Here is a 57,671-nt window from a genome sequence, read left to right as displayed (position 1 = left end):
TTTTTTCACTCCCGGAATAAGACCGTTGTTGGCCATTTCACGGAAAGTTACTCTTGAAAGACCGAAAGTTCTCATGTAACCTCTTGGTCTACCTGTTAGTTTACATCTGTTGTGTAATCTTACAGGAGAAGCATTTTTTGGTAATTTTTGAAGTCCTTCATAATCACCAGCTTCTTTTAAAGCTTTTCTTTTCTCAGCGTATTTAGCTACAGTAGCTTCTCTTTTGCGCTCACGCGCTTTCATTGATTCTTTAGCCATTTCTTAGTTCTTTTTGAAAGGTAAACCGAAGTGAGTTAACAATGCTTTAGCTTCTTTATCTGTTTTCGCAGTTGTAACGAAAGTGATGTCCATCCCTTGGATTTTTTTCACTTTGTCGATTGCGATCTCAGGGAAGATAATTTGCTCAGTAATACCTAAGTTATAATTACCTCTACCATCGAAACCATCAGCTTTAATACCAGAGAAATCTCTAATACGTGGCAAAGCAGAAGCAGTAAGTCTGTCTAAGAATTCGTACATTTTGCTAGCTCTAAGAGTTACCTTAGCACCTACAGGCATACCTTTTCTTAATTTGAAAGCTGCTTCATCTTTCTTAGAAATAGTACCTACAGCTTTTTGGCCAGTAATATTTGTAAGTTCTTCTACAGCATAATCAATAATTTTCTTGTCTGCAGTAGCATCACCCAAACCTTGAGATAGGATGATTTTTTCTAATCTAGGTACCTGCATTACAGATTTGTACCCAAATTCTTCCATCATTGCAGGAACAATTGTTTCTTTATATGCTTTCTTGGGTCTTGCGATATATTCCATGTGTTATTTAAAATTATAAAGTTTCACCCGTTTTTTTGTCGATTCTTACTTTCTTATCTCCATCGATTTTGTAACCGATTTTGATAGCTTTTCCGTCTTTACCAACTAAAGCTATGTTTGAGATATGAATAGAAGCTTCTTTTTCTGTGATTCCTCCTTGAGGATTTGAAGCTGAAGGCTTAACGTGTTTTTTAACGATGTTAAGTCCTGCAACGATAACTCTAGGGTCTTTTCCTTCTTTTTTGATCACTTCAATAACTTCACCAGTTTTACCTTTGATATCTTTCTTACCAGTAGTAATGATTACGTTATCTCCTCTTTTTATTTTTAACTTTGACATTTTCGTTTAAAAATTTTTAAAATTAAAGTACTTCAGGAGCCAATGAAATGATCTTCATATATTCTTTGTCTCTCAACTCACGAGCAACAGGTCCGAAAACACGTGTTCCTCTCATTTCTCCACCAGCGTTTAGTAAAACACAAGCATTGTCTTCGAATTTGATGTATGAACCATCTTTTCTTCTAACTGCTTTCTTAGTTCTTACTACTACCGCTTTAGATACTTGACCTTTCTTTGCGTTTCCTGATGGTGTAGAAGCCTTGATAGTAACTACAATCTTATCACCAACTGAAGCATATCTTCTTCTGGTACCACCCAGAACTCTGATTACTAGTACTTCTTTTGCACCAGTGTTATCAGCAACTTTTAATCTTGATTCTGTTTGTAACATTATTACTTAGCTTTTTCAATGATTCTTACTAATCTCCATCTCTTACTCTTGCTCATAGGTCTAGTTTCTTGGATAAGAACTGTATCTCCTTCTGTGCATTCGTTGTTTTCGTCGTGTGCAGTATATTTTTTCGTTTTTAATACGAATTTACCGTACATCGGGTGTTTCACTCTAGTCGTCTCACTTACAACAATGGTCTTTTCCATTTTATTGCTGGAAACTATTCCGATTCTTTCTTTTCTTAAGTTTCTTTCCATAATGTATGAAAATCTTATTGTTGTTTGTTAGTTAACTCAGTATTTAGTCTTGCGATCGTTCTTCTCAAATCTCTGATTTGAATTGGATTTTCAAGTGGGCTGATTTTGTGAGCTAATTTCATTTTAGTGAATTCAGCTTTAGCTTCAGCCAATTTTGCTTGAATATCTTCAGCGCTTAGATTTTTAATTTCAGCTTGTTTCATTGTATTCAAAGATTATAGAGGTTTAACAAAATCGTTAGCAACTACAAATTTAGTAACTATCGGTAATTTTTGTGCAGCAAGTCTTAATGCTTCTTTAGCGATTTCGTAAGATACTCCTCCGACTTCGAACATAATTTTACCTGGCTTCACTACAGCTACCCAATATTCCACAGCACCTTTACCTTTACCCATACGTACTTCGGCTGGTTTCTTAGTAATTGGCTTATCTGGAAATATTTTGATCCATAGTTGACCTTCTCTCTTCATATATCTTGTAGCAGCGATACGAGCAGCTTCAATTTGTCTTGCAGTGATCCAAGCTCCTTCTGTAGCTTTGATTCCGAAAGTTCCGTAAGCAAGTTGATTACCTCTTTGAGCAATCCCCTTCATCTTCATCTTATGAACTCTACGGAATTTGGTTCTTTTTGGTTGTAACATAATTTCTTAAATTTTAGATTTTAGAATTTAGATTTTAAAAAAGTAACGGTCGTTTAAAAACTATCCTCTAAAATTTTATTAATTATTTTTTTTATCTCTTGAAGGTCTTCTGTTGTCTCTATCTCCTCTGTTTCCGCCTCCTGAAGGACCACCTTTCTTCTGTTGTCCTACTAATGGCATAAGATCTCTCTTACCGTAAACTTCTCCTTTCATGATCCAAACTTTAACTCCTAGCTTACCGTATTGAGTAAGTGCTTCACCGATATGATAATCGATATCTGCTCTGAAAGTTGATAATGGAATTCTTCCGTCTTTGAAGTTTTCAGAACGAGCCATTTCAGCACCGTTCAATCTACCAGAGATTTGAACTTTGATACCTTCAGCACCCATTCTCATTGTAGAAGCGATAGCCATTTTAACAGCTCTTCTGTAAGAAATTCTGTTTTCAATTTGCTTAGCAATACTATCAGCAACTAAAACTGCATCAAGTTCAGGTCTTTTGATTTCGAAAATATTGATTTGAATATCCTTTTTAGTAAGTTTCTTCAATTCTTCTTTTAACTTGTCAACTTCCTGACCTCCTTTACCGATGATAAGTCCCGGTCTAGCAGTAGTGATTGTTACTGTTACTAATTTTAATGTTCTTTCAATATAAATTTTTGAAATCCCACCTTTAGATAATCTAGCTTCAAGGTATCTTCTGATTTTGTAGTCTTCAGCGATTCTGTCTCCATAATCTTTACCACCAAACCAGTTTGAATCCCATCCTCTGATGATACCTAATCTGTTACCAATTGGATTTGTCTTCTGTCCCATACCTTGATTAATTTTCTTTATTACCTAAGATTAGTGTAATGTGGTTAGATCTTTTTCTGATTCTGTGTCCTCTACCTTGTGGTGCAGGTCTTAGTCTCTTCAATTGTCTAGCACTGTCTACAAAAATTTCTTTAATGATAAGATTCGCTTCTTCGATATCAGCACCTTCGTTCTTTGACTGCCAGTTGGCCATCGCAGAAAGTAATACTTTCTCTAATTTGTTAGAAGCGTCTTTTTTAGAATATTTTAGAATGTATAAAGCTTTGTCAACTTCTACTCCTCTGATGATATCAGCAACTAATCTCATCTTTCTTGGAGAAGAAGGGCAATCATTATGTAATGCTTTTACTACATCTTGATTCGTTAATTTACGTGCTAATGCACTTTCTCTTTTTCTTGATCCCATGATTATCTACTTCCTTTGTTTTTGTTACCACCATGACCTCTGAAAGATCTTGTTGGAGAAAATTCGCCTAGCTTGTGACCAACCATGTTTTCTGTAACATAAACAGGGATAAAAGATTTCCCGTTGTGTACTGCAATAGTTTGTCCTACGAAGTCCGGAGAGATCATTGATGCTCTAGACCAAGTTTTAATAACTGTTTTCTTTCCAGCCTCTATATTTGCCTGAACCTTCTTATCTAAAGTATATGCGATGAATGGTCCTTTTTTAAGTGATCTTGCCATAATTATTTACGTTTAGATATGATATGACGGTTAGACGCTTTGTTTTTCTTTCTGGTTTTGTAACCTTTAGCAGGCATACCGTTTCTAGATCTTGGGTGACCTCCAGATGAACGTCCTTCACCACCTCCCATTGGGTGATCTACAGGGTTCATTACTACCGGTCTAGTTCTAGGTCTTCTACCTAACCATCTGCTTCTACCAGCCTTACCTGAAACAGTTAACTGATGATCAGAGTTAGAAACAGATCCAATCATTGCATAACACTCAGTAAGGATCATTCTAGATTCTCCTGAAGGCAATTTGATGATTGCATATTTTCCGTCTCTTGAAGTAAGTTGAGCTGAAGAACCAGCACTTCTTGCTAAAATAGCACCTTGTCCAGGCTTCATTTCAACACAAGAAATAACAGTACCCAATGGAATGTTTTTCAATTTCATTGCGTTACCGATGTTCGGTTCTACGCTTTCTCCTGAAACTACCTTTTGATCTACTTTGATACCGTTTGGAGCGATGATATATCTCTTCTCTCCGTCAGCATATTCTAATAAAGCGATAAATGCAGTTCTGTTTGGATCATATTCTACAGTTTTTACCGTTGCTTCAACATCATGCTTGTTTCTTTTGAAGTCGATAATTCTGTATTTCTTTTTGTGTCCACCTCCGGTGTAACGCATGGTCATTTTACCAGTTTGGTTACGTCCACCTGACTTACTAATACCAACAGTTAGAGATTTCTCTGGTTTGTTAGTAGTAATTTCCTCAAAATTGTTTACAATTCTGAATCTCTGTCCTGGGGTGATAGGTTTTAATTTTCTAACAGACATTACTATTATTTATAATTAATAATTAATTTACAGCAAAAATATCGATTACTTCCCCTTCAGCAAGAGTGATAATCGCTTTTTTCAATTTGTTTGTCTTTCCTACTTGAAGACCTTTTTTCGTGTATTTCGAAGAAACTTTAGGCGCATAAATCATGGTTCTAACGTCTGCTACTTTTACACCATAAGCTTGCTCTACAGCATTTTTAATTTGGATTTTATTCGCCTTAGGTTGTACTAAGAAAGAATAAGCACCTCTTAAATCTGTAAGATAGTTCGCCTTTTCTGAAATAACTGGTTTAATAATTAGTGACATGATTTATTTCTTTAAATTTTCCTGGAATTTTTCAACTGCACCTTCTAAGAAAACGATCTCACCTGCATTGATTAAGTCATAAGAAGAAATTTCGTTGAATTTCATAACTTTAGTCTTAGGTAAGTTTCTTGAAGATAAATATACATTCTTGTTCGTATCAGGAAGAATGAATAAAGATTTAGTATCGTTCAATGCTAATGCATTCAAGATAGTGATGAAATCTTTAGTTTTAGGAGCAGCAATGCTCAATCCTTCTACAATTCTGATGCTGTTGTCTCTCATTTTCTGAGAAAGAACAGATTTTTTAGCTAATCTCTTAAGAGCTTTGTTCAATTTGAATCTATAGTCTCTTGGCTTAGGTCCGAATACTCTACCTCCACCTCTGAAAGTTGGAGATTTAATATCACCGTATCTAGCAGATCCAGATCCTTTTTGCTTCTTAAGTTTCTTAGTAGAAGCAGTAATTTCGCTTCTTTCTTTTGATTTATGAGTCCCTTGTCTTTGTGCAGCAAGGTACTGTTTAACTTCTAAGTAAACCGCGTGCTTATTTGGCTCAATTCCGAATACAGATTCGTCTAGAGTTACTTTTTTTCCGGTTTCTTTTCCTGATGTATTTAATACTACTAGTTCCATTTTCTGATAATTACATAAGAATTTTTAGCTCCCGGAACAGCACCTTTTACTACTAAAAGATTTTGTTCTTGATCCACTTTTAATACTTGAAGGTTTTGTACAGTTACCTGCTTACCTCCCATTCTACCTGCCATTCTCATTCCTTTGAATACTCTCGAAGGATCCGATCCAGCACCGATAGAACCTGGAGCTCTAAGTCTGTTGTGCTGACCATGAGTAGCTTGCATTACACCTCCAAATCCGTGTCTTTTAACAACACCTTGGAAACCTTTACCTTTAGAAGTTCCTGTTACATCAACAAATTCACCTTCAGCGAATAGTTTCACAGTTACATCTTCTCCTACTGTTACTTGGTCTACGAATTCTCTGTAGAATTCTACCAACTTAGCTTTAGGAGCTGAACCAGCCTTTTTAAAATGACCAGCTAACGCTTTACCAACGTTCTTCTCACTCTTGTCATCGAAACCTAATTGAACTGCTTTATAGCCGTCCTTTTCAATGGTTCTGACCTGTAAAACCGAGCATGGACCAGCTTGGATAACTGTACAAGGAATATTTTTTCCTTCTTCGTTAAACAAAGATGTCATACCGATTTTTTTACCAATAATACCTGACATTATTTATATAATATGTTATAAAATTTCCTTGGATACACTTTCATTTCGGGAAGGTTTGAGTAATTTCTACTTTTGATATAGGCATACTCTACCCCTAAAATGAGTGTGCAAATTTATGAATAATTTTCAAATTGACAAATTTTATTGCAAAATATTTTGATTTTTAGCAGTTTACAAAAAATCGGCAAACTCAGGGTGATTTATACAATAATTATTTATCAATTATTAAATTTATTTCGTAATAACAGAAACCCCTCTTTCTTCAAGTCCGCTTCTGTCTTCTTCTAAGATTTCGTCATCGGTTACCAGATAATCTATTTTATCGAGAGGAGCGATCTTTCCGAATCCTTTTTTATTAAGCTTTGAAGAATCTGCCAGTATCACCACTTTCTCAGAACATTCAATCATAAGCTGATTAAGGTGTGCTTCTGCGGCATTGGAAGTACTTATTCCAAACTCCATATCAATACCATCAACACCGAGGAATAATTTATTGCACGAAAACTGTTTAAGAATAGTTTCCGAAATAGAGCCTACAATAGAAGTAGAACTTTTTCTAACCTCCCCTCCTAGCTGTATAATATTAATGTTAGGATTATTGCAAAGCTCAAGCGCAACTCTTAAAGATGAAGTAAGTACGGTAAGCTGACCAAAATTCACCAACATTCTGGCAAGATAATGCATTGTTGTTCCGGAAGCCAATATAATACAGTCGTTTTCCTGAATCAATTGCAAGGCTGCTTTAGCAATATTTTGTTTTGCTTCTACATTAATACTTTCCTTTTCACCAACGTTCTTTTCATAAGCGTATCTCACATGTTTACTTGCTCCTCCATGATTACGAAACAATAAGCCTAAACTTTCTAAATACGTCAAATCCTTTCGAATCGTAACTGAGGAAACATTAAACTTTTCACACAATTCCTGAACAAGAACATAGTCTTTTTCGTCTATTTCCTTTAATATATCATTATGCCTGGGCTGTAACTTTTCCATTCATCAAATTTATTAATTTTTATTGAGACCTTAAAAATTTCATTTATTTTCCTTTTAGTTTCATTTTTAATTACTAAATTTGAAAACGAAACATAAACGAAGTATTATGAAACGAAATGAAGAACTCATTAAATTAGCCAATACCCAGGAGTGGGATTTTATTGTTATTGGTGGTGGAGCTAGTGGTTTAGGTTCTGCATTGGACGCAACAAGCAGAGGATTTAAAACTTTACTGATAGAATCTCACGATTTTGCAAAGGCAACCTCCAGCAGAAGTACGAAACTTGTACACGGCGGTGTAAGATATCTTGCTCAGGGCGATATCGGATTGGTAAAAGAAGCTTTAAAAGAAAGAGGCTTACTTGCACAAAACGCAGCGCATGTTGTAAAAAATCAATCTTTCATCATCCCCAACTATACTTGGTGGGGAGGTATTTATTATAAAATAGGATTATCCATCTATGATTTTCTTGCCGGGAAATTAAGTCTTGGAAGAACACAATATATAAGTAAGTCTAAAACTGTCAGTAAACTTCCAACGATTGAGCAGAAAAACTTGATGAGTGGAGTTGTTTATCAGGACGGACAATTCGATGATGCCCGTTTGGCCATTAATCTAGCTCAAACCATTATTGAGAAAGGAGGAAGCGCTATTAATTATTTAAAAGTAATCAATCTTATTAAAAGTGATGCTAATAAAATAATCGGCGTCGTGGCAGAAGATCAGTTCACTCAAAGACGATATGAAATTCATGCAAAGGTTGTCATCAACGCGACAGGAATTTTCACGAATGACATCCTTAATATGAATAACCCCAAACATGGAAAATTTGTTGTTCCAAGTCAGGGTATTCATTTGGTTTTAGATAAATCTTTCTTAAAAAGTGATGATGCCATCATGATCCCAAAAACGTCAGACGGAAGAGTTCTGTTTGTAGTTCCGTGGCACGATAGAGCTTTAGTTGGAACAACCGATACTTTATTAGAAAACGAAAGTTTTGAACCAAGAGCTTTGGAAGAAGAAATTAATTTCGTTTTAAATACAGCAAGACAATATTTATCTAAAAAACCAACCCGAGAAGATGTTAAATCCGTTTTCGCAGGATTAAGACCGCTTGCCGCTCCAAAAGGCGAAGGAAAAAGCACGAAAGAAGTTTCCAGAAGTCACAAAGTTATCACATCCGATACAGGATTAGTTTCAATCATCGGCGGAAAATGGACGACCTACCGTAAAATGGCAGAAGACACCATTAACAAAGCCATGGAAATTCACAATATGGGAATGACAACTTCTAAAACAGAGAAATTATCCATTCACGGTAATGTAAAGGCCGAGCAGGTAGAAAGAAGCAGTCATTTGTATGTTTACGGTTCAGATATTCCTTCAATAAAAATGTTGCAAAACAGCAATCCTATATATTCAGAAAAGATTCATCCGGATCAACCTTTCACAGTCGCAGAAATAGTATGGGCAGTAAGAAATGAAATGGCGGAAACAATAGAAGATGTTTTGGCAAGAAGAGTCCGCATGTTATTTTTAGATGCAAGAGCAGCGATCGACAGCGCACATAAAGTATCGTTGATCATTGCCGAAGAAAGAGGACTTTCAGCAGAATGGGCAAGCCAACAGGAAAAAGAATTCATTGAATTAGCAAAAGGTTATTTACTAATACCCTACTCTCCTAAAAACAAACAACCATAAATATACACAGTATGAGTGAAAAATTGATCCTCGCTCTAGACCAGGGAACAACATCTTCTAGGGCTATTTTATTCAATCACAGCGGAGAAATTAAACAAATCTCCCAGAGAAATTTTGAACAGATATTTCCGACTCCGGGTTGGGTAGAGCATGACGCAAATGAAATTTGGTCTTCTCAAATTTCCGTTGCAGCTGAAACCATTGCCAAAGCAGGTATTTCAGGATTAGAAATTGCCGCTATCGGAATTACCAATCAAAGGGAAACTACCATTGTTTGGGACAGAGAAACCGGAGAACCTATTTACAATGCTATTGTTTGGCAGGACAGAAGAACCTCAAAGTATTGTGACTCTCTAAAAGAAGAAGGTCATACCGAAATGATCAAAAAGAAAACCGGACTTGTGTTGGATGCTTATTTTTCGGCAACAAAATTAAAATGGATATTAGATAATGTAGAAGGAGCAAGAGAAAAAGCAGAAGAAGGAAAATTATGTTTCGGAACTGTTGATACTTGGCTTGTTTGGAAACTTACCCGTGGAAAAATGTTCATCACTGATGTTTCCAACGCCAGCAGAACGATGCTTCTGAACATTCACACTTTGGAATGGGATGATGATTTGTTAAAATTATTCAATATTCCTAAAGCTATACTACCGCAAGTGAAACAAAGCAGTGAAGTGTATGGTGAAACATCAACAACGTTATTTTCAACTAAAATTCCTATTGCTGGAATTGCAGGAGATCAGCAAGCCGCTTTGTTCGGACAAATGTGTACAACTCCTGGAATGGTAAAAAACACTTATGGAACAGGATGCTTCCTATTAATGAACACAGGAACAGAAGCCGTAGAATCTAAAAATAATCTTCTGACAACTGTTGCATGGAAGATAAACGGAGAAGTTAATTACGCACTGGAAGGAAGTGTATTTGTAGGCGGTGCAGCAATACAATGGTTAAGAGACGGACTTAAATTAATTAATTCAGCTGAAGAAATCAACACACTTGCCCAAACCGTTGAAGATAATGGCGGTGTTTATTTTGTACCCGCACTTACCGGTTTAGGAGCGCCTTATTGGGATCAATATGCGAGAGGAACCCTTGTCGGAGTTACCAGAGGAACAACCAACGGACACATTGCCAGAGCTACTTTGGAAGGAATTGCCTTTCAGGTGTATGATATCGTAAAAGCAATGGAAGCAGACTCGGGAACACCTAGTCTTGAGCTTAGAGTTGATGGTGGAGCTTCTGCGAGTGATTTATTAATGCAAATTCAATCCGATCTTTTTGGATTTAAAATTACACGACCAAAAACATTAGAAACAACAGCTTTAGGTGCAGCTTATCTTGCAGGTCTTGCCGTTGGATATTGGAAAAGTGTAGACGAAATTCAATCTCAATGGATCGTTGACAAAGATTTTCATCCAAAATTGGACAAAGAAAAAGCCGATAATATGATTCATTTCTGGAATAAAGCTGTAAAACGCTCTCAAAACTGGATCGAAGATTAAATTTCCTCTCACCTAAAAAAATACACATATGACTCCATTTATTGCAGAAGTAATTGGCACAATGCTTCTTATATTATTAGGCAACGGCGTTGTAGCTAACGTTGTTTTAAAAGATACTAAAGGAAACAATTCCGGATGGATTGTTATTTCTACCGCTTGGGCACTGGCCGTTTTTGTAGGCGTTCAGGTTGCCGGCCCGATTAGTGGTGCACATTTGAATCCGGCCGTTACAATCGGTTTGGCAGTGGCAGGAAAATTTCAATGGGATCAAGTTCCCACTTATATTGCAGCCCAAATGATCGGAGCTGGACTGGGAGCATTTCTTGTCTGGCTGGTTTATAAAGATCATTTCGCAATTACCGAAGATGAAGGTAGAAAATTGGCTTGTTTCAGCACAGGCCCTGCGATCAGGAAGCCTTTATCAAACTTTATCAGTGAGACTATTGGAACTTTCGTATTGGTTTTCGTAATCTTTTATTTTGCAGATCCGAGTCTTTCGCTGCAGAATGATACAACTGCCAAAATAGGGTTAGGATCAATCGGTGCATTGCCTGTGGCATTTTTAGTTTGGGCGATCGGACTTTCTTTGGGAGGAACGACGGGATACGCGATTAATCCTGCAAGAGATTTGGGGCCAAGAATCATGCACTCTATTCTTCCAATTAAAGGAAGCAGTGATTGGGGATATGCGTGGATTCCGGTTGCAGGACCTATTTTTGGAGCCATTTTAGCAGCTCTCCTCTACGGAGCATTAAATTAACCTAAAAAGTTTAAACAATGAAAAAACTTTTAACAAGTTTATGCCTGATAATATTGGGCATAGGGAAGCTTTTTGCCCAAGACGCAACAGAAAAGCAAGAGGATAACAGGCTGGATTTTACAGCAAACATTCAAAACAACCATCTCTGGAGAGGATTGATTATTACTGATAAACCTGTTGTGATGGGAAATCTTTCCTACGCCTTGGATGCAGAAAAAAAATGGAAAGTCGGAATCTGGGGAGCTTCTGCTTTAGCTGATGATAAAGATGGAACCCATTATAAAGAGATCAATTATTATGTTCAATATTCAAACAGGCGGTTTTATATTGGATTATGGGATTTATTTAATTCAAGAAATATCAACACGGCAGTCGCTTCGGACGACATTTTCCATTATTCTAACAGAAGAACGGCTCATATTATTGATTTAAGGACTAATTACACTTTCGGGCCTTCATTTCCGATTAATATTGAAGCAGACATCATGCTTTACGGAGGAGCTAATGCAGGAGAAGTTGTATTAGAACCGGACGGAAGCTATAAAAAGAATAAATACTCTACCTATGTACAGGTAAGTTATCCTGTGATATCTGGTAAGAAAGTAAATCTTGATGCTTTTGTCGGTGCCGGGTTTGCCCTTAATGACCAAACCTTTCTGTATGGCAACGGAAAAAATAGTTTCGATGTTGTGAATGCAGGTGTTAAAGCCAGTAAAACCGTTAAAATAACAGATCATTACAGTCTTCCTGTTTCTATGATGGCCATGTGGAATCCTTCGAACAAATATGCAAGAATTCAGCTAGCTGCGACTGTATTTTAAAATAAAAATTGTTAGTAATTTAATTTACAAGCCATTCCACTTTTGGGATGGTTTGTTGTTTTGAACATGTTTTAGCTTTAACCACAAAAGAGACAAAAGCTTTTATTGACCGCTTTAAAGTTTAACTATTTTGAAAATAAAAGCTTGTAAAAGAAAATCAAAGATTTTTTTAAACTTATGTGTACTTTTTAACAGAATAAATTTTAGCTTAAAAAACTAAAGCATTCAACCTTCTGTGTCTTTTGTGGTTAAAAATTTAGCTCCCAAAAATTTTCACACATGATTGTGCGTGTTTCAGCCAATCACCGTGTTTTTACGGTTTAATTTTTGCTGGAATATGTTTAATTTTGATAAAAAAAATATGAAAAAGGTTTTCAGCTTATTTATTTTATGCATCAGCATTTTGTCATTTGCTCAGGCTACAGCTCCATTTACAGGAAAAAGAGATTTCAATATCCTTGAAGGCTACAGCGGAACAGGAACTCCGGCTTATTATGTGGATGTAAAGAAAAATGGTGATGTTTATTTTGGTTTTGTACAGGTTAATCAGGCTAGCGGAGAGGAAACCAAAGAAGAAATAAATGCCGGAAAATACAACCCAAAAGTGATGAAAGTTCATTTCAAAACTTATAATGAAACCTTTTTTGTAAAATTTGATAAAGAAAAAATCTACATGACCGACGAAAAAGGAAACATTTCAAAATCTGAAGATTGTTGCTCGGTTTCAGAAACAGAAAGTGGAAGTTGTATTTGTGACAGCGCATTTTATCAATAATGAAAATATTAAAAATTTTATTCTTCCTTTTTCTTGTTGTTTCCTGCAATAAGAAAAATGACCATTTGTATACTTTCTATTACTGGAAAACGAAACTTTCATTAGATGAGAAAGAGAAAAAAGTTTTAGACAAAGCTACAGTTCCTTATTTATATACCCGATTCTTTGATGTTGATAAAGTTGATGGAAAATTTCAGCCGATTGCTGTTATTACGAAAGACAAAAGTTTCCAGACCGACAAACAAATTGTTCCGACTGTTTTTGTTACCAACAGAACTTTGCTGAATATTTCTCAGGATGAAATTAAATTTTTAGCTCAAAAAATCAATCAATTAGTTCAGAAGAAAACTACAGAATATCATTTAAATATCAACAATGAAATTCAGATCGACTGTGACTGGACTGCCGGAACACGCGATGATTATTTCAAATTTTTAAAAGAATTAAAAAAAATCTCAGGAAAACAAATTACCTGCACACTTCGTCTTCATCAAGTCAAAGATAAAGCCCAGACCGGAATTCCACCAGTTGAAAAAGTTTATCTGATGTGCTACTCTACTTCTTCACCTTTGGAAAATGCCGACATCAATTCAATTTTAGATGTAAATACTTTGAAAAGCTACCTTTCGAATATTGAAGATTATCCGATAAAGAAAATTGCCGTTGCGCTACCGATTTACTCGTGGGGAATTGTCACCAATCATTTGGGAAAACATAAACTCATCAATGCTTTATCTAAAGAAGATTTAAACAATCCTAATTTTCAGAAAATATCAGAAAATAAAATTGAGATCGAAAAAGACGGATTCTACTTCGGAAATTATCTTAATAAAGGTTTCAAAATAAAAATTGAAGAGATTTCTGATGAACAGCTTCAAACCGTTGTTAATTTCTTAGAGAAAAAAATACCGCAGTTTGATATCGTTTATTATCAATTAGATAGTAAATTTGTTGTTAATCAGAATTTTAATTTTTAGCTTAAATATTCCTGTGAAGATTTGTGGAGTTTTTTCTCCCGCGGATTACACAGATTCGCACAGATTATTGCGTTGATTTTTTTTTAACTTAAACTATAAAAAACACCTTACATAAAATGAAAAAGTATATTCTTTCACTTGCTGTTTTATCACTTTTCTATACGAAATCTGATGCCTGCGCTTGGTCTGATCCGGATTATGAATATTTTAATCTCTTCACGCAAAGCATCATTAAGGATAAATCGTATTTACCTTTTCTTCACAGCTATTCAACTCGGTTTTATACTGATTTCAAACAATCTCAAATTCCTGATGAAAATATTGAGTCTTGGAGAAAATTCTTTAATAATCAGTTAAGTTATGCTGAAACAGATTTCATGGTCAATAAAATGAGCATGAACGATCTTAATGAACTGAAAAAAGGAAATCCCAATAATGCTTTACTCACAAAATTGGGCACCGGATTCTATCAAAAATACAGTGAAGGAATTGATTATCTGATCGAGGCTAAATATCTGGAGCCTTACATGAAAATCAACTATGTGGAAAGTGCAGATTCTTTCTATTACAGAGAAAACAGCACGGATAAAAATGCCACCAATCTTGATTATCCTAAAACAATTTCAGCATTAACTTCTTTATATAATGCTGCGAAAAACCCTGAAATCAAGCAACGTTACGGTTATCAGCTTGTGCGTTTTAATCATTATACCAGAAATTATGATGCGGCTCTTCAGGCATTCAAAACTTATGTTGAACCTGTAAAATTAAAGGGAGCGCCTTATTTTATGTCGCTCGATCAATTGGCAGGCGCGCAAAGAGGTCTGCAAATGAACAGCGATGCGAACTGGAACTTTTTTCAGGTTTTCATGAACAGCAAAAGCCGTAAAGAATCTGCATTTGTTTCGATGAAACTTTCAGACACCGCTTCTTTTAATAACATCTTGAAAAGAGCCGGAACGAATGAGGAAAAAAATATGGGATATTTTCTTTTGGGATATGAAGATTTCACCAATCCGATTCCTATTATGGAGAAAATGTTCGACATCAATCCTGATTCCGAGATACTAAAAGTAATGGCCGTAAGAAGCATTAATGAACTGGAGAGAAGTTATCTTCCAACGTATTACTATGCTTCCACAGATAATGGCAATAATTCTACCGTTCAAAAAGGCACTTCAAATACAACTACAGATCCAGCTAAAGCCGAAACACCTGAGGTAAAAGAAAAAGAATTGTCTTTCTGGCAAAAGATCGTGCGATTCTTTAAAAAGCTTTTCGGAATAAAATCAGATTCAACAACAGAAAACAACAAGGCTGACCAAAGCGATGACGAATTGCTGGATAATCCGAACCGAATTCCTTTTTATACTAAAAATCAAAGTTACTACTATGATGAAAAGCAAAAAGATTTCTTAGACGATCTTGAAAAATTTACAAAAAAAACAAAGGCTAAATCTAAAGATGAATATTGGCAGATCGCAGACGCTTACCTGAAATTTTTGAAAAAAGACTACAAAGCTAGCACTGAAATTTTAGAAGATATCAAAACCAACAATCCCGAATATCTTGAAGAAATAAAGAGAATGAAAGTTCTGAATGATATCGTTTCCCAGCCAAAAATAACAGCGGAATATGAAAATCATTTAATGAAAGATTACGCGGAATATTTTGTTGAAAAAGAAGTTAAAAAAGACAGCATTCAATCAGATTACGATTCTTATTACGGTCCGGTTCCTTCAACGGCTTCTTTCCTTAAAGATGTTTTGGCCAACCGTTATTTCTTACAGGGAGAAGATGGAAAATCATTCCTGATGAGCAATAAACTTTCTGACCTTCAATATAATCCTAATTCAAATTTGGTGAAAAGTGTGGAAGATTTTTACAGAAAACCAAACAAGTCACAATTTGAGCAACAAATTATTGCTAAAAATATTAATGATGTAGGAAATATAGATGCATTTTTCAGTATAATTTACGGTGACAGAGCAATGAGAATGGCTGATTTTGAAAAGGCTAAATCTTACTATCAAAAAGCCCAAAGTTTCACAGGAATTCCAAGGCTGAATTATGAATGGACTGAAAATAATCAAAAAGTAACGCCTCGTCAATATGCCGGTGCTGAATATAATGGTTTTAAAAATGTTTCCAATCTTATTTTCGGGCACAATGTCTGGGAAAGTTTTGAAAGCGCAGACAATATCAGTATGGAAGCTGAAGATTATTCGGCATTTCCTTTCATTAAAAATTCGATGAATAAGCTTGAACTTTCGGATGCTTTAATTCAATTGAAGAAAATTGGAAGCGGGAAAGATGAAAAAGCAGCACAGGCCAATCAGCTGATCGGAAATTTACTTTATAACACTTCAATTTTAGGATATTACAGAGAAGTATTTGTGATGGATATCGACAACAGCAATGGCGGAAAATATGATTTCTGGAATACTGACAAAAAAACGCCATATCAATATTACTATAAAAACTTCCTAGACAGTTCTTACATTGAATCTGATAATTTTGATCTGGCAATTAATTATTATAAAAAAGCTCTTGACCTTTCGAACAATAAAAATCAAAAGGCAAGAGTTCTTTTCCAGATGGCAAGTGCCGAACAAGGAAAGTATTATCAATATGAAGCAAAAAATCCTTCAAAAATTGATTACTCCGATCCTAAATATTCTGAGAAAAGTGATGCTTATCAAATTCAGCTCAATGATATTAAAAACCAAAAATACAGAACCTATTTTGCCATCCTGAAATCTCAATATGCAGATGCAGAGGTTACGAAAAATCTTATGGGTAGTTGTTCTTATTTTAGTTATTTTATGAAGTAACTTAGTTTTTAATTATAAAAAAAATCTCTGAATTGCTTCAGAGATTTTTTTATGATCTTTAATTTATTTAAAATTATTTTTTAACAAACTTAGTTTTAAGATCTGTACCATTCTCATTTATATTGATGAAGTAAATACCTTTTACTAAATCTCTCACAACAATTTTACCATCTCCGATTGTTCCTTTTGAGATCAATTGTCCTGGAGCATTGTAAATTTCATATGTTGATTTTGAAGAAATATTTTTAACATTTAAAATATCATCAACAGGGTTAGGATAGATCTGAACAGTTTTTACATTTCCTGTTTCAGAAGTTCCTAAGTTTGCAACATTATTTTGTTTTACAGCATAAAATACGTTACCAATTGCAGAAACTCTTATATGCCCACTTTTACCCGCTAAAGATGCAGGAATTAAAACACTTGCAGTACCTGAGTTAGGAACAGAAGCAGCTAAAACCGTCCAAGTTGCACCACCATCAAAAGTATAATCTATTTTCACGTTGGCAACATTGTATGGAGAAGCAGTTGTACCAGAAACTACCCATGTAATTGTAGAGTTCGTATTTGGAGTTAATGTTGAAGCATTTACAGTAAATGCATTTGCAGAACCTACAACAATTGTCTGTGTAGCGTAAGCTGTTTGCGCTTGGCCTGCAGGTTTGTTGTCTCTTACTGTAACACGGAAATGAGTAGTTCTTGCTACCGTAGAAGCAGCTTCGAAATCAGTTGTATTTTTAACTACACCACTTAAAACTGTAGCTAATTTCGGGAAATATCTTGTTGGGCTTGTTGTAGCGATCCAAGATCTGAAACTTGCACCTGAAGTAGTATTTCCAATATTTGATTTAGTTACACCGTTATCCAGAATACTTGGATCCGTTTGTTCCCAATTGTATGTTAATGCATCTCCATCCGGATCTGCTGCAGAAGCAGTCAATACAAAAGCAGTTGATCTTGGAATTGTATAAGTAGTTGGCATTGCTGTAACAACTGGTGTGTTATTAGTAATTGGTGTTTCTATATCAACACTTACCGCTGCAAGATTTGTCTGAACCTGGTCGATACTTACACTATGGAAATATGGATCAGAATTAGACTGTACATCTGTTGTAGAACCTGTAATACCAGCATAACCCATAATTGTAGATCCCGATCCCGGTTCAACTTCCTGATCTAGGAAATCTTCATAAAAGCTATACGTATGAGAATCACCCAGTTGATGTCCTAATTCATGAGCTACATAATCTATGTCAAAAGTATCTCCCATCGGTACATTATCTGCGGGAGAAGTTATACCACTTCCTTTATAATTATCCGGAGCAATATAAGCATAACCACAACCTCCATTAGCTGCTGTATAACTTGTTGTAGTAACATCGTTACTTCCGATACAACCGATACAACCTGCGTTACCGCCACCTCCGGAAGCACCAAACAAATGTCCTATATCAAAACTAGCATCTGTAACACCATAAGCTCCACCGTGCAAAGTATTCATTAATTCATAATTCCATTTACACATTTGGCTTGAATTACTGTAAGGATCAGAAGAAGCAGTTGTAAAAATAAGATTCGGTGCGCTCACCACATTAAGGTGAAGGTTAAATTCCTGCTCGAAAACTCCGTTTACTCTTGTCAAAGTAGCATTTACCTGAGCCAAGGCATTTGCAGCTCCTCCAAAATATGCTGTATATTCTCCTGTTACAGACATTGCCAATCTAAGTGTATGATATTTTTTATCACTAGATTTTGAAGCTAAACCAGAAGCTTGCATTTGTTGAAGTTTAGCTACAGACTCTTTACTTTCTTTTGTACTACAAGTGAAAGCATGACCATTTTTACCACTTTTCCCGTGGATTGAATAAACAGATTTATCTTGTGTTGCAGGCTCAATGAATTCATACTTTCCATTGCTGATCGTCATTGACTGAAAATCGTTAGGAGCTACACTGAATCTGATATATTTACTCGGGTCATCAATTCCGGTTCCAACATAAGATCCTAATTGATATTGGCTTGCCATTGCTTCATCAATTACAGGTAAGCTATTAACTATAAACCTTTCTGTTTTCCCGTTTAAGGTTGGAATATTTACAGTAATTCCGCTTCCTTCTCCGTATTTCGGAGCTCTCAATAATTGTGTTCTTATTTTATCAATATCAAGTTGATAATAAATCGAATTGTCACTCTTTTTAACCACATTTTTCGTCGGTGTCGTCTTGCTCCATTGTGCACTTACCATAGAAGAGGCAACTGCAAACAATACAAGGGGTAATTTTGTCTTCATGTATAAAATTTAGGAAGACAAATGTAGTTTTTATTATTAATTTAATAATAAAAAGAAGTAATAATTTAAAAAATTAACTATTATATACAATCAATCTATTAAAATTCAATTTTTCAATCTATTTGTTGAATTTAACATAAAAAAAAGGAATCAATATGATTCCTTTTTCTGTTGTTTCTGAAGCCATTCATCATGCCTTTTTTTGAACTGATCATGCTTATAATCCTGATTTCTTTTAGCAGCATCAATTGAGTGCGAACTATGAATATCAGCATCTTCCTCGGCAAAATCTGCTAACTTTTCATAATAACAGTGAAGCTCATCTAATTCTTTTTCGGTAAGATCTTCAATGTCTACAATTCGATTACTTGCTTTTTCGTTGGCCGCGAGCAATTCATTCAGTTTTATCTGAATAGCTTTTGAATCTTTATTCTGTGCTTTCTGAATTAAAAAAACCATCAAAAAAGTAATAATGGTAGTTCCGGTATTAATAACTAACTGCCAAGTTTCAGAATAATTAAAAATAGGCCCTGAAACAGCCCAAACAATAACAATAAGTGTTGCTCCGATAAAAGCATAAGAACTTCCTGTAAATTTTGTAGCCCAATTTGAAAATTTTTCAAAAATGCTGTTATTTGATTTTGACATTTTAGTATGTATTAATTTTATGCTTTGTATTTGAAAAATCCCCTTAAACTCTTGCAGTATAAATTCATCAAAAACTCCGCCGAAATCGACGAAGTTTCTAAGTTAGGTAATATGTTGTGTATTCTTATTTTTTCTTTTTATTAATTTCCCGGATTCATATATACTTTTCTACCGTTTAAAGGCTGTATTCCACGGAAATTAGGATCTGTATAAATTGATGTATAAGAGTTAAATTGTGCATCAGAAAGTTGCTGTTTATTTTTAAATACAAACCAATCTACAGGACCTCCATTAGTTATATTAGAACTAGCACCGAAGTTTGGAGTTGTTAATGATCCACTGTAGGTGTAATATTCTCGTGTATTGGTAGGAAATAGATCTAACAAGTTGAATGTAGTATTCGGCGAATTGGTTCCATTACTTGTTGTTGGAGACTGTGCAAATAAATTTTGCATTGAAGAATTACCAGCTCCAATGTCTACCAAGACGCTAAGAACAGCATATGAATTGTCTGCCGATACATTTACGAAGTGAATCTCCATTTTGCTGTATTTTCCATCTACAGTATGCTCACTGCTGTAATGAAAATGAAAATTAACAAGGTTAAATTTCTTCCCTCCCACTGTAATATAGTTATTGGCATTATCTGCACCTGTAACATTTATTTTCAGGTTTTCTCCTGCATTATTTACCACAGAATTCAGGTTTACAGATCCGTAATGTATTGCAGGGTCTGTACTATGAAAAGCAATAGCACTGGAAGGAACAATATTAATAGGTGTTTGGGATTCTGCAACTGCAGCCGGAAAGTTAGAGGTAAAAATCGGTGTGCTGATAAGATCTGAGGGATAGGAATTCAGTTCATGCATATCCTCACTATTATTATCACTATTACATGATGTTAGCAGGACAACCGGAGCCAAGCTCAAAATAACAATAGCTCTCTTCACACTGGCAGGAACCAATGTATTCATTTTTTTTCTTTTCATTTGTGTAAAATTTAAAATGTTTTGTCTGATATCTTTTTTCAGACCATTATTGTTTGTGAAATATTAAGTATTAATTCAACAACAAATATAAAATATTGAATAACTAACTAATAAACAAGAAGCCTAGTTTTAATTAAATTTTAAAAAAATATAAATTCTTATAAACTGATTTAAAATTTTAATCTAAACCCATCAATAAACATTTAAAACAAATACATTTTAGAAATTTTACTTTATAATTAAATTTTAAGATAATTTTCAGTTAATACAAACAAAAAATCCGCCCCTTGAAAGGGACGGATTCTTATATAATTACGTGCAAAATATGCAAGTTATCACACTTTAATTTCCACGTCTACACCTGAAGGAAGTTCTAATTTCATTAGAGCATCAACAGTTTTAGAAGAAGAAGAGTAGATATCCATTAGTCTCTTGTGAGCTGATAATTGGAACTGCTCTCTTGCCTTCTTGTTTACGTGCGGAGATCTCAACACAGTGAAGATTCTCTTATTCGTTGGCAATGGAATTGGTCCGTTTACAACAGCACCAGTAGCCTTTACCGTTTTTACGATTTTCTCAGCAGACTTGTCTACCAAGTTGTAATCGTAAGATTTTAGTTTTATTCTGATTCTTTGTGACATTTCTTTACTTTAAAAAATTAACCTTTTGCTTTAGCAATGATATCTTCAGCAACGTTTTGAGGAGTAGCTTGGTACTTCTCTAATTCCATAGAAGAAGTAGCTCTTCCTGATGAAAGTGTTCTTAGAGTTGTTACATATCCAAACATTTCAGAAAGTGGAACTGAACCTTTGATTACAACGGCACCGTTCTTTTCTTCTTGTCCACTGATTGTACCTCTTCTCTTGTTAAGGTCACCAATGATGTTACCCATATATTCTTCCGGAGTTACAACCTCCAATTTCATAATAGGCTCCATGATTACTGGCTTAGCAGCACGTCCCGCTTCTTTAAATCCTAATTTAGCAGCTAATTCAAAAGAAAGTGCATCAGAATCCACTGCGTGGAAAGATCCGTCTTTAAGAGTAACTTTAATACCTTCAACTTCGAAACCAGCCAAAGGACCGTTCTTCATTGCAGCTTTAAAGCCTTTTTCAATTGCAGGAACAAATTCTCTAGGAACGTTACCACCTTTGATCTCATTGATGAATTCTAAACCAACTTTACCTTCGTCAGCAGGTCCTAGTTCAAATACAATATCAGCAAATTTACCCTTACCACCAGATTGTTTTTTGTAAACTTCTCTGTGTTGAGCAACTCTTGTAAGATTTTCTTTGTATTCAACCTGAGGTTGACCTTGGTTTACTTCAACTTTGAATTCTCTCTTCATACGATCAACAAGGATGTCAAGGTGAAGTTCACCCATACCTGAGATAATCGTTTGTCCAGAAGCTTCGTCAGTTTTAACCTGGAAAGTAGGATCTTCTTCAGCTAATTTAGCTAGAGCGTTACCCATTTTATCCTGGTCAGCCTTAGTTTTAGGCTCAACAGCGATACCAATTACCGGATCAGGGAAAACCATCGATTCAAGAACGATTGGGTGTTTCTCGTCACACATTGTATCACCAGTTTTAATAGATTTAAAACCTACAGCTGCACCGATATCTCCTGCTTCAATATATTCTACAGGATTTTGCTTGTTAGCGTGCATCTGATAGATTCTAGAGATTCTTTCTTTATCTCCTGAACGAGTGTTCAAGATATAAGAACCTGCATCTAATCTTCCAGAGTATGCTCTGAAGAATGCTAATCTTCCCACGAATGGGTCAGTAGCAATCTTAAATGCTAAAGCTGCGAAAGGCTCATCTACAGATGGTTTTCTTGTAATATCAAGATCTGTTCTAGGGTCAGTACCTTTGATATCATCTTTATCCAATGGAGAAGGCAAGTATTTACATACTGCATCCAACATGAACTGTACTCCTTTATTCTTAAATGAAGAACCACAAGTCATTGGGATAATAGATAAATCAATAGTAGCTTTTCTTAGAGCTTCGTTGATTTCTTCTTCAGAGATTGAATCTGGATCTTCGAAGAATTTCTCCATCAAAGTATCATCGTAGTCAGCAACAGCTTCTACTAGTTTCTCTCTGTATTCAAGAACTTCAGCCTTCATGTCTTCAGGAATTGGCACTACTTCGAAAGTAGCTCCTTGTCCTGCTTCATCCCAGATGATAGCTCTGTTTTTAATTAAGTCAACAACACCTTTGAAATCTTCTTCAGCACCGATTGGTAAAACGATTGGAACTGCGTTAGATCCTAACATAGTCTTAACCTGGTTTACCACGTTAAGGAAGTCAGCACCTTGTCTGTCCATTTTGTTTACGAATCCCATTCTTGCAACTTTATAGTTGTCAGCAAGTCTCCAGTTTGTTTCAGACTGAGGCTCTACTCCATCTACTGCAGAGAATAAGAATACCAAACCATCTAATACTCTTAAAGATCTGTTTACTTCTACTGTGAAGTCAACGTGTCCCGGTGTATCAATGATGTTGAAGTGGTAAGGCTTACTTTCAGGTAAGATTTTCCCTTGATCTGTTGGGAAATTCCAAGAACAAGTAGTTGCAGCAGAAGTAATTGTAATACCTCTTTCTGCTTCCTGCTCCATCCAGTCCATTGTAGAAGCACCATCGTGAACTTCCCCAATTTTGTGGTTTACACCTGTATAGAATAAGATTCTTTCTGTAGTGGTAGTTTTTCCCGCATCAATGTGGGCAGCAATACCAATGTTTCTTGTAAATTTAAGATCTCTACTCATTTCTAATTAGAATTTAAAGTGTGAGAAAGCTTTGTTAGCTTCCGCCATTTTGTGAGTATCAGATTTTTTCTTGTAAGCAGCACCTTCTTCTCTAGAAGCAGCTACAACTTCGTTAGCTAATTTCAAAGCCATAGACTTATCATTTCTAGCTGTAGAATATTTGATTAACCATTTCATTGCCATAGAAATTTTTCTATCAGCTCTGATTGGCATAGGAATCTGGAAGTTAGCTCCACCTACTCTTCTAGAACGTACTTCTACGTGAGGCATAACGTTAGTTAATGCATCTTTCCAGATTTCAAGGGCAGTCTTTTCAGTTTCTCCTTTTTTAGCTTCTACAAGGTCTAATGCATCGTAGAATATTTTGAATGCGATAGACTTCTTACCGTCTAGCATTAAATTGTTTACAAATCTTGTTACCAATTGATCATTAAATTTCGGATCTGGTAACAACGGTCTTTTTTTCGCTTTTGTCTTTCTCATTGCTTCTGTACCTTATTTAATGATTATTTTTTCTTTCCTTTAGCTGGTGCAGCTGCTGCCTGACCTGGTTTTGGTCTCTTAGCTCCATACTTAGATCTTCTCTGAGTTCTACCGCTTACACCTGCAGTATCTAATGCTCCTCTTACGATATGATAACGTACTCCCGGTAGGTCTTTCACCCTTCCGCCGCGTACCAATACTATCGAGTGCTCTTGAAGATTATGTCCTTCGCCCGGGATGTAGGCGTTGACTTCCTTCCCGTTAGAAAGTCTTACCCTTGCAACTTTTCTAAGTGCAGAGTTAGGTTTCTTAGGAGTGGTAGTATATACTCTCGTACATACACCTCGTCTTTGTGGACAAGAATCAAGGGCAGCCGATTTACTCTTCTTGGTGAGTGCGACTCTTCCTTTTCTTACTAATTGTTGAATAGTAGGCATTTAATTGCTTTTTATTTTAGGGTGCAAAAATATAAATAATTTTCCAATCTACAAAAACTTATATGAAAATTAAAATCAATCACTTACATCAAAAAGCTTCAATCTATGATTAAAGAAATATGCATATCATTATATATAGGAAGAAAAGCGAGGGAAGAAAGAGATAAATATAGCTGTATTAAATAAATATATTTTTTTTATTCTAAGATTTTAACTTCAACATTTTTATTCCATTTAAAATCTTTTACATTCTGTTTAAGTGATTCATGGATTTTTGGATTGATAGAATAAATAAAAACATGATCCTGACCTACAACTGCATTATTTTTAATGGTAAGAACTGCAACTTTTTTCCAGTTTTCAGGGGTTTGCCCTCTCAACCATTCTTCATAAGCTATGGCAAGCTGGTAATTGTTTTCTTTACAGTATTTCGTTAGATAATTTTTAAATCGATTATCCATAACTGCTCCCCTTTTACTGAATGGAATCATTTCTGTAGAACCCAAACCTACAAAATCAAGCAAATGAATATCCGAGAAATAACAAATTGCGCCGATATCATTAGCAACAACTTTAGAGTTATTATAATACTTCTTTAAGAATTTTGCAGACTGAATTTGCTGTTCGTAAATATTTTCGCTGCCTTGTGTTATTAATAGATGTGCAAAACCAAACTTGTAGATCAATAATATAAAATTAACCATAAGAATTGCACCCGTAAAATTTTCTTTTTTAAATTCAGATAAAAAATTTATAAAAAAAGGCTTCAATCTTGGAATCACAATCATTAAAAAAGCCGTTAAAAGGTAAGCTTCATATCGGAAAGGCCCTTTGAATTCTCCAAAAACACATTGTAAAATTAACGTAAGACTCCAAGCTATGATTAGAAAGTTATTAATAATGATCTTTTGAAAACTCAGTTTACTTTTATAATCTTTATAAATCAATACAACTCCTATCAACAAAGGAAATAGCGCAACTTGATAAAATTTTATATTTAAAATAATTTTCCTCAGTATTATTTCTTTAATCTGCTCAATATAATTTCCTGAAAAATTAAACGAAGTCCCTTTTACCACAACAGAATTAGGAAAGAAATATCCATCTTTTTGATAATTAAAGTATCCGAAAATTAAAATTGGAACGAAGCCTAAAATTAAAGTTAAAGCAACTTCTTTATACTTTCTAATCAATAAAAAAACAAAAGCCAGTGAAGCAAAATAGAACATACTTTCGAACCTTACCAATCCCAGCAGTAAAATAGTTGCATAAAACCAATATGATGAAAGCTGATCTTTAAAATCACTTTTAATCCATTTTTGAAAGTAAAAAACATTCACAACAATGATAAGAACCTGTAAACTATGTTCCATACCCGTGAAAATCTGAATATGCAGAACAGCAAAAAAAAGCGTGAACAAACTCGCAATAATGATATGTTTATTTTTATCAAAAAATGAAGAATAATGTCTATTAAGAAAGACAATAATTAATGAAGAAACAGCAACATTGAAAATTAAAGGAATAAGCCCGTTATTCCCAAAAACAATAATCAAAACACTTAAAATAAAAGTAAAAATGGGTGACGACGATGAAGACGAAAAAGAATATTTCGTCATTCCCCAAACATCATGAAGTGCAAAATTCTTAGCTATCGCCAAATGAATATAGGCATCATCTAATATATAGGTAAAATTGCCCTCCGTTTTGGAAATCATTATTAAAAAATAGACCAAGCAAATTCCGAAGAAAACAGAAGCAGAAATAATAAAGTTCTTCATTACATTTAAACCTTCACTTTAAAGTTTATTAATCCAAAATAAGTTGAGAGGTGTATAAAACCTGACTTTTATTTTTCACCGTATCAAATTTTATCCACTTTATCTGTGGATCTATACTCCCGACAAGAGATTGTTTCAATTCTCCTTTCTGCTTATTCGTATGTTGATAGCTGAAAGATTTATTAATGATAGGAATATTATAAATGGTAATATTTTTCACAGCCCTTTCATCATTATATATGTATTTTTTACCTTTAAATTTAGACACTTGTGAAAGTAATTGATTTTTATTTTTCAAATAATTGTCAGGGCTCTTTATACTGTATAACGAAAGAAATATTAAAAACGAACATCCAACTCTCCAAATCAGTTTATCAGAGTCTTCTTTTTGGAAATATAAAATAAGGAATGAAAAGAATAAGCAGAAATTTGCGGCAGCCAGCATTCTCGTGTTCATTTCTTCAATATTTTGAAGCCATCCAGAAATCAATAAAAATATAGCATAAGTAGTTGCCATTATCCAAATCAAAATATGGAAATAATATAATGATGTCTCTTTCGCCTTTTTATAATAGATAAGAAAATATCGAAATAATAGAATATCTATCCCCAAAATCAAGAATTGGAAACCAAAACTTGCCATGCTGTACGAAGCCGGTTTTATTCCAATATAAGGGTCTATTACATTAGAAAAACCTAAAAGATCACGTAACATATCCATCGGGATCAATTCTCCGGCCGTTCCCCTCAAATCTTCACCCGTAAAACTTCCAAAATATAAATAATTGAATAATAAATATCCCCCAATTCCTAATCCAGAAAGAAATGTAGTCAATAATAAAGGTGTAAAGAACCTTTCCTTTTTCAATTTTAGAAATGAAAAAAAGAGGAATATTAAAATTGACAGATAAATATAAATTCCCGAATATCTTACGGTGAACATACAAATCATCATCAGGGAAGCTCCAACCGCACTTACGTAAAGCTTTTTTCCGGAAAACATTTGATGCAAAAAATAAAACAGGAAATACAAGAAAAAGATAAAAGGACCTTCGGAAATTACTCCGCAAAACACAAAAAAGGCAGTCTTTCCGGCAAGTAGCAAAACCGTTTCTCTAAAATAGAATCTTTTAAAATATGAAAATGATAAAATGCCTACAATAAAGACAAAATTTAAAATTTTTGAAGCCCAAAAATAATCTTTTACAAAAAAGTTGCAGATTTCCAACAAAACCGGATAACCTAAAGGAAAAAGATTTGTTTTTAGATTAGGTAAATCCGAAGCAATCCCAAAATACGACAGACTATCCGCTCCTATTCCACCCGTAGGAAGAAAAAAAGGTTGAAAAAAATAGATAATTATGATTAATACAGCTAAAATTTTATACTTCATTACAGACTCTAGTGTTTTACCGCAATATTAAGGAAACTTATTCAAATTATTTTTAAAAATCCTCTCATAGTTAGGTTCTATTGACTATAAAAGTGGTTCGGTACAATATTTTCTAACTTTGTGGATATAAAAAATAAACATATGAAAAACGCAAGTATTATCGGGCTTCAGGAAGCCGACTGCAAAAACATTTCGGAAAAATTAAATATACTTTTAGCCAACTATTCCGTATTTTATCAAAATACAAGAGGTTCGCACTGGAACATTAAAGGTGATCAGTTTTTCACCCTTCATCCAAAATTTGAAGAGCTTTACAACAGCTTAGTTTTAAAAATTGATGCAATAGCAGAAAGAATTTTGACTTTAGGTGCAACTCCGGCACATAATTATTCTGATTATTTAAAGGTTGCTACTATTAAAGAAACTAAAGAGGTTTCAGATGGAAACAAAAGTGTAGAAAACATTTTGAATTCATTTAAAGTGGTTATTGATCTTCAAAGAGAGCTTTTAGACATCACAGATAAAGCGGGAGACGAAGGAACAAACTCTCAAATGAGCGACTATATCACAGAACAGGAAAAAGAAGTTTGGATGTACAACTCTTATTTAGGGAAGTAAACTGACAAAATCATCGAAATATTTAAAAAAATCGTCTTACATTTAGACGATTTTTATTTTTAATTATTAAATTTGCGTTAAAATTACACATATATGCACGACGTCCGATTAAACTCCATTCTAGATAATGATTTCTATAAAGTAACCATGCAAAATGCGGTGGTGAAATTATTCCCAAGTTCTATTGTAAAATACGAATTCATCAACAGAGGAAAACACCAATTTCCGGAAGGCTTTGACCTTGCTTTAAGAGAAGCAGTGACAAAAATGGCAGAATTAAAATTAACTAAAGACGAAAAAAAGTTTTTGGCAAGAACGTGCCCATATTTAGACCTTCCCTATTTAGATTTCCTTGAAGGTTATCATTACGATCCTTCTGAAGTTAAAATTCATCAGGATGGAACCGATCTTAGCGTTACTGTTGAAGGACTTTGGTACAGAACAATCCTTTGGGAAGTACCTTTATTAGCTTTAATCAGCGAACTTCATTACGAAATGAATCACATGGAAAGAGATTCTAACGAAGTTGTAATGAGCAAAACTGTTGAAAAAGCAGAATCTCTTACAAAACTCGGCGTTAATTTCGCGGAATTCGGTACAAGAAGAAGACATTCTTACAAAGTACAGAATCTGGTGATGGAAGCTTTAAATCAAAAGAAAGATTCTACATTTATAGGAAGTTCAAACGTTCATTTCGCAATGAAATATAATGTAAAACCTATTGGAACTCACGCTCATGAGTGGTTTATGTTCCACGGAGCAGAATATGGTTTCAAAATGGCCAACGAATTAGCCCTTGAACATTGGGTTGATGTTTACAGAGGTGATCTAGGAGTTGCGCTTTCCGATACTTACACGACAGACGTTTTCTTCCGTCAGTTCGACAAAAAATTCGCAAAATTATTCGATGGAGTTCGTCATGACAGCGGAGATGCATTGGAATTTGCAGATAAAACGATTGCTCATTATGAGAAAAACGGAATTAATCCTTTATTTAAATATATCATTTTCTCTGATGCTTTAAATCTTGAAAAAGTAGAAGAAATAACCAAATACTGTAAAGGTAAAATCGGAGTTTCTTTTGGAATAGGAACAAACCTTACCAATGATGTAGGTTTAAAACCAATGAATATTGTGATGAAATTAATTGGAGTTCAGGCACCCAATAAAGAATGGATTCCTACCGTAAAACTTTCCGACGAACATGGAAAATACACAGGAGATCCAAAAATGATAGAATTAGCCAAAGAGTTTTTAAGAATTAAAAACTAAACATATGCGACTAAAAATTTATTTATCCCTCTCTCTTTTCGTGGCAACTTTATCTTTCGCTCAGGAAAAGAAAACAGAAAAGCCAAAATTCAATCAGGAATTAGCAACATCTCTTGGCGCAGACAAATACGGAATGAAAGCTTACACAATTGTAATGCTGACAACCGGTTCTGCAAAAATTGAAGATAAAGCTAAAATGGCAGAATTAATGAAAGGACACATGTCCAACATCGGAAAACTGGCAGACGAAGGAAAAATTATCGTTGCCGGCCCTTTTCTCGAAAAAAATAAAGAAAACTACCGCGGAATGTTTATTTTCAATACAAAATCTAAAGAAGAAGCCGAGCAATGGGTAAAAACAGATCCAGCAGTTCAAACAGGAGTTTTCAGTTATGAAATTTTCCCTTGGTATGGGTCGGCGGCGTTGCCTTTGTATTTGAAACATCATGAAGAGATTTCTCAGGAAAATCCATAATGAAAATACTTTATGTTTTTTTACTTGTAATTATATTGAATAGTTGCAAAAAGAATCAACCAATTTTTAAAATTGAAACAGAGACCGTCAATAAAAATATTGTTGATGAATTGAAACAGCTAACTTTCCCTAATTCTCCAGGCTTACTTTATAATGATGAAAAATATGAAGTCTGGAAAAGCTGTTCTGGAGAATGGGGAGGCACAGTTTATTTTAAAAATAAACAAACTGGAAAAATTCGTTACGCAATAGCAACTTGTCCAGTGTCTGTAAATAAAATCAATGGAAAGTATTATGTTTCAAATTCATTATCTCATATGATCGGAAATTCTAATATTTTAGAAATTTCAGATCCTGAAAATATGAAACTAACAAATAAAATTCCAATTGATCATCCTGACATTATCACAAGAGAATATGAAGCTCAATCTCATCAAGGAACAAAAAAATTAATTGATTCTAATCAAGCTATAATTAAAACAAGTTTTGTTTATAATGGGAAATTATATTCAATTCTTTCAAATATTCAAGGGACAACAGCTACAGTATCGGAGTTGAAAAATAATAGGTTTCAAACTGTAGCAACGTTCCCTGAAAAACTATTTTATTCTGACCCAATAATTATAAAAGGTACAGGAAATTATCAAAAATTATACTTCCAGAGACCAACACCTTTAACTTTAGAAATTAATCGTAATAGTTTAAAACTTACTTTTTATAAGAAATAGTAAGCTGAAATACAATACAATTTTTAAACCTCGCAGATTTGCGAGGTTTTTCTTATATTTATTTAAAACAAAACCACCATGAAAACCATCGAAGAAGTCTTAAAAAAATTAGACGAAATCATCATCTGGAGCAAAGAAAACCAGAGCCCGGTAGGATATTTTGCATGTACGTACAGAATTATGACTGCACAGGTTTTAAAAGGAATCCAGCAGAAAAAATTTGAGGATAATCCAAGAATGACTCTTCTGGATCTGGCTTTTGCACAACGATATCTTGAAGCCTGGGACAATTACAGCAAAGGAAAAAAGTGCACTCAATCTTGGTATATTGCTTTTGAAGCGGCAAAAAATAAAAACCTTTTAATTTTACAGCATATTTTTCTGGGAATGAATGCTCATATCAATCTGGATTTGGGAATTTCCGCTTCTTCGGTGATGCCTTACAGAAAAATAAATCCACTTAAAAAGGATTTTGAAAACATTAATAATGTGATCGCGTCAATCAATCAAAAAGTTCAGGATTCATTAAATAAGATCTGTTATCCGGTTGAATTAATTGATAAAATTTCAAATGGAAAAGATAATGTTGTTTTAGATTTTGCTATTTCTAAAGCGAGAGATACTTCCTGGGCAACGGCAGTTATTGCTTCAAACACGCCTCTATTTCTGAGAGAATCTGTTATTAATATTGTAGATTACGCTGCTGCAAAAGTGGCTTCACAGATTATAAATCCAAAACTTCTTACTCCCGCATTAACCAAAGAACTGAAAAAATGTGAGAGCAGTGATATTGTGAAAAATATTGAGATTTTATCTTCAACAAAAAATATTTAAACAATTAATTTTTGAGGTTTCCCGTAAAGAAAATCCGTTTTTCTTTTTGTAATTTTGTAGCATGGAGATGACCTATTTAATTATTGGATTTATTGCCGGGGGAATTCTTGGTGCGGTAATTTTATATTTTGCGTTGAAATCATCGATGGTTTCACGAAGTTCTTATGATGAACTCAACAATTTACAGATTAAAAACAATTCGGATCTGGAAAATTCTAATCTTAAAATTCAGGAATTAAGCCAGAATATTAATAAAGAAAAAGAACTGAATCAACAGCAGACAGACCTATTAAACGATCTGAAAAACGAATTTGCAAAAATCTCAGCCGAACATTCATCGTTGAATTCTCAGTTTCTTGAGCAAAAACAATTCAACACAAAACAGACTTCTCAAATTGAAAATCTTCTGACAGAAAAACAGAATATTTTCGCTAAAAATTCTGAGCTTTCCGCCATCAATGAAAGCATGCAAAAATCTCTTGAAACCCAAAAAGGAGAAATCACAAAAATTCAGGAGGAGTCTAAATTGCAGTTTGAAAACTTAGCCAATAAAATTTTACAAGAGAAATCAGAAAAATTCACCGAGCAAAACCAGCTTAATCTTAAAAACATATTAAATCCCTTACAAGAAAAAATTAACAATTTTGAAAAAAAAGTAGAAGACACTCACAAAGAAAGTATTGATTACCATGCTGCTCTTCGTCAACAAATCCTCGGACTAAAAGACTTAAACATCCAAATGAGTAAGGAAACCTTAAATCTTACTAAAGCTTTGAAAGGAGATAGTAAGATCCAAGGAAATTGGGGTGAATTAGTATTAGAAAGAGTTTTAGAAAAATCAGGACTTGAAAAAGGTAGAGAGTACGAGGTTCAAAAAAGTCATGTAACCACCGAAGGAAACCGAGTATTGCCAGATGTCATTATTAATCTTCCGGATGGAAAAAAAATGATAATTGACTCAAAGGTATCTTTAATTGCTTATGAGCGATATATTAATGAAGAAAATGATGATGAAAGACCTCAATTTTTAAGGGAGCATGTTGCCTCATTAAAAAGACATATTGATCAACTTAGTAATAAGAACTATCACAACCTTTATGAGATGGCAAGCCCTGATTTTGTTTTATTGTTTATTCCAATAGAGCCTGCTTTCGCAACTGCTCTTAATGAAGATAACTTACTATACAATAAAGCATTTGAAAAAAATATCGTAATTGTTACACCTTCCACCTTACTAGCTACTCTTAGAACAATTGATAGTATGTGGACTAATCAAAAGCAACAAGAGAATGCCATAGAAATTGCTCGCCAAGCTGGTGCTTTATATGATAAATTTGAAGGTTTTGTTACTAATTTATTAAAGGTTGGAAAAAAGATGGAAGAAGCAAAATCGGAATATGAGGGAGCAATGAATAAACTGGTTGATGGAAGAGGAAATTTGGTAACCAGTGCTCAAAAGCTAAAGATTATGGGTGCTAAAGCAACAAAATCACTTCCTGAAAATTTAATTATTAGAGCTAAATCTAATGAGGAAAACATTCTGTTAGACGAACCAAATCTTCCTCCAAACTTAATTGATAATTCTAACAACATTCTAGAATCATAAAAATGATTGAAAGCTTTCAAAACGAAAAGATAAAAAACATCACAAAACTCCTTACAGATAATCGATTTAGAAAAAAATCTGGTGTTTTTGTAGTGGAAGGACAACAGGAAAATGAAAGGGCTCAGAAATATGATTTTGAAGCGGTAGAGTTTTTCATTTGTGAAACCATTTTTAAAGGTAAAGCTCCGGAAGGAAAAATACATTTTGTCAATGATAAAGTGTATGAAAAAATAGCCTACAGAGGTAGTTCTGAAGGAATTATCGGAGTTTATAAAGCCAAAGAGAATCATTTAAATACATTTAAACCTAAAGAAAATTCAACCGTAATTATTGTTGAAGGTGTTGAAAAACCAGGGAATTTGGGTGCAATTTTGAGAAGCTGTGAAGCTTTTGGTATTGATGCTTTAATTGTTGCAGATGGTAAAACAGACTTTTATAATCCAAACGTAATCCGTTCAAGTGTTGGTTGTCTTTTCGGAATGGAAGTATTTCAGGCTGAAAATGAGGAAACATTAGAATTTCTTCAGAAAAATCAGTTCAATATCTATACAACGATTATGGATGAAAGTTCTGAGGATCTTTATAAAAGAGATTTTACGAAAAAATCTGCGGTTTTATTCGGCACAGAACATTCAGGGTTAAGTGATTTCTGGACAGGAAAAGGAAAAAACACCCTAATTCCAATGACAGGAAGCATTGATTCTTTAAATTTAAGCAACGCTGTTGCCATTACTTGTTATGAAGCATTGAAACAAAAGAAAGGATAGTTTTTTTAGAAAGGAAGTTTGAAGCTTGAAGAGTGAAGTTTTTTAAGTTTAAAGAACAAATTATAATATAAAGGGCTTCTAGAAATTAAATGAACCAATAGTAACTTCCAGCATCCATCTCCCAAACTTCCATCTTTTAAAATATAAAGCATAAAAAAACCGATTCACTAGGTGAACCGGTTCTTTTATTTTTAGGTTGAGGCTAAAATTATTTTTTAGCAGCGTCAACAGCTTCTTTAGCGTCTTTAGCAGCACCTTTAGCAGCATCAGCAGCACCTTTAGCAGCATCAGCAGCACCTTCAGCTGTTTTCTTAGCAGCATCAGCACCAGCAGCAGTAGTTGCAGCAGCAGCATCTTTAGCAGCACCTACAGTAGCAGAAGCAGCAGAATCAACAACAGTTGCAGCAGAATCAGCAACAACAGCAGCTGAATCAGTAGTAGCTACAGCAGCAGAATCAGCAGTACCTTCAGTAGAAGTAGCTTCAGTTTTTTTACAAGCAACTAGAGAGATTGCAGCGATAGCAGCTACGAATAATGACTTTTTCATAATAAATTAAATTTAATTTTGTTAATATTGTTTTTTAAAATTTTCTTTCGTTCTGTTATTTGAACAAGACAAAGGTATAGCAGATACAAAAGTTGTTTATGAAAAATAATTGTAATACCTTTGTAAAATAGTTTTACAAATAAACTTAACTGATAATCAGTAATTTAATTATATTTAAAAAATTGACAGATTTAGATCTATTACATTTTGAGCAGCTAAAAAAGGATGTCCAAGCTCAATATTTGAAAGAATATACTCCTTCCTATGATGATATTTCAAAATGGAAGGGTATAGATATTATATATTTTCAGGAAGATCTTCGTAAAAAGGCTAAAGGAAACATTAGCGAAAAATCTTTTTATACCTATTTCAAAAACTCTCCGGTTACCAAATTACCCCGCATCGATATGCTCAACTTATTGAGTATTTATACGGGTTACGACTCATGGTATGAATTCAAAAAGCAACATCTTTTTGCAGGAGAATTGTTACAGGAAACGGAAGATTTAAGTGAAGAAGATATACAGGAATTAGAAAAAACACTTGAAAATTCACAAATTCTTCCAAATAATAAGATTCAGCCTAAAAAAACGGTTCAAAACGAGCAAGAAAATATTGATTTACAAAAATCAACTACTGAAAACCAAATAGTTAATCAAAATCAAGAAATAAAAACCCAATCTGATTTTGAGCCTGTAAAACCCAAGAAGAATTTCTTAAAAAAGAACGCTTGGGCATTTATAACATCAATTTTGGTGATCGCAACCGGACTTCTAGGTTTTAAGGATGAAATTTTTCTGAAAGAATATAAATATTGTTTTACCGATGCAGACAGAGGAACTTCCGTAATCAATACTTTAGAAATAAAAGTAATCAAGGAAAATGAATCCCCAATTCTTTATAGGATAAAACCTGGTGAATGTTTTAAATATTCAACAAAGGATAAAATCTTGAAAATGGAGATCAGAGCACCATTCTACGAATATTTAACGGTCAACAGAAGCTTAGAAAACGCTCCTGAAGAGGAAATGATAGAGCTGAAGCCTGATGATTATAAAATGGCTGTCAATTATTTCTCAGTAAAAGATGCCAATGGTAATCCTGAACTTCTTAAGCAGAAACGTAAGCAGCTGGAAAACCTAATCAGCAACAACGCTATTATTTATCAGGTTTACGATAATGCCACGTATGGTATTGAAACCTTAGATAAACAGAAATATATTACGTTAGTAACAACTCCTACTACTTCTCTTAAAAATCTAAGCGTAATCGAAATGAAAAAAGATAAAGGAAAAATAGTATCCATAAAATTTAAAATTGCAAGTACAGATGAAAAGAATAAATAATTTTTTAATTTTTGCAATAATGCTTCTTGCTCTCGCTGCCTGTAATAATAAAAAAACAGAAGTAAGTGATCTGGAAACACTTAGAAACAGTAATAATAAAAAGAGCTATCCTGCAGTAAAGATGGACAGCGCACAGGCAATAAATTTCATTACCAAGCAAAAGGTTCAGGAACTTTTAGACTTGTCAACGCTATATTTATCTGGAAACAAGAATACAGAGATCGACACAGTAATTTATTCTCAAATGGGAAGTTATTTCCATAAGCCGGATAGCATGACATTTAAAAAACTCTTCCGTGAACTGGATAGTTTAAAGGTAAAAAGTGTAAAAGTGAATAATTTATCCGTTTATAAAGATTATTATAAAAACGATACGCTGGATTATGCGAAATTTAATGTGGAATATTTTGACGACAAAAACAGATCATTGGGAACATTTGAGAAAAATGCACAATATATTTTAATGTCAACGCCTATTAAATTTAAAAAAGAATTTAAATTTTACTTCCTCAACTTCTACTCTTCTCCTTTGAAGAAAGACAGCACATCCGTCGGAGTAACCAAATAGTCTAAAGGAATATCATTTTCCCAGGCATCATCAATAAATTCATCGGGGTTAAAATAATTAACTCCGATTTTTTTTGTCTCGGGAGAAAGATTTTCAAAGAAACCATCATAAAAACCTTTTCCGTAGCCTACTCTATTTCCTTTTTTATCGCAATACAGCAAAGGAGTTATGACATAATTAAAATCTAAGACTTTAGAATCTACATTAGAAACAGGCTCTGAAATATCCCAATGATTAATTTCAAATTGAGTGTCTCTAAAAATTTCAACAGAAATTAATTTTGCATCCACAATTTTAGGTACAAAAACTCTGATATTTCTACTTAAAAAATAATCAATGAATATTTGAGTATCAATTTCTTTAAACTTCTCAATTGGAATAAAAATATGAACTTTTTGATCCGAAACAGGTTTAAAATAATTAATGAAATTCTCAAAAATATTTTCAGATAACAAGAAAGCCTCATCAGTTGACAAGGCTTTTCTTTTTTGCATATATTTTTTTCTAAGCTCAGCTTTTAGCATTCTAATTAAGCTTTTTCAGAAGGTTCTATAATTTTATATAATTTGTCTGATAAACGAACTTTAAATGGAAGTTCAAAAGTAATCTGATCTCCAACTTTCGCTGTATCACAAGGACCTCCATTAGCGAAAATTTCAGTAATTATAACTTCTTGCTCACCAGTTGTCGGCCCTGAAATTAATACTTTATCACCAATTGAAAGCTCTTTATTTTCAATTAAGAACTGAGCAATTTTTGATTTTGAGTAATAATGCTCTCCTTTTCCAATCAGTACCTTTTTAACCTTAATTTTCTGACGAATATCTGTAGTTTCAGTTGTTGTAGCTTTTGCTAAAGTTTGAGTGGATAAATCTCCGGAATTTTTAAACTTTAAAGCTTCAGATTTTCCTTTTCTGAACACTTTATTTCCAACCTGCAATCCTTTTCTTAAGGCAACTTGTTCTTCTCTAGGCAAATGTATGATTTCCAGACATTCTGTGGAGCATGTATTTTCCATCGCAGTTTTACACTCATCACATTGAATAAACAATAAGTGACAGGCATCATTAGCACAATTCGTATGATTGTCGCAAGGCTTACCGCATTGGTGACATTGCGAAATAATATCGTCTGTAATTCTTTCTCCTAATCGGTGATCAAACACGAAGTTCTTCCCAATAAATTTACTTTCAATATTTTCTTCTTTGATTTGGCGCGTATATTCAATAATTCCGCCCTCTAATTGGAAAACATTTTTGAAACCCTGATGTTTGAAGTAAGCACTCGCCTTTTCACAACGAATTCCGCCTGTACAATACATCAACAGGTTTTTATCTTCTTTAAAATCCTGTAACTGTTCGTTGATAATCGGTAAACTTTCTCTGAAATTTTCTACATCAGGAGTAATTGCTCCTTCAAAATGTCCTACTTCACTTTCGTAGTGATTCCTAAAATCGACTACAATTGTATTCGGATCTTCAAGCAAATTATTAAATTCCTGCGCTTTTAAGTGAATTCCTTTATTGGTCACATCAAAGGTTTCATCATTTAAACCATCGGCAACAATTTTATGTCTAACTTTTATTGTCAGTTTTAAAAAAGAATGGTCGTCTTGCTCAACTGCTACATTCAAACGGATTCCTTTCATGAAGTCATAAACTTCCAACGTATCGCGAAATGCTTCAAACTGATCCGCAGGAACACTCATCTGAGCATTAATTCCTTCATGGGCAACATAAATACGACCCAATGCATCAAGTGCATTCCAGGCTATAAATAATTCGTCGCGAAATTTTTTGGGATCTTCAATTTTGGCATACGCATAGAAAGACAATGTAAGACGTTCCTTACCAGCTTCATCAATAAGTTGAGCTCTTTCTTCTGCGCTTAAGGTGTTATACAGTTGCATGCTATAAACGTTTTAAGTGAGAAAAATATTTTTGCAAAGATAAGAATTTTTTGAATTGGTTGCTAGTTGATGGTTTTTGGTTGTTCGTTTTTAGTCATAAAAGCTTGACAAGGATGCTGACTTCAGATAAAATCTTAATTCAAAATTTAACCTTTATGACCATTCTGACATCTATATTATGTCAGATTGTCCTTTAATATAATTTTAAGTTTTGTTAATTGACCTTTATAATTATGACATAACACATAAATTATTGCTATTCCTGTTAAATTTTAGTTAAAATTGAAACATATCATACTAATCGCATACCTATTTAGCATTAAATTTGTTTACTGTAGAACATAAAATTAAAAGAAGATATACAATGAAGAGTACTTTAAAAAAACTATTACCATTTGCCGTAGTAGGAGTTATCTCAGGAGCTACTACCGTTGGCACAATACAATATTTCGGTCACAATTCTAATAATGAGGACCAAGGTTATTTTAAATCTGCCTCAAATGTTTCGTTTGCCGGGATGAATACTGGCGCTGTAGGTGACGATTTCGTAAAAGCTGCAAAAACTACGGTTCCGGCTGTGGTAACTATTAAGAATTATCAAAACAGAGCAGCTTCAGGAGGAAGAGCATCTGAACAGGATCTGTTTGATTTCTTTTTTGGTGATCCTTTCGGAGGAGGAAGAGGTCAAGGTCAGCAAAGACAAAAGCCACAGCAACAAGCACCTGATAATATGCCTTCAGGAATGGGTTCAGGAGTAATTATTTCGCCGGACGGATATATTATTTCCAACAACCACGTTGTAGCAGGCGCCAATAAATTAGAAGTTGTTTTAAGTAACAAAAAATCTTACATCGCAACATTAGTAGGAACAGATCCGAATACAGATATTTCATTATTAAAAATTGAAGAAAAGGGATTACCCTATTTAAATTTCGCAAATTCTGATAATATTGAAGTTGGACAATGGGCTCTTGCCGTAGGTAACCCACTTGGATTGAACTCAACCGTTACTGCAGGTATTATTTCTGCTAAAGGAAGAGGAATCGGAATCTTAGGAGGTCAGGGAAAAGCTGCTAATCCAATTGAAAGTTTTATTCAAACGGATGCTGCCATCAACCCAGGAAACTCAGGAGGAGCTTTGGTTAATACAAATGGAGAACTTATTGGTATCAACTCTGCAATCCAATCTACGACAGGATATTATCAAGGATACGGATTTGCTGTTCCGGCTAATTTGGCTAGAAAAATTGTTGAAGACATCAAGAAATTCGGAATCGTACAAAGAGGATTCCTTGGAGTACAGTCTCTAGATCTTTCTGATGACATGCAGGTTCAGGCTTATAACAAGCAGAAAAAGACTAACATCAAGTCTGGTTCAGGAGTTTATGTTACAGGATTCGGAGACAGCAGCGGTGCAGAAGATGCAGGTCTGAAAATTGGTGATGTTATTACTAAGATTGACAACTCTGATGTTACAGATTTCGCAGACTTATCTATCGCTATCGGAAGCAAACGTCCTGGTGATAAAGTACAGGTTGCTTACCTAAGAAATGGTAAAGAAAATATGACAACCGTAACCTTGAAAGATCAAAAAGGCGGAACTTCTACAAGAACAAAGGCTGATTTAAGTATAGGAGAAAAAATCGGAGCAGATTTTGAACCATTAAGCGAAAGATTTAAAACAGATTATGGATTGACGAGCGGTGTTGTTGCTAAAAACGTATCAGAAGGCAGCGAAATGGCCAAGATCGGAATCGTAGATAATTACATCGTAGTAGAAATCAACGGTAAACCTGTAAACTCTCAAAAAGACGTTGAAAAAGTATTAGACAAATACCAAGGAAACGTACAGGTAAAATTTGTAGATGAATACGGAAGAATTTATACTAAAGGTTTCAAAATGCCTTAATAAAAATTAAAACTAAACATTTTCATATCAAAGAAAAACCGCTACAGAATTTGTAGCGGTTTTTTTATTTATGATTTATTGTTCATTTTCTCGGCAATCCTTCTTTTCTTCTTCCGTTCATAAATAACTTCTACAATCTTACCTCCGATCCAAGCGAAAGGGAAAAACGTAAGGAAAATAGATATTTTATAAAACGTAGGATGATAAGGAAAAATAATAACATCCAACATGGCTATAAACAACATAATAAAGCCAATAAGGATAGCATAAGCCACTTTAGCATACTTCACGATGATTGCAGTCGCCACCCCTCCAAAAGTACTCCCTAATCCGGAAATAAACAAAAGGAAGCCAAAGAAAGCCTCATCATCTTTCATACTGTAAAGAAACCTCTGCCAATGCTCAAACGGAGCAAATGCTTCAAAAGTAACCCATTGCGGAAAAACTCTTATACCAAGAGTAATAATAAGCCCCGCGATAACGAGACCCACCAAAACCGCAAATGTATTTCTTATAAAGCTCATTAATCCTGGTGTGCGATCATAGAAATTTCAATGTCAACATTTTTAGGCAAGCAAGAAACCTGCACAGTTTCACGAGCCGGAAAGCTCTCTGCATCCAAATAAGACGCATAAATATCGTTCATTACTGCGAAATCATCCATACTTTTAAGGAAAATACTCGCTTTTACAACGTTTTTGAACGTCATTCCAGCTTCAGTAAGAATAGCTTCAAGATTTTTCATTACCTGGTGCGTTTCTTTTTCAATTCCTTCTACCAATTTACCAGTTGCAGGATCTACAGGGATCTGACCAGAAATATATAATACTCCGTTGGCAAGATTTGCCTGAGAGTAAGGTCCGATAGCTGCAGGTGCATTCACTGTGTTGATTACTTTTTTCATATGTAGGTACTTAATTTTTTCTAAGGTCATATGCAATCACTGCTTCTTGTATTGGTCTGTTAGAAAATTCAGTCAACAGTGATTTCATTAGAATTTATTTTGGGTGCAAATATAAAATTTATATTCAAATATCAATATGATATTTAGAAAGGTGAGTTTGGCTGCGTGAAACTTCTGTCTTTATATTTCAATGCATCACTTAAAATATTAGCTTTTATACCAATAAAAAAGTCATACACTTTATACTGTCCGAAAGGAACCCAGTTAAAGTTAATGGTAAAACTTCGCTGATCTCTTGAGAAACCAATTCTCGTATACGCCAATTCTTTCGTTACCATGTCGTAGTGGGTACTTCCGTTGATGTTCCAGAAAGGAGTCAATTTAAGACTACCGTCTAATCCCACCGATGCCATTCTTGTAGGAATTCTATTTCCTGAAGTTTTTGTATAGGCATAGTTTGCATTCACATTCAATGTCCATGCCTGATCGAAACGAGCGTAATTATCATCATCAAAATAATAATTCTCATTTCTTATTTCTCCTTTTGATTTATATTTTTTAGCGTAATCTGTTTTTTCTCCAAAAATCTCACTGCTTAAAGGATAAGACAATTGAACATTAAATCCTTGCACACTAAAATGACCAAATTCCTCTGTTCTGATACCTCCAGTATCCTGTCCCGGAAGATATATGATTTTATATGGATCTAAAGACAAACTTGTATTTACATTCAATTTATTATTGAAGAAAGAAGATTGTCCGTTGATCGTAAAAATTGACCAAGGGTGATCGTTAGCCGCAAAATTATAACTTCCGGAAAGGTTTAAAGATTCAAATATTTTGATCTTTTTTACTCCGGTAGAATCGCTTTTAGACTTCACTTTCATCTCAATATTGTTCCCGATATTGAATCCTAAAGCTCCAACCAATCCGCTCGAAGGACTTCCAACTATACCTCCCTCAAAAATTGAATAAGGCGTTAAAGCTCCCGTTGCATTGTAATAGTTTTTATAATATCCAAAGCCCGAACCTCCAAAATCAGGAGAATAAGTAAACCCGATACTTGGCGTCATCATATGTCTTAAAGCTTCTACGACAGCACCTTTTTTAAACTTCATCATTCCATACAACGTTGTCTGAATACTTGCTGTTGTTGAGAATGTAGAATATCCGGTAATACCTTTATTTGTTTCAGTAATGTCTTTATTGGCGATAGGATCGTAGAATTTATTGACCGTTTTTGTTGTTAAAGCGTTATCAACATTTGCTCCTAATGTGAAGGTAAAATATTTTGCAAGAGTAGTGTTTGTTGATAGAGCAATATTATTTTTAAGCCCTGTCTCCATTTTATCCCACATTTCTTTTTTGAAAAGCTCTCCTTCTTCTGTTCTTACGAAATTCGTTAAATTAATTCCCGTATTTACCGTAATATTTTCCAATAAACCTTGTCTTACCCCTGTTTTAGATTTAAATAAATAAAACTGATTGATCGCAACGTTCATTTGAGGCAAACGTAAATCCGCCTGTCCTGTTGCAAAATTTTGAGAATAAGAAGTCGTTCCAGTAATCGTAATTGGCAACTTCAAGAACCTTTTTGTAATGGTTACGGTTGAGTTTTGCTGAGTGTTTAATACATTCTGATTTAAAATATAATTGTTATTCAGTGTATTGTTATAAAATTTAGTACTTACAATATCTACTGATGCAGAGAACGTTAAGAAAGGATTTGCTTTCGTATCCTGAGTATGTCTCCACGCAATTCTGTAGGTACTGTTTTTATTATAATCATCAAGACCTTTGATTCCTCTCACCATCGTTCCGATATCTGCAGAGAAATTTCCGGAGTAGCGGTATTTCTTCAGATAATTCATTTCAGGTCTTAAATTCCAGCTCCCTTTTGTATAAATATCTGCAAGAACTTTAAGGTCAAAATGCTCTCCAATCGGTTGATAATATCCTATTCCATTTAAAAAGAAACCTACATCCTGCCTTTCCCCAAAACTCGGGATTAGAATACCTGCTGATCTTTTATCAGAAAAAGGCAAAATAGCAAACGGCATAATCAAAGGTGTCGGAACCCTTTCAATATATAATTGAATCGGCCCCGTTATGATCTGAGACTTTTCTTTAGTTTTAATTAATTTGATATTGGAAGCAAGCATGTGATAATCCGCCGCCGTATCTTTTTTCTTGATAAAATACTCATCGGTTGTATACAGTGCATTTTTCATTGCAAAGACAGAATCGTTATATTTCTTTGTCTTTTTAGCGATAATTACCCCTTCACTTTCTTCAGTTCGGGCATTAAAAGCAATTGCCTGCTTAGTTTTGGTATTATATTGAAACTCGTCGGTCTCATATTTTTTCCCAGCCTGAGTTGTAATTACAGGCTCGATAATTTTTCCTAAAGAATCCTGTTTACCTCTGGCATACATTAGACTTTTTTGCTCATCTATGGAGATATAATCTGCATCAATCTGCATATCCTGATACTTCACCTGAGCTTTTTTGTTCAGGTAAATCATCTTTTTAGGGAAGTCTCTACGGATATTATCTGCTTTAGTCTGAAGAATATCTTCTAAAGACTCTTTTTTTACAACAATGGTATCCTTTTTGGAAATAGTATCATTAACCGCATTTTTAGGCAATTTTTCAGACGTTTGCTGTGCTAAAAAACTGTTAAAAATTAGGATAATTGAAATTTGTAATATATTTTTGAAGACGGTTTTGACCAATTTTTGTATATATTTATAATGTATATAATTCAGGCTCAAAATTAATATAATTTTTAAAACTGTAAGATGCACAAACAAAATTTTAAAATAATTTTATCATTTCTCCTAATACTGGTCTGTAATTTTATTTTTTCACAGAAGAAATTTACCATCGTTTTAGATGCCGGACACGGGGGAAGTGACCATGGAGCCAATAGAAACTACGCAGACATCGGAAGAGTCGCGGAAAAGGATGTTACCCTAGCCGTTGTGTTAAAAATTGGTAATATGCTGGAGAAAAATAAGGACTTTAAAGTAATTTACACCCGTAAATATGATGAATATCCTTCTTTATCGGACAGAACCAACCTTGCAAACAGGAGCAAAGCAGATCTTTTTGTATCGGTACACTGTAATTCCGCACAAAGATCCGGAGCTTATGGAACTGAAACTTATGTTCAGGGACCCGATCAAAATGACACCAACTTAGAAGTTGCAAAAAGAGAGAATGATGTGATCTTTCTTGACGAAAAAGATAAACAGACATTTGGTTCTTACGACGCCAGTTCTCCCGAATCATTAATTGCCCTAAAACTTCAACAAAGCAAATATTTGGAATCCAGTCTTCTTTTAGGCGGATTGGTAGAAGGGAATTTTGTTGAAAAAGATAAAAGATTCTCAAGAGGGGTTTTCCAAAAAAACTTACACGTTCTTCGTATGAATGCGATGCCTTCGGTACTTATTGAGACCGGATTTATCAATCATCCTGAGGAAAGTCATTACTTAGCATCAGAAAAAGGTCAGGACGAAATTGCAATGAGTATCTACACCGCCATCATCGATTATAAAAAAGCGGTTGACAGAAAATCAGGAGGAGCGTACAGTTCAACCACAAAAAAACCTGAACCTGAAAAGCCAGCCGAGGTTGCATTAAAGAACGATTTCAGAATATTACTAATGAGTTCTCCTACCAAGTATAATGATAACGATCCTGCTCTAAAAGGATTAAATTACATTCTTCCTATCAAAGAAAACGGACAGTACAAATACTATTACGGAGTTACCAACATGGCTTCTGTGAAAGATATTAATCTTAGAACAGCCAAAGATGCAGGATTTAGAAATGCATTTGCGGTTGGATTTATGCCTAATCAAAAATTAAGCACCGGATATTACACTCTTGAAGTCTTTGTAGGTGAGAAATTAAATGGCAATTCATTCATCATTCAAACCCTGAAAGATGTTGAAAGAAACAAAGAAGACGGTACTTTCTACTATACTTACGGAAAACTGTTCACTTTAGAGGATGCTGTAAAACTTCAGAAAGAGATTGAAGCTAAAGGAGTTAAAAATACGGTCATTCAAAAAGTTTATAAATAGTAAAAAATAATTTTGAAGTTTAAAAGTTAATTTCTACTTTTGCAACCTCAAAATTTGGTCTATTCGTCTAGTGGTTAGGACTCAAGGTTTTCATCCTTGCAACAGGAGTTCGATTCTCCTATAGACTACAGAAAAAAGTATTCTGGTAAGCAAAAATGAGAGAAAATTGAAAAATTTTATTTAATTTTGCAACCGCATTTATTCTTAATGAGAGAAAATAGGTTAAAAACATTAAATCCCTAATGTTCTATGATCCCGAATTAAGAAAAAGCAAAATGATGAATACTAATTTATTAAATCCGAAGGATGTATTTCCGGAAAGATTTACAAATAATTTTATATCATGCCGGATTTAAAAATACAAGAAGCCAAGTTGCTTTTTAATAAAATCCACTCTAACCCAAAAAGTTACGATTTAAAGATCAATGAAGATGGGATAACAGGCAAGGATGATAAAATAAGTTTCAGACTTTACAAGAGTGGAGAAAGAGGAGCGATGGAAGTTACAATTGACGGACTCACCTTCACCAACAACACCGGAGAATGGAACAACGCAATGATAATGTTGGAAAATATTATCAAGAGAATAGATAAAGAACAAGAAAATTTTAAAATAGAACAAGCAATAGATAAGCTTAAAAAGTACCTTTCAGAAGAAAATTAAAAATTTTCAAAAAAAGTCAAAAATAATTTGGCAGGTATCAAAAAAGTTTTTATTTTTGCACTCACATTTAAACGATATGGCAAATCATAAATCAGCATTAAAAAGAATAAGACAAAACGAAGTTAGAAAAGTTCGTAACAGATACTATCACAAGACTGCAAGAACAGCTTTGAAGGTTTTAAGAAATGAAGAAGACAAAGCTGCTGCTGTAGAGCAATTGCCAAAAGTTATCTCTTTATTGGATAAATTAGCTAAGAAAAATATTATCCACAAAAACAAAGCTGCTAACTTAAAAAGCAAACTAACTAAGCACGTTAATAAACTAGCTTAATCAGTATAGTTGGCCCGTTCGTCTATCGGTTAGGACCTCAGATTTTCATTCTGGTAAGAGGGGTTCGACTCCCCTACGGGCTACAAGACTTAATTACTACTAACCGGGTAATTAAAATAAGAGTTGAAACTTATAAAAACAAAAATACTAACCCTGTAATCTAATTACAGTTTGGTAGATGGCCCGTTCGTCTATCGGTTAGGACCTCAGATTTTCATTCTGGTAAGAGGGGTTCGACTCCCCTACGGGCTACAAAAGAGACTTTATTTTTAAAGTCTCTTTTTTTTGCTTTTATATCTAAAACCTATTCTTTACATAATTTATTCTGCCATAACTATAAAAATGCCTATCTTTGCAATCATCAGATGATAAGACGTATATACTATGCAAATTCAAAGAAAAACATTAGCTCAAGAAGTAGCGGAAAGACTGATCGAGGGAATTCTTAATGAAGAATATCCTGTCGGTGAAAAATTACCCATCGAAACAGAGCTTATGAAAATCTTTGGTGTAGGGCGATCAAGCATTCGTGAGGCGATAAAAATTCTATCGATAAAAGGAGTATTGAGCGTTCAACAGGGTGTGGGAACATTTGTAGTTTCTAAAAACATTCAGGAATCATTGGATATTCAAATGAGTAAAGCAGAGATTGAAGAAGTTCTTGAAGTGCGTTCTCTTCTGGATTCAAAGATTGCAGCAAAGGCAGCCATCAATCATACAGAGAAAGAATTAAAAACAATTAAAGCTTACTTAGATCTTAGAGAGCAATTTGCTGAGGAAAATAAAGCACAGGAATGTTATCTGGCTGATATTAACTTTCATGTCTCAATTGCTGAAGCTTGTGGAAATACACTTTTAAAAGAAATCTATAAAATTGCGAGCAAAAATATTCTTAGAAGCTTCGAAACCAATCATAACAATAATACCCATTCTTTTAAAATTTCACAGAAGATACATACAGAACTTTATAACAGCATTGAAAGTAAAGATCCAGAGAAAGCAGCTCTTATTGCTCAAAAAATTGTTGAAAAATTATATTAGGAATCAAATAAATCATTAAAATCACAACAAAATTCATCAGATGACAAGATGAATTTAAAACAACCACTCTATGGATAACATACAGACTAAAACAATTGACACGAACAAAATTGTTTATCCAATCTTATTTATGATCAGTTTTTCGCATTTTTTAAATGACCTGATCCAATCTACCATCCCATCATTATATCCAATTCTAAAAGGCGAGTTTAGCTTATCATTTTCGCAGATTGGGATAATTACTTTGGTATTTCAACTTACAGCCTCAATTTTACAGCCATTTGTCGGAATTTACACCGATAAAAAGCCAAATCCAAGATCTTTAGCCATCGGAATGGGATTATCAATGGCAGGGCTTTTACTTTTGGCATCGGCTCATCAGTATTATGTCATTCTAATCTCCGTTGCTTTGATCGGAATGGGTTCATCGATATTTCATCCAGAAGCTTCAAGGGTAGCTCAACTCGCTTCGGGCGGACAAAAAGGACTTGCTCAATCTATTTTTCAGGTAGGAGGTAATTCCGGAAGTGCGATCGGTCCGTTGTTGGTTGCGCTTATTGTGCTTCCTTTAGGTCAGGGATATGTTGGATTATTTGCCATCGCCGCTTTTATCGGAATTATTCTTTTATGGAGAATCGGAAACTGGTATGCTGAAAGATTAGCCTTCAAAAAAACAGCAAAACATAAAGACTTGGTTGTTAATATTCAGTTATCAAGAAAAAAAGTAATCTTTTCCGTGAGTATTTTATTGGCTTTGGTGTTTTCAAAATACATTTATCTGGCTTCAATGACGAATTATTTTACCTTCTTCCTGATCGATAAATTTCATATTTCTGTAAAAGATTCTCAATTGTACTTATTTATGTTTCTTGCAGCAGTTGCGGTCGGAACTATTTTAGGCGGAAAATTGGGTGATAAATATGGAAGAAAGAAAATTATCTGGATTTCAATTTTAGGTGCTGCTCCGTTTACGCTTTGTCTTCCTTATCTTTCTTTAGTATGGACAATTGCATTTGCCGTTATCATCGGATTGATCATCGCCTCCGCATTTTCAGCTATTTTAGTATACGCAACGGATCTTATGCCTGATAAAATTGGTTTGGTTGCCGGATTATTTTTCGGGTTCATGTTCGGAATGGGTGGAATTGGTTCTGCCGTTTTAGGTGCAGTAGCCGATGATACAAGTATTGAATATGTATTTAAAATCTGTGCATTTTTACCTTTGATGGGAATCATCACCGCTCTTTTACCGAATATTCAAGGAACGAAAAAGAGTAAATAAATTTTAATAATTAAATCTTTATTATTCATGTAGTTTGTCATTCCGGAGGAATCTCAACAAAGTAATTAACAGAATAATTTTCACAAGCTATGTCTAGATTCCTCCGGAATGACAAAGAAGATGGATATTTTCTCGTTTTTTAATTTAAAAAATAAAAATTTAAGCTAAAAATAAAAAACCCTTTACTGCAATAGTAAAGGGTTTCGTTATCTAATTATTAAAAATAAAATTCTTTCTGAACTGTAATTAGTTCTTAATAAATTTCTGTTGATAAACTGCTTTATCAGTTACTACTTTTAAGATATACATTCCCTTTGTAAGAGAACTTACGTTGATTTGTCCATTATTAATCTGTGCATTGATCATCTTACCTGAAAGATCAAAAATTACAGCATTGGTAATTTTATCCTGAGTTTTAATATTCAAAACATCTGTTGTTGGGTTTGGATAAATAGCGAATTGAAGCTTCTTAACCTCAGCAGTTGCCAAAGTAGAATTAGTAGCATTCACGACAAGTGTCTTCTCAACAACTTTACCATTTGAATTAAAACTTAACACAATATCAGCCGTTCCTGAACCTTGAGGCGTAAGAACCAACTCTTCATTAGCGTTGATCACCGCAGAAACTACCGCTGAATTACTGTTTGATTTGATAGATTTAACAATAGCCGCAGCTAAGTTATCACCATCAGAAATTACAGTTTTCAAATCAATTGTAGATGTTCCGTTCACAGAAACCTGAGACGGGAAAGTATTGCTCAGCACAGGGTTCGTAGTATCAGGGAAAACCGTGATCGCTGGGAACCAATAGTAATCGTTTAAAACTTTTGTGTTGGTTAAAGTTCCTGTATTATTAAATGTATGAATCCAGTTTTTCTGGTAATGAGCACCATAACCGCTTTCTGTAGTATTTAAAATAATCTCGTCTGTAACAGGATTTACACGTAAAGCAGCTCCGTAAGGAATTTGTTTGTAAGTTCCTGTTTGTCCCGGAATTGCTGCAAAATTTTCGTTAAAAGTTTTTGTATTAACATCAAATTTCACGATCTGAGTTCCTGAAGCAAAACTGTTGATAGAATTGATCCAGTATAAAGCATTTTGTTGATTACTTGCCGTAAAGCTTCCCGCATTCCAAGCTCCCCAAGCTCCGATGTATTTTGTTGTCGGGATTGCATATTCTGTTTTCGCAAAAGTCACAGGATTGATATTTACCACTTTTTGATCCTGAACCGTCCAGATACTTCCGTCTTTAGCCTGAACAATAGAATGGAAAGAACCTGCAATGGTAGCCACAACCGTATCTGTATTAGGATTGATAACTAAAATTCCCGCAGCCTGTTTTACTGCAAAAACATATTGTGAAGTACGGATCATGTTTCCGATCTGTCCTGCATATTGGCTTCCTCCTCCGGTTGTAGGAATTAAACTTCCAACCGCTAAATTATCAATATCAAATATATAAATTCCGTTAGAAGCTCCGATATATCCTTTGTGTTCATTCACACCAACAAAAGATCTTCCGTCTCCTCCGCCGATATTATTAAATCCAGCAATTTTCTGCATTGTTGAAGTATTCGCAACAACTAATCTTCCTCCAGGTGTGTATTGAGTATCTCCACCGTCAGCAGCCTGTTTTGAGATGAAGTAAAATTTATCCCCGTAAATTGTTCCGTACTGAGTCGTTGCTCCAAAAGCCTGATTGTTATTAGCATTGCTGTACACACGGTAATTAACGTTTCCATTGTTATCAACAAAATTTACAGAACCATTCGTGTGACCGAACCATTCTTCATTCACGATAAAATATCCGTTGGTGAAGTTAGTTGAAGAAATATATGGTGAAACCGCAGTCATTGTTGAAGAAATAGGGAAATCTGAAAATCCTGCATTAAAATTCCAAACATCCCAAGATCCGTTTACTAAAGCACGGGTTGAAGCTCCAACTCCTGAGTATCCGAAATCTGCATCAGTAGGATCTTTTACCCAATATGACCAATATCCGTTGGTTGTCCATCCTGAAGACCAGTGATCTGCAGCATCTGCAGCGGTATAGTCATCAAAATCGTAAGCTGTCGTGTTTACAATTCCGTCAACAGGGTAATAAGGATAAGTAACGTTTCCGTTTTTGTAAAGAGCGTTTGTGTTTGCACCATTTAGATCAAAACCAAGTCCACCGATTGCCGAACCAAACTGAGTTCCCTGATACAACAAAGTATAAAATCTGTGATCTGCTTTTGCAATCGCTTTCAACATATCTTCACCTGTCGCGTTTCCATCCCATTTGAAACCCCAAACTAAGGCATCAGGATTTTTGCTGTCGTTCCATTGTACCACAAAAGCAGCCTGATTAGAACCTGTTCCAACCCAATATTGAACATCAGCAAACGTTAAAGTAGTATTGTTTGTCTGATTTTGAGTCGAAATATTCTGCTGAATATCATTTCGGGGCACTCCCTGAACTTTTACCTGCGCATTCGTAAAACATGCAAACAGAAAAAGTATCGTTAAAAGATAAAACTTTTTCATTTTTAATTAGTTTAAATATTTTATTGTTAAATTTTTTAATTTAAATGTAAATCGTAAGCTCCGGCAACCTCCGTAGAAACTTCTCCAAGCCAACCTGCTTCCTGATTGGTTCCTGTATACACTTTCACAAAATCTACCCCGGGAAGTTTTACATAATTACCGTTTTGGTCAACTGCCCAGGAAATATCAATATTGGATGCTTCATCATTATTCGGAGCATTATCTGCATATCCGAAATCATAGGACTTCCCTACCCAATAAGCTCCTGTTCCGCTTTGATCGTAAAAATTACCCTGAAGTCTGGTTCCTGTAAAACTGTAAGAGGTATCATTGATCCACAAAGGATAATAACTTTGTGCATGGAAGGTGTTTCTTGTTTTAAATCCTACATTCCCAAGAGTGTCCTGCCATTTAATATACTCAACATCAGTCTGCCAAAATTCAGTTCCGGGAACAGGTGGCTTGTTTTCGTTGGGTTTGAAATAAGTGATGCTATAGTTTTTAGCGGTTGTATTTTTAAAATATTCGCTTCCGGCGATCTCGTACCATTCGTTGTCATCGGGTTTTCCGTTTTTGTTTCTGTCGTAGGCCACCATGATAATTCCAGGTTCACAAGATCCAGAACGGGGCTGATTGGCTTCATTTCCGAAGAAAGCATTTCCAAGAACCTTAAAATCTCTTCCATTCATATTCGGGATCGTATGATCAAAACCAAAAACAACATAACCTCCATAACCTCCAAGCGTAACCATTGTAGAATTACCTCCAACCAAAGATTCTTTGGCTTTTTGGATCATGTCGTTTGCTGTATTTCCTGAGAGATATTCAGGAATTTCGTTGATAAACTGCCCTACAGCCGGACGAAAATCAAATACATTAGAAATATATTTACTGTAAGTTCCCGCTTCGTGATTGACTGAGATTGAGGAAGTATATGTTTTTACCGTTCCATTGTTCTCAACTTTCAATTTTAAAGGATACGTTTTTACAACAGGACTGATAAAATCCAATTCAGAATTTTCAGAAATAATAGAATCATTGATGCTCCATGTTAGTTTTCCATTTAATTTCGGGGTAATGTTTAAAACTTTGAAACGATCAATCGTATAGTTTTCTTTCAACCCTTCAAAAGAAGAATTGTCATTATTTACCTCTTCATCATTATCACTTTTACAACCTATAATTCCAATAAGAAGAAAAGCAAAGAATGTGGTTTTTAAAATTTTAAAAATATTTTTATCCATATTTTGGGTAATTTATTTATATAAAAAAGTGAAATGCGCGGGAATATTTCCGCCTTCGGTTTTCCATTTGAAATGTCCGTTTTTATCAAAACAATACACAAATCCTGTGGAAACATAATTTCTCGCGTCTGTAATGTAAATATCTTCTGTGATTGGGTTTACGGCAATTCCATAAGGTGTTTTTATTAGATCAACATATTCCTGATCGATCACTTTATTCGAAATGATCTGCTCTGTTTTAACATCAATAATTCCGAAAGATTTCTTGTAAGTATGGGTGTTGTAATTGAATTCATTTCCGTAATAATAGAGTTTATCATTAACGATCGTCATTTCACTTATTCCGATATGAAAATCTTTCTTCACCATTCCTGTGACAGGATCAACTAAATACAAACTCGACGAAATTGTATAATAATCACCTCTTGAAGTCACATACAAATCGCCGTAATTATCTTTTTTGATGTGATGAAGATTAATCGCAACATCTATTTTCTTGGTTTCTTTAAATGTTGTAAGATCAACCACAGAAACGGTTCTGTCATAATTGGGATATTTATACCCTCCGGAATTGGCTACAAAAAGTTGATTTCCTATAATTTCCATTTCTTCGGGCTGATATCCAACCGTCACTTCTCTTTGAATGGAAAGGGAAACCGTATCGATCTCCGCGACTTTACCCAAAGGCGCATTAGGATCAAGGGAAACAGGCCCTGCATAGCTTGACGCGTAGGCTTTTCCGTTTTTAAAAGTGATGTATCTGCAGTTTTCTAATTGAATGGTTTTGATACGTTTTGCCGTTTTAGCATCCAGCACTTCAATTTTATTGGAAACATTGATGACTGCGTACATTTTACCGCCATAGATCTGAATATCATTTCCAACATCTCCCAATTCCTTTACGACAGTCGGATTGATCTCTCCATAGATATTCCTGCGGTAAGTTCCTGTTGTATAATCAAAGAAATCTAGTGTGGCTTTATTGGTTCCCATATTTCCTTCATTCAAAAGATAAAAACCTTTGATCGCAGTATTTTCCGGCTGAGCCAGATTTTCCCGCTCTTCAAGAATGATATATTCGTCTGTACGGCATGAAACCAGAAAGACAAATACAAACAACAGCAGAGAAAAGTTTAATTTTTTCATAATGTATAACTTAGAATAAGTTTAAAAAATCTTCCCGGCATCGGGTAACTTAAGACAACTTCGTAGTATTGGTTCAGAGCATTATTTACTTCAAAACTTGCTTTAAACTGATGAGATTTCCAATTGAATTTTTTCTGTATCGATAGATCGTGCGTATACCAAGGCTGTATATGATTAACCGCGATATTGTTTTGATTGATGTCGTAACGCTCTCCTACATAAATGAAACTGTAATTGAAAGCCCAATTTTTATAATCCGCCATTAAAGTAAATGTTCCGCTGTGCCAAGGTGTGTATGGAATCTGATCTCCAAAGAAAGACTCTTCCCTGTCGGAAAAATCTCTTGCACTTTGATAAGTATAGCTTAATAATGGTTTGATTTTTACTTTTCCGACCTGCAATTCTGCCTGAATATTGACATCTGCACCCAAAATTTCAACATAATCAAGATTCTGCATCGTCCATCGGAACATACTTCCATTAGGAGAAGCAATAATTTTATCCTTCACCTGATTGAAGTACCCGTCTACTTTTACATAAAAACCTTTAAAGAAGTTATTATTATCGTAAAATTTTTGATAGGTAAAACCTAGATCGTATTGCTCCGTAAATTCGGGTCTTAAAGAAGAGCTTCCGATTAATGTGTAATACAGATCATTGAAAGTAGGCATCCTGAAAATACGTTTATAGAAACCACGCAAGGTAAAATCTTTAGAATCAAAAGGCTGATAGCTTAAAAATGCGGCCGGCGTCCATTCTGTTTTGTCGGGAGCTTTGGTGTTAAGTTCTACTTCTTCATGAATAAAAGTACCTAAAACACTTCCTAAAAATTTAAACCTGTTCCATTGATAAGTTGTTGCAAAAGCCACAAGCGAAGTATAACGGGTGGGATAAGAAAACTGCCTTAAATCGGCATCCAGCGTATTATACTGAAAATCTACGCTCGCACTCACATCCCAATTTGGCGTAATAGAATACAAATTGGACGATGAAAGATATAACTCCTTCTGGGTATACTGATTCTGAATCTTAATTGAAGAAACCGTATCTACATATTTAGTATAATCGTATGCAAATTTAGCTTTGAACTGTGTTTCAAATTTTGGAAAGATCTTTTTTCTGAAATTAGCCTGAACGAAATAATTTTCATCAACCATTCTTTGTCCTCTCGCATCAAAACGGTTGTTTACAATAGCTCCGGGAATTCCTCGGTTTGATAAATAGCCATAACCTCTTACATTCCAGCTTCCGTTATTTAAAATTCCGTTAACGCTGGTTTCAAAACGCTTTGCTTTAATATCAGAATCAAATCTTTTAAAAATCGTATCATAAGCAACTGCTCCGTCAGGATATTTCCGCGAATATCTATATTTATAAACACCATCACTCTGAATAAATTCTGAACTAAAACTTGCAGAAACTTTATCCGAAATTTTCTGTTCTAAACGAAATGACGGATTAAAAAGATCGATAGAACTGTTTTTTAATCTGACAACGAAGTTTGTTTTCTGATTTCCTTTAAAACTTGGAGTTTTAGGCTGAAGATAAATTGAACCTGACGATCCAAAATCCTTTGCAGGTTGAAAAATTTCACTTTTTTGTCCGTTATACAGTGAAATTTCCTCAATATCATCTAACGAAAAACGGCCAAGATCCACTAATCCGTTTTGTGCATTTCCTAGCTGAATTCCATCATAGAAAACTCCTACATGCTGACTTCCCAAACTTCGGATATTGATGGTTTTCATTCCGCCAATTCCACCGTAATCTTTAATCTGAACTCCGGAAAAATAACGCAATGCATCTGCAACCGACTGACTGTTCAGTCTTTCTAATTGTTCTCCCGAAAGGGTCTGCGCAGGAAGAATCTCTTTAAAATTCTTTTTGTAAATATTAACAGCCTTGATCGATTTCTCTTTTATACTGTCTTTTCTGGTTTGAGAAAAGTATAATTGAGCCATTAGCACAAAAATTGTGATAATAACTTTATGAAGTCCGGAAGTAAATTTTGATACCATTAGCTCTTTGAAAATAATAACGCTAATGGATATAAGAAAGCAGCAATGAAAAGCACAGCGATAACTGCACAGAATCATTGTTGTCCTAAGCTTTATTCCACGAAAGCGTCAAACGTTAAATCTTCTGGCAGGTCTTCTGACTTACTCCATTTTTGAAATCCTTCCCATTAAAAAAACAGTGGATATAATTTTCAAAAACTTTTTTGTGGAGCTTACAGCAGCGGGTCTGTTCCGGATTTACACCGAATTCCCTTTTAAGCGCTTTTTAGGGCTCACCAGATTTCGGCAAAGATAGAAAATTATCGGCAGATACAATATTTTGATTAATCAAATGATTCTCAATTAAATAACAAAAACATCCCGTTAAAATTTTAACGGGATGTAAATAATTATGTTAAATTCCAAAGTTGATAAAAACACTCAATCGGGATTTCGCTTCAATATCTCCTCCTGCCAAATTAGAATAGGCAGGAAGCATCACTTCACTTCCCAAACTAAACTTTTTATAAGAGGCTTCAAAGCCCAATTTTCCGTACAAAGCACTTCCTGCGGTATTGGGCAGATCTTCACGAAATTGTTTATTTCTGTCGTATACTTCTCCCTGCATTCCGGCTTTTCCTGAAAAAATAACTTTTTCATTGGCAATAAGTTGATAGAATCCGGTGGCAGAATAATTCCATTGGTTTCCAAAATCATAATGCTTTTTGTTCTCTGTTTTAATGGTATAATCTGTGTTTAAAAGAACAGCAACTTTATTTTTCTGAAATTTGTAATTCAAAACCATCTGATAATCCCAGCTTCCTGTTCCCAGCTGAAAACTCGGATTAACGCCTGTGATTCCTTTCTCGTCAAACTTTCCTAAGGGAACTTTCACTCCAACTCCTCCGTTTAATTGATGAATATTATCTTTTGAATTGATCAACTGATAGATTCCCATCAAGTTCAAATCTCCAATTCCATTGATCTTAATATCACCCTGCATTGTTTTCTTTTCATGAAAATGAAATGGTAAACTCGCATACACACTTAGCTTTTTAGTTAAAGGAATCTTTCCCCAAAGCTGAATGGTATTGAAGTATTGATCCTGCGTTAAATCCTTTACAAATAAGTTTTCTTTTGCTTTATAATGCTGTGCAAAATATTTAATTCCTATAAATTGTGGATTCAATAAAGACTCAAAACCAGAAGAACCATTTCCTGCAGCACATCCACAGGCATCACAATCATCAAAAACCATTGCATGAAAATCAGTAGGAATATAAAGACTGTCGCCGATTGTTTTAGCCTGAAATAAATTACATAAAATCAAGCTTATGATTAAAATTATTCTTTTCATGTTTACTTTAAATTTATTCAGCAAATTTTGGATTTGAAATGAAGTTCTTATCAGACAATGTTTTTAGAAAGGCAATAATAAACTGCTTCTCCTGATCATTCATTGCAATTCCGATATGACCGTTTTGTTTTAATTGAGGATCAAGATTGGGGTTGTCTTCCACATTATCTGAATAGAAATTAAGTACTGCATTTAAGGTGTAAAATCTCCCGTCATGCATGTAAGGTGCGGTATATTCGATATTTCGTAAACTTGGAACGCGAAATTTCATCCAATCATTTTGATCAAGCGTTACCCGATATCGTCCCGCGTCTTTGAATTGCGTATTGTAATACATTCCTGTATTTCTGAAACTTTCATCTGTAAATAATTCTCCGCTGTGGCATGAGGCACATTTATGCTGAAATAAATTCATCCCCTGCGTTTCTTCTGATGTAAAATTTTCTTTTCCCTGTTTAAATCTGTCATATTTCGAATCTGCCGAGATCATTGTCGCCATAAATTGTGACAATGCTTTCAAAACCCTTTCCCCTGTGATACTTTCATCGCCATAAGCAGACTTAAATAATTTCTTATATTTCGAATCTGCACTTAATTTTGAAATAACCTCAGGCATTGAACTATCCATTTCATCTTCGTTGGTTATTGGAATTATTGGCTGTTCATTTAAATTATGAATGACTCCATCCCACATATATCGTTTTAAAAATGCCATGTTTTGAATCGGCGGAGCATTTCTGATTCCTATTCGATCATCAACGCCATGACTTACAGTATGACCGTGATGGGTAAATGCATTTTCCTGAATATGACAGAAGCCACATGAGATGGTATTATTTCGTGAAAGTCTGCCTTCATAGAATAATTTTCGTCCCAACTCTACCCCATTTTTGGTAATAGGATTTCCAGATTGATCGAAAGTCATTTCAGAAAAATAGGACGGAAATTCAAGATTGTAGGCTTCGTCTTTTTCCAGCGGCTCAATTACCTCATCAGAACATGAT

58 protein-coding genes, 3 tRNA genes and 1 riboswitch (2 of these 62 only partly in view) are annotated in these 57,671 nt (G+C 34.4%); of the genes, 25 read left to right on the top strand and 36 right to left on the bottom strand.

Going from position 1 to position 57,671, the window contains the following annotated elements; all coding sequences use genetic code 11:
* The 15 genes from rpsN to AC1Q7L_RS09850 all read right to left on the bottom strand — a co-directional run.
* Positions 1 to 258, bottom strand: the 5' portion of a protein-coding gene (gene rpsN / locus AC1Q7L_RS09920; protein WP_034712998.1) for a 30S ribosomal protein S14. 12 nt of this gene lie to the left of the window's left edge; the window shows 258 of its 270 coding nt (coding positions 1-258); its start codon is at positions 256 to 258; the stop codon falls past the left edge of the window.
* A 3-nt stretch (positions 259 to 261) separates the two neighbouring features.
* Complete coding sequence (gene rplE, locus AC1Q7L_RS09915; protein WP_054512039.1) at positions 262 to 813, bottom strand: 50S ribosomal protein L5; 552 nt, start codon at positions 811 to 813, stop codon at positions 262 to 264.
* A 13-nt stretch (positions 814 to 826) separates the two neighbouring features.
* The gene (gene rplX, locus AC1Q7L_RS09910; protein ID WP_054512040.1) at positions 827 to 1,153 is read right to left on the bottom strand and encodes a 50S ribosomal protein L24; all 327 of its coding nucleotides are present in this window, start codon (positions 1,151 to 1,153) and stop codon (positions 827 to 829) included.
* A 22-nt stretch (positions 1,154 to 1,175) separates the two neighbouring features.
* The gene (gene rplN, locus AC1Q7L_RS09905) at positions 1,176 to 1,544 is read right to left on the bottom strand and encodes a 50S ribosomal protein L14 (RefSeq protein WP_066752865.1); all 369 of its coding nucleotides are present in this window, start codon (positions 1,542 to 1,544) and stop codon (positions 1,176 to 1,178) included.
* A gap of 2 nt (positions 1,545 to 1,546) precedes the next feature.
* Positions 1,547 to 1,804: a 30S ribosomal protein S17 gene (rpsQ, locus tag AC1Q7L_RS09900; protein ID WP_052186088.1), complete on the bottom strand. Its 258-nt coding sequence runs from the start codon at positions 1,802 to 1,804 to the stop codon at positions 1,547 to 1,549.
* Positions 1,805 to 1,815: 11 nt separating this feature from the next.
* Positions 1,816 to 2,004 (bottom strand): 50S ribosomal protein L29, encoded by a 189-nt coding sequence (rpmC, locus tag AC1Q7L_RS09895; RefSeq protein WP_066752868.1) that lies wholly within the window; start codon positions 2,002 to 2,004, stop codon positions 1,816 to 1,818.
* A 12-nt stretch (positions 2,005 to 2,016) separates the two neighbouring features.
* The gene (gene rplP / locus AC1Q7L_RS09890; protein WP_066752872.1) at positions 2,017 to 2,442 is read right to left on the bottom strand and encodes a 50S ribosomal protein L16; all 426 of its coding nucleotides are present in this window, start codon (positions 2,440 to 2,442) and stop codon (positions 2,017 to 2,019) included.
* 78 nt (positions 2,443 to 2,520) lie between these two features.
* Positions 2,521 to 3,258, bottom strand: a complete 738-nt coding sequence (gene rpsC, locus AC1Q7L_RS09885; protein ID WP_054512045.1) for a 30S ribosomal protein S3 — start codon at positions 3,256 to 3,258, stop codon at positions 2,521 to 2,523.
* 7 nt (positions 3,259 to 3,265) lie between these two features.
* Positions 3,266 to 3,664: a 50S ribosomal protein L22 gene (rplV, locus tag AC1Q7L_RS09880; protein WP_066752878.1), complete on the bottom strand. Its 399-nt coding sequence runs from the start codon at positions 3,662 to 3,664 to the stop codon at positions 3,266 to 3,268.
* A gap of 2 nt (positions 3,665 to 3,666) precedes the next feature.
* Positions 3,667 to 3,945 (bottom strand): 30S ribosomal protein S19, encoded by a 279-nt coding sequence (gene rpsS, locus AC1Q7L_RS09875; RefSeq protein ID WP_050378485.1) that lies wholly within the window; start codon positions 3,943 to 3,945, stop codon positions 3,667 to 3,669.
* Between the two features lie 2 nt (positions 3,946 to 3,947).
* Positions 3,948 to 4,769 (bottom strand): 50S ribosomal protein L2, encoded by an 822-nt coding sequence (gene rplB / locus AC1Q7L_RS09870; protein WP_034702846.1) that lies wholly within the window; start codon positions 4,767 to 4,769, stop codon positions 3,948 to 3,950.
* A 22-nt stretch (positions 4,770 to 4,791) separates the two neighbouring features.
* Positions 4,792 to 5,082, bottom strand: coding sequence for a 50S ribosomal protein L23 (gene rplW / locus AC1Q7L_RS09865; protein WP_410691339.1), 291 nt, complete (start codon positions 5,080 to 5,082; stop codon positions 4,792 to 4,794).
* Positions 5,083 to 5,085: 3 nt separating this feature from the next.
* A complete protein-coding gene (rplD, locus tag AC1Q7L_RS09860; RefSeq protein ID WP_072407371.1) occupies positions 5,086 to 5,715 on the bottom strand; it encodes a 50S ribosomal protein L4 in 630 nt (209 codons plus the stop codon).
* Complete coding sequence (gene rplC, locus AC1Q7L_RS09855; protein WP_072407369.1) at positions 5,706 to 6,332, bottom strand: 50S ribosomal protein L3; 627 nt, start codon at positions 6,330 to 6,332, stop codon at positions 5,706 to 5,708. Before rplC ends, rplD begins: the two co-directional genes overlap by 10 nt.
* 231 nt (positions 6,333 to 6,563) lie before the next feature.
* Entirely contained in the window at positions 6,564 to 7,328 is a 765-nt protein-coding gene (locus tag AC1Q7L_RS09850; protein WP_492305271.1) for a DeoR/GlpR family DNA-binding transcription regulator, read from the bottom strand.
* A gap of 106 nt (positions 7,329 to 7,434) precedes the next feature.
* On the opposite strand from AC1Q7L_RS09850, the gene AC1Q7L_RS09845 reads away from it, so the two are divergent.
* The 7 genes from AC1Q7L_RS09845 (at position 7,435) to AC1Q7L_RS09815 (ending at position 16,705) form a co-directional block, all read left to right on the top strand.
* Complete coding sequence (locus AC1Q7L_RS09845; protein ID WP_492305270.1) at positions 7,435 to 9,030, top strand: glycerol-3-phosphate dehydrogenase/oxidase; 1,596 nt, start codon at positions 7,435 to 7,437, stop codon at positions 9,028 to 9,030.
* An 11-nt stretch (positions 9,031 to 9,041) separates the two neighbouring features.
* Positions 9,042 to 10,538 carry a glycerol kinase GlpK gene (gene glpK, locus AC1Q7L_RS09840; protein WP_492305269.1) on the top strand — a complete coding sequence of 499 codons (1,497 nt, stop codon included), beginning with the start codon at positions 9,042 to 9,044 and terminating at the stop codon, positions 10,536 to 10,538.
* Positions 10,539 to 10,566: 28 nt separating this feature from the next.
* Complete coding sequence (locus AC1Q7L_RS09835) at positions 10,567 to 11,298, top strand: MIP/aquaporin family protein (protein WP_492305268.1); 732 nt, start codon at positions 10,567 to 10,569, stop codon at positions 11,296 to 11,298.
* Between the two features lie 17 nt (positions 11,299 to 11,315).
* The gene (locus tag AC1Q7L_RS09830; RefSeq protein WP_492305267.1) at positions 11,316 to 12,119 is read left to right on the top strand and encodes a hypothetical protein; all 804 of its coding nucleotides are present in this window, start codon (positions 11,316 to 11,318) and stop codon (positions 12,117 to 12,119) included.
* 361 nt (positions 12,120 to 12,480) lie between these two features.
* Positions 12,481 to 12,894, top strand: coding sequence for a hypothetical protein (locus tag AC1Q7L_RS09825; protein ID WP_410691345.1), 414 nt, complete (start codon positions 12,481 to 12,483; stop codon positions 12,892 to 12,894).
* On the top strand, positions 12,894 to 13,871 hold the full coding sequence (locus AC1Q7L_RS09820; RefSeq protein ID WP_492305266.1) for a hypothetical protein: 978 nt from the start codon (positions 12,894 to 12,896) through the stop codon (positions 13,869 to 13,871). Before AC1Q7L_RS09825 ends, AC1Q7L_RS09820 begins: the two co-directional genes overlap by 1 nt.
* A 116-nt stretch (positions 13,872 to 13,987) precedes the next feature.
* Positions 13,988 to 16,705 (top strand): hypothetical protein, encoded by a 2,718-nt coding sequence (locus AC1Q7L_RS09815; RefSeq protein ID WP_492305265.1) that lies wholly within the window; start codon positions 13,988 to 13,990, stop codon positions 16,703 to 16,705.
* Between the two features lie 73 nt (positions 16,706 to 16,778).
* On the opposite strand, the gene AC1Q7L_RS09810 is transcribed toward AC1Q7L_RS09815, so the two are convergent.
* The 9 genes from AC1Q7L_RS09810 to AC1Q7L_RS09770 form a co-directional block, all read right to left on the bottom strand.
* Positions 16,779 to 18,995, bottom strand: a complete 2,217-nt coding sequence (locus tag AC1Q7L_RS09810) for a zinc-dependent metalloprotease (protein WP_492305264.1) — start codon at positions 18,993 to 18,995, stop codon at positions 16,779 to 16,781.
* A 150-nt stretch (positions 18,996 to 19,145) separates the two neighbouring features.
* Positions 19,146 to 19,643 carry a low affinity iron permease family protein gene (locus AC1Q7L_RS09805; protein WP_492305263.1) on the bottom strand — a complete coding sequence of 166 codons (498 nt, stop codon included), beginning with the start codon at positions 19,641 to 19,643 and terminating at the stop codon, positions 19,146 to 19,148.
* Positions 19,644 to 19,783: 140 nt separating this feature from the next.
* A complete protein-coding gene (locus AC1Q7L_RS09800; RefSeq protein WP_492305262.1) occupies positions 19,784 to 20,632 on the bottom strand; it encodes a carbonic anhydrase family protein in 849 nt (282 codons plus the stop codon).
* Positions 20,633 to 20,967: 335 nt separating this feature from the next.
* Positions 20,968 to 21,273 (bottom strand): 30S ribosomal protein S10, encoded by a 306-nt coding sequence (gene rpsJ, locus AC1Q7L_RS09795; protein WP_002661363.1) that lies wholly within the window; start codon positions 21,271 to 21,273, stop codon positions 20,968 to 20,970.
* A gap of 17 nt (positions 21,274 to 21,290) precedes the next feature.
* Positions 21,291 to 23,408, bottom strand: a complete 2,118-nt coding sequence (gene fusA / locus AC1Q7L_RS09790; RefSeq protein ID WP_410691351.1) for an elongation factor G — start codon at positions 23,406 to 23,408, stop codon at positions 21,291 to 21,293.
* Between the two features lie 6 nt (positions 23,409 to 23,414).
* Positions 23,415 to 23,891, bottom strand: a complete 477-nt coding sequence (gene rpsG, locus AC1Q7L_RS09785) for a 30S ribosomal protein S7 (RefSeq protein ID WP_066752920.1) — start codon at positions 23,889 to 23,891, stop codon at positions 23,415 to 23,417.
* A gap of 23 nt (positions 23,892 to 23,914) precedes the next feature.
* Positions 23,915 to 24,328 carry a 30S ribosomal protein S12 gene (gene rpsL, locus AC1Q7L_RS09780; RefSeq protein WP_027383325.1) on the bottom strand — a complete coding sequence of 138 codons (414 nt, stop codon included), beginning with the start codon at positions 24,326 to 24,328 and terminating at the stop codon, positions 23,915 to 23,917.
* Between the two features lie 197 nt (positions 24,329 to 24,525).
* On the bottom strand, positions 24,526 to 26,109 hold the full coding sequence (locus AC1Q7L_RS09775; RefSeq protein WP_492305261.1) for a DUF8728 domain-containing protein: 1,584 nt from the start codon (positions 26,107 to 26,109) through the stop codon (positions 24,526 to 24,528).
* Between the two features lie 28 nt (positions 26,110 to 26,137).
* Positions 26,138 to 27,502, bottom strand: a complete 1,365-nt coding sequence (locus AC1Q7L_RS09770) for a hypothetical protein (RefSeq protein WP_492305260.1) — start codon at positions 27,500 to 27,502, stop codon at positions 26,138 to 26,140.
* 141 nt (positions 27,503 to 27,643) lie between these two features.
* Here AC1Q7L_RS09770 and AC1Q7L_RS09765 point away from each other — a divergent pair, with 141 nt between their 5' ends.
* From AC1Q7L_RS09765 to AC1Q7L_RS09735, 7 genes are all read left to right on the top strand, one after another.
* Positions 27,644 to 28,120, top strand: coding sequence for a Dps family protein (locus AC1Q7L_RS09765; protein WP_410691353.1), 477 nt, complete (start codon positions 27,644 to 27,646; stop codon positions 28,118 to 28,120).
* A gap of 93 nt (positions 28,121 to 28,213) precedes the next feature.
* The gene (pncB, locus tag AC1Q7L_RS09760) at positions 28,214 to 29,392 is read left to right on the top strand and encodes a nicotinate phosphoribosyltransferase (protein ID WP_492305259.1); all 1,179 of its coding nucleotides are present in this window, start codon (positions 28,214 to 28,216) and stop codon (positions 29,390 to 29,392) included.
* A 4-nt stretch (positions 29,393 to 29,396) separates the two neighbouring features.
* Complete coding sequence (locus AC1Q7L_RS09755; protein ID WP_492305258.1) at positions 29,397 to 29,867, top strand: YciI family protein; 471 nt, start codon at positions 29,397 to 29,399, stop codon at positions 29,865 to 29,867.
* Positions 29,867 to 30,595 carry a hypothetical protein gene (locus AC1Q7L_RS09750; protein WP_492305257.1) on the top strand — a complete coding sequence of 243 codons (729 nt, stop codon included), beginning with the start codon at positions 29,867 to 29,869 and terminating at the stop codon, positions 30,593 to 30,595. The genes AC1Q7L_RS09755 and AC1Q7L_RS09750 overlap by 1 nt, the downstream gene beginning before the upstream one ends.
* A 78-nt stretch (positions 30,596 to 30,673) precedes the next feature.
* Positions 30,674 to 31,429, top strand: coding sequence for a DUF5995 family protein (locus AC1Q7L_RS09745; protein ID WP_492305256.1), 756 nt, complete (start codon positions 30,674 to 30,676; stop codon positions 31,427 to 31,429).
* A gap of 61 nt (positions 31,430 to 31,490) precedes the next feature.
* Positions 31,491 to 33,035, top strand: coding sequence for a DNA recombination protein RmuC (locus tag AC1Q7L_RS09740; protein ID WP_492305255.1), 1,545 nt, complete (start codon positions 31,491 to 31,493; stop codon positions 33,033 to 33,035).
* Between the two features lie 2 nt (positions 33,036 to 33,037).
* Positions 33,038 to 33,802, top strand: coding sequence for a TrmH family RNA methyltransferase (locus AC1Q7L_RS09735; RefSeq protein WP_492305254.1), 765 nt, complete (start codon positions 33,038 to 33,040; stop codon positions 33,800 to 33,802).
* Positions 33,803 to 34,010: 208 nt separating this feature from the next.
* Here AC1Q7L_RS09735 and AC1Q7L_RS09730 read toward each other — a convergent pair whose 3' ends face one another.
* A complete protein-coding gene (locus AC1Q7L_RS09730) occupies positions 34,011 to 34,349 on the bottom strand; it encodes a hypothetical protein (RefSeq protein WP_066752945.1) in 339 nt (112 codons plus the stop codon).
* A 182-nt stretch (positions 34,350 to 34,531) separates the two neighbouring features.
* Between AC1Q7L_RS09730 and AC1Q7L_RS09725 the strand changes: the two genes are divergently transcribed.
* Positions 34,532 to 35,695, top strand: coding sequence for a hypothetical protein (locus AC1Q7L_RS09725; RefSeq protein WP_492305253.1), 1,164 nt, complete (start codon positions 34,532 to 34,534; stop codon positions 35,693 to 35,695).
* Positions 35,679 to 36,263, top strand: a complete 585-nt coding sequence (locus AC1Q7L_RS09720; RefSeq protein ID WP_492305252.1) for a hypothetical protein — start codon at positions 35,679 to 35,681, stop codon at positions 36,261 to 36,263. The genes AC1Q7L_RS09725 and AC1Q7L_RS09720 overlap by 17 nt, the downstream gene beginning before the upstream one ends.
* Here the strand turns inward: AC1Q7L_RS09720 and AC1Q7L_RS09715 are convergent.
* Both AC1Q7L_RS09715 and trhO read right to left on the bottom strand, forming a co-directional pair.
* Positions 36,212 to 36,787 carry a 5-formyltetrahydrofolate cyclo-ligase gene (locus AC1Q7L_RS09715; RefSeq protein WP_492305251.1) on the bottom strand — a complete coding sequence of 192 codons (576 nt, stop codon included), beginning with the start codon at positions 36,785 to 36,787 and terminating at the stop codon, positions 36,212 to 36,214. The genes AC1Q7L_RS09720 and AC1Q7L_RS09715 overlap by 52 nt on opposite strands.
* Positions 36,788 to 36,792: 5 nt before the next feature.
* Positions 36,793 to 38,172: an oxygen-dependent tRNA uridine(34) hydroxylase TrhO gene (gene trhO / locus AC1Q7L_RS09710; protein WP_492305250.1), complete on the bottom strand. Its 1,380-nt coding sequence runs from the start codon at positions 38,170 to 38,172 to the stop codon at positions 36,793 to 36,795.
* Positions 38,173 to 38,536: 364 nt separating this feature from the next.
* Between trhO and AC1Q7L_RS09705 the strand changes: the two genes are divergently transcribed.
* Positions 38,537 to 40,081: a trypsin-like peptidase domain-containing protein gene (locus tag AC1Q7L_RS09705; RefSeq protein ID WP_492305249.1), complete on the top strand. Its 1,545-nt coding sequence runs from the start codon at positions 38,537 to 38,539 to the stop codon at positions 40,079 to 40,081.
* 68 nt (positions 40,082 to 40,149) lie between these two features.
* Here the strand turns inward: AC1Q7L_RS09705 and AC1Q7L_RS09700 are convergent, their stop codons facing one another.
* The 3 genes from AC1Q7L_RS09700 to AC1Q7L_RS09690 all read right to left on the bottom strand — a co-directional run bounded on the left by AC1Q7L_RS09700 (position 40,150) and on the right by AC1Q7L_RS09690 (position 43,720).
* On the bottom strand, positions 40,150 to 40,605 hold the full coding sequence (locus AC1Q7L_RS09700; protein ID WP_410691365.1) for a hypothetical protein: 456 nt from the start codon (positions 40,603 to 40,605) through the stop codon (positions 40,150 to 40,152).
* The gene (locus tag AC1Q7L_RS09695) at positions 40,605 to 40,985 is read right to left on the bottom strand and encodes a RidA family protein (RefSeq protein WP_054512082.1); all 381 of its coding nucleotides are present in this window, start codon (positions 40,983 to 40,985) and stop codon (positions 40,605 to 40,607) included. Before AC1Q7L_RS09695 ends, AC1Q7L_RS09700 begins: the two co-directional genes overlap by 1 nt.
* 143 nt (positions 40,986 to 41,128) lie before the next feature.
* Positions 41,129 to 43,720, bottom strand: coding sequence for a putative LPS assembly protein LptD (locus AC1Q7L_RS09690; protein ID WP_492305248.1), 2,592 nt, complete (start codon positions 43,718 to 43,720; stop codon positions 41,129 to 41,131).
* A 66-nt stretch (positions 43,721 to 43,786) separates the two neighbouring features.
* Between AC1Q7L_RS09690 and AC1Q7L_RS09685 the strand changes: the two genes are divergently transcribed.
* The 8 genes from AC1Q7L_RS09685 to AC1Q7L_RS09650 all read left to right on the top strand — a co-directional run bounded on the left by AC1Q7L_RS09685 (position 43,787) and on the right by AC1Q7L_RS09650 (position 48,397).
* Entirely contained in the window at positions 43,787 to 45,079 is a 1,293-nt protein-coding gene (locus tag AC1Q7L_RS09685) for an N-acetylmuramoyl-L-alanine amidase family protein (RefSeq protein WP_410691367.1), read from the top strand.
* A 56-nt stretch (positions 45,080 to 45,135) separates the two neighbouring features.
* Positions 45,136 to 45,207 (top strand) — tRNA-Glu (locus AC1Q7L_RS09680).
* A gap of 215 nt (positions 45,208 to 45,422) precedes the next feature.
* Entirely contained in the window at positions 45,423 to 45,743 is a 321-nt protein-coding gene (locus AC1Q7L_RS09675; RefSeq protein ID WP_492305247.1) for a hypothetical protein, read from the top strand.
* Between the two features lie 76 nt (positions 45,744 to 45,819).
* Positions 45,820 to 46,074 (top strand): 30S ribosomal protein S20, encoded by a 255-nt coding sequence (gene rpsT, locus AC1Q7L_RS09670; protein ID WP_066752975.1) that lies wholly within the window; start codon positions 45,820 to 45,822, stop codon positions 46,072 to 46,074.
* 11 nt (positions 46,075 to 46,085) lie between these two features.
* A tRNA-Glu gene (locus AC1Q7L_RS09665) sits at positions 46,086 to 46,157 on the top strand.
* A 97-nt stretch (positions 46,158 to 46,254) separates the two neighbouring features.
* Positions 46,255 to 46,326 (top strand) — tRNA-Glu (locus AC1Q7L_RS09660).
* Between the two features lie 132 nt (positions 46,327 to 46,458).
* Positions 46,459 to 47,115: a FadR/GntR family transcriptional regulator gene (locus AC1Q7L_RS09655; RefSeq protein WP_492305246.1), complete on the top strand. Its 657-nt coding sequence runs from the start codon at positions 46,459 to 46,461 to the stop codon at positions 47,113 to 47,115.
* Between the two features lie 70 nt (positions 47,116 to 47,185).
* Positions 47,186 to 48,397 (top strand): MFS transporter, encoded by a 1,212-nt coding sequence (locus AC1Q7L_RS09650; RefSeq protein ID WP_410691369.1) that lies wholly within the window; start codon positions 47,186 to 47,188, stop codon positions 48,395 to 48,397.
* 246 nt (positions 48,398 to 48,643) lie between these two features.
* On the opposite strand, the gene AC1Q7L_RS09645 is transcribed toward AC1Q7L_RS09650, so the two are convergent.
* From AC1Q7L_RS09645 to AC1Q7L_RS09620, 6 genes are all read right to left on the bottom strand, one after another.
* Positions 48,644 to 50,923 carry a T9SS type A sorting domain-containing protein gene (locus tag AC1Q7L_RS09645; RefSeq protein WP_492305245.1) on the bottom strand — a complete coding sequence of 760 codons (2,280 nt, stop codon included), beginning with the start codon at positions 50,921 to 50,923 and terminating at the stop codon, positions 48,644 to 48,646.
* A gap of 35 nt (positions 50,924 to 50,958) precedes the next feature.
* On the bottom strand, positions 50,959 to 52,167 hold the full coding sequence (locus AC1Q7L_RS09640; protein ID WP_492305244.1) for a cell surface protein: 1,209 nt from the start codon (positions 52,165 to 52,167) through the stop codon (positions 50,959 to 50,961).
* 12 nt (positions 52,168 to 52,179) lie between these two features.
* Complete coding sequence (locus AC1Q7L_RS09635) at positions 52,180 to 53,313, bottom strand: YncE family protein (protein ID WP_492305243.1); 1,134 nt, start codon at positions 53,311 to 53,313, stop codon at positions 52,180 to 52,182.
* The gene (locus AC1Q7L_RS09630) at positions 53,310 to 55,331 is read right to left on the bottom strand and encodes a TonB-dependent receptor (RefSeq protein WP_492305242.1); all 2,022 of its coding nucleotides are present in this window, start codon (positions 55,329 to 55,331) and stop codon (positions 53,310 to 53,312) included. The genes AC1Q7L_RS09635 and AC1Q7L_RS09630 overlap by 4 nt, the downstream gene beginning before the upstream one ends.
* A gap of 109 nt (positions 55,332 to 55,440) precedes the next feature.
* Positions 55,441 to 55,626: riboswitch (cobalamin riboswitch) on the bottom strand.
* A 99-nt stretch (positions 55,627 to 55,725) separates the two neighbouring features.
* Positions 55,726 to 56,667: a transporter gene (locus tag AC1Q7L_RS09625; RefSeq protein WP_492305241.1), complete on the bottom strand. Its 942-nt coding sequence runs from the start codon at positions 56,665 to 56,667 to the stop codon at positions 55,726 to 55,728.
* 13 nt (positions 56,668 to 56,680) lie between these two features.
* A protein-coding gene (locus AC1Q7L_RS09620; RefSeq protein ID WP_492305240.1) for a cytochrome-c peroxidase crosses the window boundary here: on the bottom strand, positions 56,681 to 57,671 show its 3' portion. 56 nt of this gene lie beyond the right edge of the window; 991 of the gene's 1,047 nt are visible here — the last part of the coding sequence; its start codon lies beyond the right edge, outside the window; it ends in the stop codon at positions 56,681 to 56,683.

The sequence above is a fragment of the Chryseobacterium sp. GW823-FHT05E08 genome (assembly GCF_058795655.1).
Note: the sequence above shows the minus strand (reverse complement) of the source record. Positions and strands in the feature narration are given on the sequence as shown.

Bases quoted from the DNA above. Each gene is read 5' to 3' on its own strand.
- AC1Q7L_RS09695 (WP_054512082.1), bottom strand. From the start codon at position 40,985: ATGAAAAAAGTAATCAACACAGTGAATGCACCTGCAGCTATCGGACCT.
- rplP (WP_066752872.1), bottom strand. From the start codon at position 2,442: ATGTTACAACCAAAAAGAACCAAATTCCGTAGAGTTCATAAGATGAAG.
- AC1Q7L_RS09835 (WP_492305268.1), top strand. From the start codon at position 10,567: ATGACTCCATTTATTGCAGAAGTAATTGGCACAATGCTTCTTATATTA.
- AC1Q7L_RS09700 (WP_410691365.1), bottom strand. From the start codon at position 40,605: ATGAGCTTTATAAGAAATACATTTGCGGTTTTGGTGGGTCTCGTTATC.
- AC1Q7L_RS09845 (WP_492305270.1), top strand. From the start codon at position 7,435: ATGAAACGAAATGAAGAACTCATTAAATTAGCCAATACCCAGGAGTGG.
- rpsJ (WP_002661363.1), bottom strand. From the start codon at position 21,273: ATGTCACAAAGAATCAGAATAAAACTAAAATCTTACGATTACAACTTG.
- AC1Q7L_RS09830 (WP_492305267.1), top strand. From the start codon at position 11,316: ATGAAAAAACTTTTAACAAGTTTATGCCTGATAATATTGGGCATAGGG.
- AC1Q7L_RS09635 (WP_492305243.1), bottom strand. From the start codon at position 53,313: ATGAAAAAATTAAACTTTTCTCTGCTGTTGTTTGTATTTGTCTTTCTG.
- rpsT (WP_066752975.1), top strand. From the start codon at position 45,820: ATGGCAAATCATAAATCAGCATTAAAAAGAATAAGACAAAACGAAGTT.
- rplD (WP_072407371.1), bottom strand. From the start codon at position 5,715: ATGGAACTAGTAGTATTAAATACATCAGGAAAAGAAACCGGAAAAAAA.
- AC1Q7L_RS09675 (WP_492305247.1), top strand. From the start codon at position 45,423: ATGCCGGATTTAAAAATACAAGAAGCCAAGTTGCTTTTTAATAAAATC.
- AC1Q7L_RS09715 (WP_492305251.1), bottom strand. From the start codon at position 36,787: ATGCTAAAAGCTGAGCTTAGAAAAAAATATATGCAAAAAAGAAAAGCC.
- rplC (WP_072407369.1), bottom strand. From the start codon at position 6,332: ATGTCAGGTATTATTGGTAAAAAAATCGGTATGACATCTTTGTTTAAC.
- AC1Q7L_RS09640 (WP_492305244.1), bottom strand. From the start codon at position 52,167: ATGGATAAAAATATTTTTAAAATTTTAAAAACCACATTCTTTGCTTTT.
- rplV (WP_066752878.1), bottom strand. From the start codon at position 3,664: ATGGGATCAAGAAAAAGAGAAAGTGCATTAGCACGTAAATTAACGAAT.
- AC1Q7L_RS09755 (WP_492305258.1), top strand. From the start codon at position 29,397: ATGCGACTAAAAATTTATTTATCCCTCTCTCTTTTCGTGGCAACTTTA.
- AC1Q7L_RS09735 (WP_492305254.1), top strand. From the start codon at position 33,038: ATGATTGAAAGCTTTCAAAACGAAAAGATAAAAAACATCACAAAACTC.
- AC1Q7L_RS09850 (WP_492305271.1), bottom strand. From the start codon at position 7,328: ATGGAAAAGTTACAGCCCAGGCATAATGATATATTAAAGGAAATAGAC.
- AC1Q7L_RS09820 (WP_492305266.1), top strand. From the start codon at position 12,894: ATGAAAATATTAAAAATTTTATTCTTCCTTTTTCTTGTTGTTTCCTGC.
- AC1Q7L_RS09775 (WP_492305261.1), bottom strand. From the start codon at position 26,109: ATGAAGAACTTTATTATTTCTGCTTCTGTTTTCTTCGGAATTTGCTTG.
- rplN (WP_066752865.1), bottom strand. From the start codon at position 1,544: ATGTTACAAACAGAATCAAGATTAAAAGTTGCTGATAACACTGGTGCA.
- AC1Q7L_RS09800 (WP_492305262.1), bottom strand. From the start codon at position 20,632: ATGAAAAGAAAAAAAATGAATACATTGGTTCCTGCCAGTGTGAAGAGA.
- AC1Q7L_RS09685 (WP_410691367.1), top strand. From the start codon at position 43,787: ATGCACAAACAAAATTTTAAAATAATTTTATCATTTCTCCTAATACTG.
- glpK (WP_492305269.1), top strand. From the start codon at position 9,042: ATGAGTGAAAAATTGATCCTCGCTCTAGACCAGGGAACAACATCTTCT.
- pncB (WP_492305259.1), top strand. From the start codon at position 28,214: ATGCACGACGTCCGATTAAACTCCATTCTAGATAATGATTTCTATAAA.
- AC1Q7L_RS09825 (WP_410691345.1), top strand. From the start codon at position 12,481: ATGAAAAAGGTTTTCAGCTTATTTATTTTATGCATCAGCATTTTGTCA.
- rpsS (WP_050378485.1), bottom strand. From the start codon at position 3,945: ATGGCAAGATCACTTAAAAAAGGACCATTCATCGCATATACTTTAGAT.
- AC1Q7L_RS09720 (WP_492305252.1), top strand. From the start codon at position 35,679: ATGAAAAGAATAAATAATTTTTTAATTTTTGCAATAATGCTTCTTGCT.
- AC1Q7L_RS09630 (WP_492305242.1), bottom strand. From the start codon at position 55,331: ATGGTATCAAAATTTACTTCCGGACTTCATAAAGTTATTATCACAATT.
- rpsC (WP_054512045.1), bottom strand. From the start codon at position 3,258: ATGGGACAGAAGACAAATCCAATTGGTAACAGATTAGGTATCATCAGA.
- AC1Q7L_RS09645 (WP_492305245.1), bottom strand. From the start codon at position 50,923: ATGAAAAAGTTTTATCTTTTAACGATACTTTTTCTGTTTGCATGTTTT.
- AC1Q7L_RS09750 (WP_492305257.1), top strand. From the start codon at position 29,867: ATGAAAATACTTTATGTTTTTTTACTTGTAATTATATTGAATAGTTGC.
- rplB (WP_034702846.1), bottom strand. From the start codon at position 4,769: ATGTCTGTTAGAAAATTAAAACCTATCACCCCAGGACAGAGATTCAGA.
- AC1Q7L_RS09805 (WP_492305263.1), bottom strand. From the start codon at position 19,643: ATGTCAAAATCAAATAACAGCATTTTTGAAAAATTTTCAAATTGGGCT.
- rplE (WP_054512039.1), bottom strand. From the start codon at position 813: ATGGAATATATCGCAAGACCCAAGAAAGCATATAAAGAAACAATTGTT.
- AC1Q7L_RS09740 (WP_492305255.1), top strand. From the start codon at position 31,491: ATGGAGATGACCTATTTAATTATTGGATTTATTGCCGGGGGAATTCTT.
- AC1Q7L_RS09625 (WP_492305241.1), bottom strand. From the start codon at position 56,667: ATGAAAAGAATAATTTTAATCATAAGCTTGATTTTATGTAATTTATTT.
- trhO (WP_492305250.1), bottom strand. From the start codon at position 38,172: ATGCAACTGTATAACACCTTAAGCGCAGAAGAAAGAGCTCAACTTATT.
- rpsL (WP_027383325.1), bottom strand. From the start codon at position 24,328: ATGCCTACTATTCAACAATTAGTAAGAAAAGGAAGAGTCGCACTCACC.
- AC1Q7L_RS09745 (WP_492305256.1), top strand. From the start codon at position 30,674: ATGAAAACCATCGAAGAAGTCTTAAAAAAATTAGACGAAATCATCATC.
- AC1Q7L_RS09810 (WP_492305264.1), bottom strand. From the start codon at position 18,995: ATGAAGACAAAATTACCCCTTGTATTGTTTGCAGTTGCCTCTTCTATG.
- AC1Q7L_RS09705 (WP_492305249.1), top strand. From the start codon at position 38,537: ATGAAGAGTACTTTAAAAAAACTATTACCATTTGCCGTAGTAGGAGTT.
- AC1Q7L_RS09765 (WP_410691353.1), top strand. From the start codon at position 27,644: ATGAAAAACGCAAGTATTATCGGGCTTCAGGAAGCCGACTGCAAAAAC.
- AC1Q7L_RS09730 (WP_066752945.1), bottom strand. From the start codon at position 34,349: ATGAAAAAGTCATTATTCGTAGCTGCTATCGCTGCAATCTCTCTAGTT.
- AC1Q7L_RS09650 (WP_410691369.1), top strand. From the start codon at position 47,186: ATGGATAACATACAGACTAAAACAATTGACACGAACAAAATTGTTTAT.
- AC1Q7L_RS09815 (WP_492305265.1), top strand. From the start codon at position 13,988: ATGAAAAAGTATATTCTTTCACTTGCTGTTTTATCACTTTTCTATACG.
- rplW (WP_410691339.1), bottom strand. From the start codon at position 5,082: ATGTCACTAATTATTAAACCAGTTATTTCAGAAAAGGCGAACTATCTT.
- AC1Q7L_RS09655 (WP_492305246.1), top strand. From the start codon at position 46,459: ATGCAAATTCAAAGAAAAACATTAGCTCAAGAAGTAGCGGAAAGACTG.
- rpsG (WP_066752920.1), bottom strand. From the start codon at position 23,891: ATGAGAAAGACAAAAGCGAAAAAAAGACCGTTGTTACCAGATCCGAAA.
- fusA (WP_410691351.1), bottom strand. From the start codon at position 23,408: ATGAGTAGAGATCTTAAATTTACAAGAAACATTGGTATTGCTGCCCAC.
- rplX (WP_054512040.1), bottom strand. From the start codon at position 1,153: ATGTCAAAGTTAAAAATAAAAAGAGGAGATAACGTAATCATTACTACT.
- rpmC (WP_066752868.1), bottom strand. From the start codon at position 2,004: ATGAAACAAGCTGAAATTAAAAATCTAAGCGCTGAAGATATTCAAGCA.
- AC1Q7L_RS09770 (WP_492305260.1), bottom strand. From the start codon at position 27,502: ATGAAGTATAAAATTTTAGCTGTATTAATCATAATTATCTATTTTTTT.